A 57,671-nucleotide genomic window follows, 5' to 3' on the forward strand; every position below is an offset into this window, starting at 1 on the left:
GAACTAATATCAGTATTTCAAATCTATATTCTTTATATCAGTTATCAGCATATGACCTGGTGCATGGGTAATAGCTATTTTAGGCTTCACATTCATTACCACTGCTTGAGGAGTAACTCCACAGGCCCAAAACACAGGCACTTCACCATCTTTTATTGATACTGAGTCACCAAAGTCAGGTTTATTTATATCTTTTATCCCTATAATTAATGGGTCTCCTATATGAATTGGTGCTCCATGGACTTTAGGCATAGCTCCAGTGGCGAGAACCGATTTTATAATCTTATCGTAGGAAAGTGGTCTCATACTGACAACCATTTTCCCACTAAATACTCCTGCTGGTATACAATCTATGTTAGTAATATACATAGAAACATTAGCCCCCTCCTCTATATGTCTCATAGGAACCTGAGCTTCAAGGAGCTCTCCTTCAAAGGAAAAGCTGCAGCCAATTAAAAAGCTTACAAAATCCTGCCTCCATAGATGGCTAATATCTTCACACTCACAGGCTAAAACTCCATTTTCGTAAACTCTATACTTAGGAATATCCGTTGTGATGTCTATGTCTTCACCTAAATACTTTAACTTTCTATTTCCCACATCACTTACTTCAAGAATTGGACAAGATTTAGGATTTCTTTGAGCAAAGAGTAAGAAATCATAAGCTAATTCTCTAGGTAAAATCACTAAATTAGCTTGGGCATAGCCATCACACATTCCAGCAGTAGGATTTGTTATTTTTTTCTCTCTTATTAATCTTCTAACCTCTGAGGGTTTCATAGTTGAATAATTCATAACTTTCCCACCTCAAATTATATTTTGAAGCTTTTCATCTTCATATACATATTCCTCAGTTTTTTCGTAAAATCCTAGCTCCATTACTTTTTCGAACCAAGTAGCACAAGTCTTCTCCAAACTCATGGCAGAATCTATGGTTTCTCTCATCAGGCTAACTATAGATAAGTTCATCTCTAGCCCACAGCCATCAATGGCTGGAACTAAATCTCCATACATGTCTATCATCCCACTTCTAGAAGCAGTAATCATAGCTTCCTTTTGCATCTCTTTTGTATGCATTAAGCTCAAGTCCTTCTTCAAAAAAGCTAAGGCAGCCATAAGTCCATAGCATCCCCAGTCAGAAACCGTTGCAGTTATTATATTATCAGCTTTTGTATTAGCTAGTATTCCACCATTGCAGCCACAATTACAACTGCCTTTTGCAATATAAGGAACATATTTTTCTAAATGTTCCTTCAAGGTTCCCATACCTATTTCATTACCAAGATCCCCAATTGCTATATTTAAAACACCCTTTTTCTTTAACTTTTCAAATAATATATCCTGCTTTGCTTCTAAACTGGTTACGTCTAAACCCACAGCGTTATGGTACACCCCTTGAGCATTAGCTCCAGGACATTCTATACTTATAACTGCACTAGGAAGTCCCTTAGAAATTAGCTCCTCAGCTTGTAGCTCAGCCTCACTTTCCTTCTTTGCAAAGGAGATACCTGCTAGGGAAAGCGGGTATTCTCTTAGCTTTTCTATATTGTCATGAAAATGTAATCCAACCACATAGGCTAGATTTTCTACAGCCTTAATACTTTCCTCGGGGCACACTATAACAGGTTTTACATTAAAACCTTTTACCAAAGTTCTAGCTAGCAGCAGCGAGCTAACTATGCCATCCATTTCAGCCTTTTTGAAGGGTAACAAAACAAACCCTGTCATGATATAAACTAGCTCCCCTTCTTTTAGTGTACCTTCTAGTTTCTTTGCACTATTAATTGTTAGTGGATCTTTTGTGTATTTTCTTGATGCGCTATAAAGTATCCTACATACTCCATAGCCTCTTGGATCTAAATTCATTAAACTATCTAGATTCTCACCTACGTTTAATATGGTTAATTCTTTTTGATTCATACACCATACCTCTAACCTTATATTGTTTCTTCTAAAAATTCTTCAAGTAAAGCATTCTGCAATCTTTCAACTACTTCAGAAGCTTTTCCACCTACTGGCTTACCATCTATCTCGCAGGCACTCATGCAAAATTGACCAGAACTTGTAACTATTACTTCATCTGCTTCCATCAACTCTTTTAAGGTAAATGGGGTTTCATCTACAGGAATATTAAATTTCTTGCACATCTTAATTATATGAGCCCTTGCTATGCCTGGCAGAATCAAATTATCTGCCGGTGCAGTTTTAAAAACACCATTTTTAATTATAGATACATTACTGTGGGCACATTCTGTTACCCTATCACCTCTGTGGAAAATAGCTTCATCACATCCTGCTTCTTCAGTTTTTTGAGCTGCCATAACACTTGGTAATAAATTTAAAGTCTTAATATTGCAATGTAAGAATCTTGTATCTTCTATGGTTATTAGTTTTATCTTTTTCGACATATCTTTAATATTGCGTGGTGTAAGCACTATCCAGATATTAGCCTTTATATTCTCCTCAGGAAAAATATGATTACGCATTCCAGTTCCTCTTGTAACCTGCCAATATACAAACTGTTCTCCGCAGTCAACCTTTTTAACCATCTCTTGAAGCAAGCCCTTTAGTTCTTCTTTCGTATAAGGAATCTTAATTGAGAGTAATCCTGCGCTATTATAAAATCTATCTATATGCTCATCTAATGCAAATATTTTATGATTTCTACTATAAGTAGCATCATAAACTCCATCACCAAAATAGCATACACGATCATTCATAGGTATCTTCATGTTCTCGATTAAATCATACTCTCCGTTGTAAAACCCCAAATTTTCCATAAATATTCCCCCTTAAATTTTACTTATTTTTATTGTGTATCAATTTTTATGCCTATGTAATAATATTTCCATAGACTACGGATTAGTGTTTACTCTTTAGCTATTTTTCACATTTTATAGATATATAACTCTATAAAAATATAACTCATACTTATTAACACAGCGCCCTTGCTGTATAAATATGTATGAGTTTCAAATATTAATATAATACTATACTAGTTATAATTTTTTTTCAACATTTATTAATGGTTATAGAATATTTATTTTTATTATCAGTAAATTAATTTTTTCTATTTATCCTTTAATACGGAAAATCTTTTTACTGTACATTAATATTAACTTTATGTTGTTAAAAGTATTTGAGTCTCCATATTAATATTTTTCAGTATGTAGTTTGTCTTTGTCTTTGAAAGTTCCCATACTCACTTCTATTAAAGCCCTTGTATCGTTACCTAACTTACTTTCATCTAAAACTGTTATATAATTACTTATTATTAATCTTTCTATATTTTATTTATATCTTACAATCTACTATAGCAACAGTTAATGTATTCATAGTTAAATGTTTAGCTTTTACCCATCTGCCTTTTCTAAATATAAGTAAAGAAATTCTGTCATATGGCATATTTTTTAATCCTTACTACTACTTGGCCCATGATATCTTTCATATATTTTAGGATCTGCATATTTGCCATTAAATAGGATTGAAGAGCTTGAACAATTGTTATAACACCTCATGCATGCTGTGCAGGAGGGTAAAAATATAAACTTATTCTCCTTATATTCGATACTTTTTGTAGGGCACCTATTAACACATAGCATACATCTACTACAAGTAGCAATATCAATACTTAAGGCTTTGTAGTTGTTTTCTATTGCATCTTTTGATACTCTGCGAATAAAAATATTAGGAATTAAATAAAAGCCTACCCCATTTATATATTTTTTTCCTTCAAGCATCATGTCAATCATCTTTAATAATTGTCCTTTAGCTTTTTCTTTCCTCTTGTTCATCTTATCAGTGCTTAGTGCTTTTATTTTTAACTTAGGTGTAGATATATTGTTGCAAAGTTGTATGTTCACATAAGAAATAATTCTAAAATTAGTATTTATAAATAATTTTTTAGCGCAAAATGGTCCAAATCCATTTACATAGGCAATAGTATTGATAATATAAACAGGCCTTGAAATCTCTTTTTTATTTTCACAGACTTTAGTAAGTTTAATAATGAAATTCTTCATAATAGGTGGTAAATTGCCTCCATATATAGGATTTGCAAAACCTACAAAATCTGATCTATCAATTATATCTTCTAAAAAAGAAGTTTCCTTGTTCTTTATACTTTCTATGGAAATCGACTCGTACTCATGTCCTTTTTCTATAACTAATTGATTAAATTCTTTTACTGCCCATTCTGTATTGCCAGTCCCACTAAAATAGAAGGTTGAAAATTTCATTATAGCCCCCCTAATCATGGATAAAAACTTCAATAAAGAATACATTTTTTAGTGAACTTTTTATTATTAAATTTTGCTTTTAGCTTCCCACTCACTTTTACTTAATTTGTAATAATAGTATTCCTTATTATCAATATAAATATTTTTAACTAACCTAAATCCACATTTTTTTATTACCTTATTGGAGGGTATATTATAGGTTAATGCAGTGGCGTTCAGTACCTCAGTATTGGTTTTGTCAAACAGATACTTAATTAGACCTTGAGCCGCCTCAGTTACGTAGCCTTTGCATGTGAAGGCATTTGAAATACCATAACCTATCTCCCTGTTTGGCTTCGGCAACTCTTCTTTCACCCCAGAATTAATCCATCCAATAAGTTCATTTGTTTCCTTCAATATAATTCCTAATCGTAGTATTTGCTCCTCGATATTAGGTACAGCATCAAAAAACTCTCTATTCTCTTTTAGTTCATATTTAGTAAGCCACTCCCTCCGCTTCTCTTTTGTCGCTATCCAATCAGGTAGAAACTCCCTTATCTCAGGCTGCAAAGTAATATTGTATATCGCATCTAGATCCTCCACTTGATATTCTCTTAGTATTATATTCTTACATTCTATAGTAAATACTTTATTTGAATCTAACATTTTAACGGCTTTAGCGTTTGTAGTAACCATATTCATCATCCTCTCTTTAAATTACTGATATATACCAAGTATTATCCAATAAAACTAAGCTAATAGTTATATGAAATATATTTAAAGCTTAGTTACTTAGATTTAGTTTTAAATTATATATCTTGTAGGGGGATATTACTAAAACTTAAGTAATAACTGTTGTATAGTACTGACTTCTGGATGTTGCCTTGTATTATGACTTAATAGCTAAAGCTAATTCTTCCAAAATAAATCTACAAGCCACAATTTGTTATTTTTATAAGACAATACTCCTTATAATATTTCTAGTCTATAGACCAAGGAAATCTCTAATTTCAGAATATCATTCAGCTAATTCCTATAACAACCTCATATTTAATTCTTAAACAAAAAAGTACTAAAGTGAATTTCTTTATCAACTTTTTCCCTATCTAACTTTCCGAATATACTAATAAAAATCTGACAGACGACATATTTTTCTTTTTTATACTTTCTCATGAATTAATAGTCAGGAGAATAGCCAATACTTATAAACTTTATGTATATAATTTAAATCTCTATAGAATAAAAAATACTGAAATGAACTTCTCTATGGACTTTATTACTAACTTAAATTAATCATAAATTATCGGTAGATTGGAAATTGATACTAGATTCGTGTTATACTTATTTTGAAATTATAGTTTAAGATAGACCTAGCTTGTTTATAATAGGTAATGTAGTAAACATATACTAAAGATGTTTTATATATTCTAGGTTAATTGACCAAATGCTATTGAGGCAATTTATCAGCAATTATTAAGTATTTTTTCTCAATATATATGAAGAAATTGTTATGACTAAAAGACTAATTCTTTATATTAGAAATAAATATATAATATAATAGTTGAATTACATAATCTATGTTATAAACAAATTGATTTAACGTAAATCTAATTCCATAGCTAATTTACCTTTACTATTTAGTAAAACTACTAACCTACTTTATATTACAAATCTAGGATGTCTTTTAAGCTGAGTAGCTAAATACGCAAAACTCAAATTCTCAATTTATTTTTAAGCTTTCATAATATTATAGTGAGAGATTTTATAAATATAATTTGAGAATGAAGTGGCGCGTCTTTATAGGCTACTTTCATGTTCATTAAAATAATAATACCCTTAGTCTAAATCATAATATTAGTCTAAGCAGTGTGATAATAGGAGTTGATTATATTGGAACGTAAAATTAAAGTACATTTTATGGGTATATGCGGGAGTGGTGCTGCACCTATAGCAATTCTAGCAAAAAATTATGGTTTTGATGTATCCGGATGTGACCTTAACATATCAGGTTATTATAAAGATGCATTGGTAGAGAATAATATAGAGCTTATTAAAGGTCACGATGTAAGTCACATAGCAGATATAGATATATTAGCAATCTCCCCTGCTATCTTAGATATCTCCCCTGATCATCCAGAAATTGTAGAGGCAAAAAATAGAGGAATCCTTATGACTTGGCAGGAGTTTTCTGCAAAATATGTTCAGAAGGATAAGTTTGTTATTTCTGTGGCTGGTACTCATGGTAAGTCTACAACTACAGTTTTAATGGGGCTTGTCTTAGAAGATGGTGGTATTGACCCAAGCGTTGAAGCTGGAACTACCTTCAAAAATTGGGGAGGCGGATACAGGCTAGGAAAGTCAAATTACTTTGTATGTGAAGCTGATGAATTCAATAATAACTTCTTAAACTACAGTCCTTCAATAGCTGTAATAAATAACGTAGAAATGGATCATCCTGAGTTCTTCAAGGATGTTGATGATGTAAAGAATTCCTTTAAGAACTTTATAAAAAAACTTAAAGGACCAAAAACTTTAATTGTTAACGAAGACAGTTTAGCTATTAGAGAAATTCTATGCGAACTAAAAGATTGGCTTGAACAAGAAAAAGTAAGAGTGATTGGGTATTATATAGATAAGAAACTGGACTTCCCTTTTGCTATAGAATATAAGGCAGAATTAACTTCAAACACTCCTGAGTATTCATCCTTTAGACTAACCTATGGAGATAAAGAAGATAATTTTGAGCTTGGTCTTATTGGTAAACACAATGTTGAAAATTCTTTAGGTGTTCTAGCTACTGCCTTAGAATTAGGAGTTGACTTAACTTCCATCAAGAATTCCTTTAAAAGCTTTAAAGGAGTAGGTAGAAGATTAGAGTTAGTGGCTGATATTGAGGATATAAAGATCTATGATGATTTTGCTCACCACCCTACTGCTGTAGCAGCTACCTTAGATTCAATTAAGCTTAGCTTTCCAGGCAAAAAGGTTTTTGCTATTTTTGAACCTCATCAGCTTTCAAGAGCAAAGCTATTTTTCAACGAATTCGCTGATGCTCTAAGAAAGGCAGATAGAGTAATAATCACAAAACCATTCTTAGGTAGAGAGGCATATAAAAACATAGAGCCAGTTGACTTAAATAAAATGTGTAGTGTAATAAATGAAGATAAAGCAGACTACATAGAAAGCTCTGAAGAAATATGTAGTAAAATCCTTAGTGAAGCTAAAAATGGAGACATAATTATAGTTTTCGGAGCTGGTAACTCTTATAAGCTATCTAGACAAATTATTGATGTACTAAAGTAAAAAGTAGTTAAAAAAGTGTCGTAAAACTAAAGTTTTACGACACTTTTTAATATACTATAATCTTTTACAGATTTCTAACTGCTAATAATATGAAATTTAATATGAATAACACTGTGAATAAATAAATTACTGGATGAATTTTCTTTGTTTCCTTCTTGATAATTGCGATTATAACATAGCTTATAAATCCAAAAGAAATACCTGTTGTTATGCTATAAGCAAATGGCATAAGAGCAATTGTAAGGAATGCAACTGCTGCTACGCTGAAGTCTTTCCAGTCAATCTCACCAATAGAAGACATCATCAAGATACCTACAACTACAAGTGCTGGTGCTGTTGCAACTGTTGGGATAATTCCAATTACAGGAGCAAAAACAAGACATATAAGGAACATGATTGATGTTACAACTGATGTTAACCCTGTTCTACCACCAGCAGCAATACCAGCTGAGCTTTCAACATAAGTAGTAGTATTTGAAGTTCCGAAAAATGCTCCTACTATCGTTGCACTTAAATCTGCAAATAAAGCCTTATCCAGACGTGACTTAACACCCTTACCTTCAAGCATTAACTTTTCATCTTCTGCATCAAATATACCTGAACGACGACCTGTCCCAATAAATGTTCCAAGAGCATCAAATATATCTGTTAATATGAATGCAATCATTGCAGTTACTGCAAGTAAGAACTTGCTTCCATTAGCAAATAGTCCAGCAAAATCCATCTTAAAAGCAGTGTATTTAACTGCTGCTATAGAATTACCTATACCGCTTAGAGATATATTAGCTGAAGAGAAAAACTCATGAGCATTTTTAGCGTGGAAACCAAAAACACCAGGGTTAACGCCACAAGCAATTTCTATAAAACAAAGTGCAGTTACTGAAGTAATACCAATTAAAATTGCAGCCCTAACTTTTAAAACCATAAGAATAAGTATTAAAACAATTCCGAATAATGCTAACTGTACAGCTGGGTTAGAGAAGTTAACAATTGCTGGAACAGCAGATGAATTTGCAACTACTGTTGCATCTGCAGGAGTCTTTCCTAAGAAAAGATATGTTCCAGGGTCAGAAGTAAACTTTAAAAGGCCACTGTCTTTAATACCTATGTATGCTATAAAAAGACCAATACCTCCACCGATAGCCTTTTGTAAAACTGGGGGCAGAGCTCGTATTATTATCTTACGAAGTCCTGTAACTGTTATAATAATATTTACAACACCGCAGATAAATACCATTGCTAAAGCTTCTTGCCATCTGAATCCCATAGTACCACAAACGGTAAAAGTAAAGAATGCATTTAATCCCATACCAGGAGCTAATGCATATGGCACATTAGCAAATAGTCCCATAACAAGTGTACCAACCACTGCAGATATAATCGTTGCTACGAAAATAGCCTGTGGATTAAAAGGGTTGTCTGGAGTTCCTGCTAATTGTAAAATATTTGGATTAACAAAAATGATGTACGCCATTGTAAAAAAAGTAGTAAGACCAGCTATAATTTCAGTTCGTACGTTAGTACCGTACTTTTTCAAATTAAAAAATTTTTCCATCTCCATAACTCCTAAAATATTTTTATGATAAAATTTTATCACCAAAAACAAAATAGATTGAAACATCGTTCCAATCTACCGAAAAAACAAAATTACGAATAAAAAAATTCATATTTTATGCTAATTTCGATAGTCGGATAATTAACGGTCATCCGGTAGAAACTGCCAACCCATATATGTCGGCGATATATCGAATCTATTTAATTATTGATAAAGTTTTCCGAGTTAAATTATAGTGTAATTTGTCTAACTTTACAAGTAGTAATAATGCTTTTTTATACATTTATTTTAATAGAACCAGTAGCATTTCTATATAAATCTAATTAATCTATTTATTACTAAATAATTTTATTTTAGACTATGTTTAAGAATACTATTAAAACTAAAAAGATATATAAAGATAACACTATATTTTACTTAAGCTACCTCAACAGTGCCTCAGTTTACTAGTACTATGGTTAATTAATGCCATTGTAACTTCATCAATTAGAAAGACTTTTATAAGTTATGATTTATTTTTTCGGATTTTTGGCTATAAATATTCCACTGGATTTAGGTATATCTATGCTTCCATCTCTTAATATTATCTCTTCCAAATATGTATAAAAATCTTTTATTCTACTTTCGGTAAGTATTTCCTTAACATTTGTGTGTCCTTCTAATGACAGTACATAATCTACAAAAGGCTTTGCTTCTGTTATATGTAAGGAATCCTCACGTACTATTTTTTCTACAGAGTCGAAATACTTATATAATTGTTCTTCCCCATTTTCTAGTCCAAATTCACTGGTTACAGAAAGAGATTTAATATTTATCCTAGAATCAAATCCAACCACTAAATTCTTAAAACCTTTCATATTATTACTACCATTGGTAGTGGCATAAAAAGTACCTTCTGGTTTAAGTATGCGAGCTACCTCACTTATGGCTAAATCCCTATTCTGCGCATGATAAAGCATGTGGTTTGCAATAACGCAATCAAAAGAATTATCATCATATTCAATATTTTGTATGTCCATTACAGCATAGTCTATGCCTTCAATATCTGAGAGGCTATCCTTTGCAGACCTTAACATACCTTCTGAAAAATCTGTTAAAACTAATTTGATATCCTTTGGTAATCTATCTTTATTATTAGACCATATGCTTCCATTGCCACAGCCAAATTCTATGACTCTTTCGTTGGGCTTAATACTATATTGATCAAATACCCACTTTGCCCAACTATACTTATTGGTACTGTAGATAATATGAAATGCTTGTCTAGCATTTAAATTCTTGTCTGAATTATACTGATAATTAACTATCTCTCTATCGTTTGCCTTAGACATAATTCATCACTCCATTTTATACAAAAATAATTACCCAATTATAATAAATAACTAATATAAAAACTTCTGTATAGCCACATAATTTTAAGTAGAAATACTAAACTTGGATATATTCAAAGTCTATTACAACGTTGTATATATTGAAATATTTATCATAAAAGGAATAAACTTTATTATATAGCAAACTTATTTGGTTGTAAATCACATAAACCTTGAGACTCTAAATGAGCTCTACATTATTTTGATATTTTTGATCATATGCCTTTACAAGTATATATGAGTAAAATCTAGCAGATGATATAATTTCTAGAGAATAAAAAAACTAAGGCAACATTTCTATGTTTCCTCAGTTAATGTTAATCACAAGCTTTATTTTTTACGCAGATTATTTACAATATAAATTTCTCTATTCCAAGTGCTACTCCGTCATTTTGCACTGTATCCGTAGTCTTTTTAGCAAAGCCTTTAACATAATCACTAGCATTTCCCATCGCTATACCGCAGCCTACTGTGGACAGCATCTCTATATCATTCTTTCCATCACCAAAGGCATAGCTATTTTCTACTGGTATATCTAGATATTCTAATACACTTAATATTCCTGAAGCTTTTGAATTTGCTTTAGAATACAATTCAAAAGTCCCATCTTGTCCATTGTAAATATAATTAAAATTAGAGTCTCCCAAAGTCAAACAGTAATCAATCCCAACCTGGTCATTACATATCATCTCAATTTTATATACATCTACTTCATTATGATCGAAGTTCCCTTCTAAGTATTTTTTAGAAATATCATAGGTCTCATAAAAGGAATGTAACTTCTTATGATTATCTTTAATATAAGAATACTCTTCCCCCTGAAGTATATATTCAATGTTAAGCTCTTCAAATTTATCTACAAGCCCCTTTATTAAATCTTTCTTAATAGCTTCCTTATATATGCACTTATCAGCAACTTTTACATAGGCTCCATTAGTAAGTACAAAACCATCAAAACCGAAATCTAACAATACCTCATTTAAAAAGGCATAGGGTCTTCCAGTAGCAATAAAAACGTAATTACCTTTTGCCTGCAATTGGCGTATAGCTCTTTTTACTCTCGGAGTGATATCGGTTATTCCATTTAAATAATCAACCAAAGTTCCATCAATATCAAAAAACACAGCTTTTTTCATGTTGCAATCATATCCTCCTATAATTAAACATCCTCTTACTCATTCTTATTTATTGTCATTTTATATCGTTTGTTCTCATTTGTCAATTAATTATATTGCATAGTCATATTTTTATTGATAAAATAAAAGAAAATGAGAAACACTCGGAGGAAGTTATGTTTACCGAAGAAAGACATAAACACATAATAGATCTGTTAGAAAGAGACGGAAAAGTATTAGTAAAAGACTTAAGTACTTTGTTTGAAGTTAGTGAAAGTATGATTAGGAAAGACCTAAAGGTTTTGGAAAAAAGTAACTTATTACAACGCACTTATGGCGGTGCTATTAACTTGAAGCGTACCATAGTAAATGGCGAAAGTTTTTTTAAAAGAGTTGAAAAAGATATAGATATAAAAGAAGTTATAGCTAAGAAGGCATATGAAATAATAAGAGAGGATGATACTATCTTTTTAGATACTTCAAGCATCTCTTATTTTCTAGCAAAACTAATTACTGACAATAACATAAGACTCACGTTAATTACTAATATGGTTGAAATTTCATCAATGATTAGTTTAGAATCAAAAGTAAAGGTTATTTTTATAGGTGGAGATTACTATCCTCTTGTAGGCGGCAATATTGGTTCCCATGCAAATGAACAAATAAAACTTTACCGTTGTAATAAAGCTTTTGTCGGTTGCAGCGGAATAGACCTCAGAGATGGAAGTGTTAGTACTGGCGAATCTGAAGATTCAGGCACAAAAAAGACTATTATGAGTATATCTAAAGAGTTATTTCTAATAGCACCAAATGAAAGATTTAATTTAGATGGTGTCTACAACTTCTCAAACCTATCTGATTTTCATGGCATAATTACAGAAAATGAACCTAATGATACTTTACTGACACTAATAAAACAATATGATGTAAGATTAATTTAGTTATATATAATCTAAACCTTTTATACTGGAATTTAACTAAGTATTTGCCTTACCTAACTTATTGCCAAACTTTAAGGTTCAAGGTATTATTTATATATTAACAAAGATGTATGTAAGTTGCTTCAGGAGGCTTTAAATTGTCAAGATTAAATCCTATATTAAACAAAAAGATAACTGATTACTCAATGAAATCATTGTTACTTAAATTTATTCAAATAACATTGATTTTCTTGGTATCGAAATTAATTATTTTATTAACTATACATTTCTTTTCCATTGGACCATTCTCACTAATAACTGATCATAAGGATGCGCCCTACAATTTTATCACAAGTATAAAAAAGGCTTTAACTGGATGGGACTCTGGGTGGTATAAAAATATAGTTGAACACGGATATTCTTATACTGAAAATATAAAAGAGCAGCAAAATGTAGCCTTTTATTTTGGATATCCTATGACTTCAAAACTAGTTAGCCAATCCTTCAATATAAAAGCTGATTGGGCTCTTATACTAGTAAACAATGCATCTGTGTTCTTTGGACTTTTTTTCATGTATTATTTAGGTAGATTGTTGGGACTAAAGGATAATGTAAATTTTATAGGAATTACGCTATATTCCCTTAACCCATTTGCTATCTTTCTTACAGCGGGGTATTCAGAAGGTATGTATTTTCTAATATCTGCAATGGCACTAGTTTTATTAATAAAAAGAAAGTATCTGCCAGCTGCTATTGTAGGAGGACTATTAAGCGGAATAAGGTCAATAGGAATTTTTTATGCTCCTATTTTATTTATTCATTATTTTTTTATTGAAAAAAATAAGTTTAATAAGAAGAATATTTTTACATCCATAATACTACTAACTTTCAGTGTTTTGGGTAAAGCTGCCTTTATGCTATACAACCTTGTAAGCTTTGGAGATGCCTTTGCTTCTGAAAAAGTTCAGCAGTATTGGGGCAATATAGGCGGAGATATAACTTTAAGTCAAAGGTTTTCTAATCTATATGATTATATTTTAATCCCATTTAAAAACCACTTTGATCTATTAAATCCGTCTGTAGTTTCTATTTTGATGGTATACTTTTTATTAATTATCTCTATAATAGTCGTTATAAAAATTACACGGACCTATAGAACAGAAGGAAGCTTAAGCCTAATAAAATTCGAAAATGAATTTATATTTCTTACATGGTCAGTGGTACAAATAGTTCTTCCATTAATAATATTCGGAACTAGAAACAACAACCCTTTCTCAATGGGACGATATGTGCTGCCAATGTTCCCTATATATATATTATTAGGCAAATTAATAGAAAAGAAGACAACTTTATACGCTCTTCTTCTTGCCTTATTTACTTTTGAAATGATTATAATAACTGTCGGTTTTTCTTTTGGTCTACCAAAGGGCTTTTATGTTTTTTAATTATCAGGGTAATATTTCTAATTTAAAAATATACTTTAATAAAGTGGGAGGATTTATTTCTTCGCACTTTGTTTTTAATCCTTAAACTCATTTTATATATTTTTTTGTAGCTATGTCTTTCCAAACTTATATGATAAAAATCATGCAAACGAGCATGTTTGCTATTTTACTGTAAATTCTAAAAAGCTTTTCTAAGCCATTGAAATCACTATTTAAATCTATAAAAATCTTATAATTCTCTACGATAAAGAGAACCTTATACATTATACTTTGTGAAGGCTTTTCTCTCATGAGTTATTCCTTTACAGTAAAAAAGATCACTGAAGCTACCTTTTATTCAGTGATCTTTTTACTATTAATCTATTTTTAATATAAGCTCCAATATTCTTTGAGCACAAATTTCTAACTCTTCTCTAGAAATAAGCCCCAGCTCCTTAGCTTTAAGAAGACGCTTAGGATACCCACAGCCCATCTTCACATCATTACCCGCTTTGGTTTCCTTGTAATGTTCTCCGCAAGTCCACCAATCTGTTGCGACCATACCTTTCCATCCCCACTCACCTCTTAGTATATCTTCTAAGAGCTCTTTATTTTCTGATGCACGGTGTCCATTAATAATGTTATAAGAAGTCATTATGCTCCACGGATTCGCTTCTTTAACCACTATCTCAAAGCCTTTTAAGTAAATCTCTCTAGCTGCTCGTTCTGATACTCTGGAATCGCAGTTCTTTCTGTTAGTTTCTTTATTATTTAAGGCAAAGTGTTTCACAGTTGCTCCAATATTCTGAGATTGTATGCCTTTTACCATTGCTGCTGCTAGTTTACCTGTTAAGAAAGGATCTTCAGAATAGTATTCAAAATTACGTCCACACAATGGGCTTCTGTGGATATTAATTGCTGGAGTCAACCAAACAGAAATATTATTTTCCTTAACCTCTTTAGCACCTGCTTCTCCAACAGAATAAACTATATCTTTATCCCAGGTACAAGCTAGTAAGGTTGAACAAGGCCATGCAGTAGTAGTATTAACACCACATTGTGGAGCAATTCTAAGTCCAGCAGGTCCATCAGCAGTCATGACACTTGGAATGCCGTATTCAGGCATATTACCATATCCAAAGGTATTGGCAACTCCTGTATTAGGTTGGCCGCCTAATAAGTGACATACCTCTTCATCTGTCATTTGTGCTAAAAACTCCTCTACAGTAAGCTTTCCATCAGCCACTTCGTCAAAAATACGAACGCCCTTCTTAAAAGGCTCCTTCCATAATTGATAGCTCTCTCTTGCTCTTACTTCTGGAGAATACCCTTCCATCATTTCAGCTGATAATTTCTCAATATAGCAGGCATTTGGATCATTTGCTTCTTTTAGAGGAAGTTGTTCAAAGCTGCCATCAGATACCATTCTTTCCTTCAGAGAAGTAGGTGCTATCCTTTCATTAAGCTTTATAGTAACTCTACTTTGCTCTACAGTATAAACAAAACTTACCTTTTCTACCTGTCTTACTGAAGTACCAACATAAAATACGTAGTCCCCAGCCTCTAATACATAAGATGATTTCTGAACTTTACCTAGGTCGTCATAAGAAGCCATGTCTTCCACTGAAACTTCAAGCTTAAGTAATTGAGTTTCTCCTGGGTTTAACAAACGGGTCTTTTTAAAGGCTACTAGGCTTTTTGCTGGTTTACCTAGAAGTCCTTGTGGGGCACCTGCATAAATTTGAACAACTTCTTTACCTTCAATTTCTCCAGTATTAGTTACATTTACTAGAAATTCAATCATACCTTGTTGTTCCTTTACAGAAGCCACAGACCAATTAAAGCTTGTGTAAGATAACCCAAATCCAAAAGGATAATTCACCTTATCAGCAGCTCCAGGAATTGTCTCAAAATAGCGATATCCTACATAAATATCATCAGTGTAATCTACATAAGCTTCAGATTCATGAAAATTATAGGTAGATGGATAGTCTTCTAGTTTTTTTGCAAAACTATCTGCTAGCTTACCTGAAGGATTTCCAATACCGCATAATAACTCAGCTGCAGCTAAACCACCTTCCATACCACCTTGCCAAGCCATTAGTACAGATTGAATAGAAGCATCATCTACAAACCAACTAGTATCTACCATACCTCCAACATTCATGACAACGATTACCTTTTGAAAGTGCTTTTTCACAGCATTTACCATAGTTGCTTCTGCATGTGTCAGATAAAAATCACCATTTTCAAATAGCTCACCGGACTTTTTTGTCATAGCTTCTTCAGACTCCCAAAGGTTTTTATTTTCTGTGTCTACAACACTTTTCCTGTCCCAGCCTTCTCCTGAAAAACGACATATGGTTATAACTGCTGTATCAGTAAATACACAAGCTTTCTTTAACAAATCCTCAGGAACCTCAGGTTCTACTGTCATGCCTGGCACAGCGCCACAGTCATACTGATGCTTCACATTTTCCCTGTAGAAGTCTGATAACTCTTCAAAAACACTAACATGTCCATTTAATGTCTTCATGCCTTCATATAGATTGATAATATATTCAACGGTTACATCACCGCTACCTCCGCCGCCTTTTACATAATCAAAGCTGCCTTTTCCAAATAGAGCAACTTTAGAACCCTTACTAAGTGGAAGTACATTATGTTGATTTTTTAGTAAAACCATTCCCTCCTTAGCTGCATTCTTTGATAAATCTCTATGTGATCTACAAGCCGTAACCCTTTGTCCATTATTGCCCAATGGTAAACTTGGCTGAAAACGGGACCTTTGCCACTTATTCATGGTAATACCTCCTAATTTATACATTTGTGTATATTACACTTCTATCTTATTACTTGATAAAAGCTATAACAAGTATCCTTATGACTTTTCAGTAAGTCGATATTGACTTTTTTGTTATCCAATGATAATTATTTATATAAGATGCATTCCTTATATAAGCTTAATATGAAAGGTAAGTATAATATATGCCAAACCATGAAATAATAGCTCCGAAAACAGGACTTCCTGTTTATTTTGATATTCATAGAACCTACAATCAACTAGTTGCAAGCCACTGGCACAACCATCTTGAGGTTCTTTATGTTTTCCAAGGCACAATGCATATAGTTCGTAATGATGAAAAATATACTATTTCTAAGAATGATTTGTTTATAATAAATTCTGGAGATATACATCTCACTAGGAGTCCTGGCAATGTTGAAGTTCTCCTGCTACAAATACCTTACGAACTTCTTAACCAATCAATTCCAGATTACGAAGATATACGATTTAAAGAATATTATTCTCAAAATGAGCTTAATGAAGAACCAGCTTTTCAAAATATGATTTATCACTTACTTACTATGAGAAAACTTTATGAACAAAGCAAATCAGGTTATCAATTTCTATTTATTAGCAGCCTCAATCTATTTCTTCACAGTCTTTATACTAATTATATTGTAAATGAAAATATTAAAGAAAAAAACAAGTCTACTAAAAACCTTAATCGCTTAAAAGAAGTATTAGACTATGTGGAAAAGAACTATAGCGAGCCTATAAGTCTAAAATATGCAGCCTCTTTAGTTGCTTTAAATCCAGAATACTTCTGTAGATGCTTTAAAAAGTACACTGGATTCACCTTTATTGAATATGTTAACACGGTTCGTCTTACCCATATTCACAGCGACCTTCTTGATACAGATGATAGCATAACAATAATTCAAGAAAAACATGGTTTTACTAATTATAAGTTGTTTAACAGAATGTTTAAAGAAGCTTATGGCTGTACACCATCTAAGCTTAGATATAATAACCATATTTACAGGTAGGATTCTATAGATGTACCACTTCTTACTAAGGCTTATAATCTCAAATTGACGTGGTACATCTTTAATAACTATATATTCTAAAGTATATGTTCCAAAATAAATATCTTATAATAGAATATGTTTAATAATATTATTGAAATAAGGTACTGTTATCTTCTTAAAATTAGCCATAAATAATAGGATGTTAGACTATCCTTATTATACATGGCTTCTGTTGTATAAATATTTTTCTTAACTGAGCTTTACTAGCCATGCATATTGCAAGCCATTACTAAGTCGTTAGCAGCCTGCATTCCACTCTGAAGGGCTCCTTGCATCCATCTATGGATCGCAGAAATATGCTCACCAGCGAAAAATACCCTATTATTATATTCTGGTAGAATCATAGAATAGGAAAACAGCCGCTTCTGTTCTGGCTCAAAGAAGGCTAATGCTCCTCTAAAGCTTGGCTCCTTATCCCAGTTTACAGTCTTATGTGCCTCAATTATATTGTCAAGATAACCAGCTTGTAGACCATGAACCATTTCAATCTCTCTTTTCACTTCATTAAACATCTTCTCTTGCGGTAGATTGCCTAAACGGGTTGCATCTAGCCCAAAATTATAAGAACCAACAAATACACCTGGATAATTAAATGGAATAGTATTTATATTACTAGCTTCATTAATATATTTTCCATGGTCAGAGGGGTACCAAATAGAGGAAATAGGTAAGTCAGTATAGGAACCTCCTCCTATAATTCCTTGCCTCTCCCAAAACCTTTCCTTAGATAACATTAAGATCCTCTGAGCTTGAGTGTAATAAACTTCTCTTATAGCTCTCATTTTCATATTACTAAATAGTGGATTGATACTTACATTTCTCAAAGAAGAAAATGGAATGGCGCAAACCACATAGTCAAATTCTTCTCTTAGGTTTTCTTTAAGCTTTTTATCTTCATAATCTATAATTACCTTCTGCTTCTGGCTATCAAAGCCTATACCATTAATCCAACAGCCTGACCTATATTCTACTTTACCAAGGTTGTTCACCTCTATTCCTGGATAAAAATCCTCTGTATTAATATTAGTAAAGGAATCTATGAAAGCTCTTGGTAATCTTACTATTCCACCTGGGATTTCGTATAAATATGAGAGGTCTGCTGGATATACTTCTTCAATATAATCTATATAACTATTATACAAATTTCCATAAAGCAAAGGTGCGAAGTTGGAGATTAAAGATATAGCCTCTTGGCTCAATCCAGTTGCCTCCATAAGTTTCATGCTAGAGTTGTCACTCCATAGTATAGTTTCATTTTTATAGAAAGGTTTAACTTGTATAGTTTCAGCTCTGGCCTCAGGGGAAGCACAAAGCAAATGACTTTCCAATGCAATTTGAAATAATCTTTGCCAGTTTGTTTTCCGTTCATTTTCTGAAAGATTATACTTGGGGTAAATATTTTTCATGGTATCATAGCCGTTTCGATCGTTTCTAGATCTTGATTGTCTAAGGTAAATAAAAGCATTTTCACTGTATTGTATAAATGGCCTTGTTGGAAGCTTAAACAAATTTAAATAATGCCAGACGGTCTCATGAGTTACAGGAATTCTCATAGGTCCAAATTCATGATAAAGCTTCTTCTGTTCATCAAAATAGTATGTATAGACCCTTCCACCCACTCTATCTTCTAGTGCTTCATAAATTGTTATATCAAAACCTAGTTTTCTAAGTTCAAAGGCTGATGAAAGACCTGCCAGTCCCCCTCCTAATATTGCAATCTTTTTGCCTTTATACTGACCAGTTCTTCCATAGTTCCTTATATCTGGTGGAGGGGCTAAGAATCTCATACCTGTATAAAAATCTTCTAGTCGTCCTGCTAGGCCCATAGTATATTGAGCTAAAAAGTGTCTATCATTATCACTTGGGTTGTTTGGCTGTGGAGGATAAAATAAAGATTGGCTGTTTATATTCATTTCATTTCTTACTCCTATGATAATATATTTATAGACTGTATAAATATCTAGTTAGAAAAACACTGCTTAATTGCATAATATGTAACTCTACATTATATGCTACTAAGCAGTGTTATAGATGTGTTTTTTAATAACAACAGCCTAAACCACTACAACCAAAAGCAAGTTTCTTTTCTGTTGATACTTATATATATTCACATTTAAAGTTTGTGAACTGAGCATAACTTGCACATTTTTCTCCACAGGCATATAGACCTATTATAACTCCAGTAAAGCCACAGGCAACTTCAGTAGATAAATATCTAGTTTTCGCTGTGCCTAGAAGAATTTCCTTTTCTTCTGATTTAATATAAAAGCTGTAATAATTATTATTTGGACGAATAACAAGGGATGCACTATTATTTTGTATAGCTATTATATTTTCTATAGATTTAACATCACCTATGTTTAGTCTTTCAATAACTTCAAACCCATTATGTGCTTTACGTACAGCAAGATCATAATGATGATTTTCATCCATATATAATGTGATGCCTGCTTCCCCCTCGGTTACAGATACATCACAGGAAATTACCGCATTAAAATCCATTTGACGTATACCAATAAAGGTTGGCGAAGCTGGTTTGTCTAAAGTTACTTCAGTTCCTTTTAACTTTACACTATTCTTTTCCATAACATAATTATCACTATTAGGATGTCTTAAATAGCACCAATCTTTCTCCCATTCAGTATTCTCGAAAGTATAGCATTTCTTTTCCAGCTGGATTACTTCGTCACTTATACGATCAGTTTCAACAGAATTCAAGGTTGTACCATTATATCCAGCAGTAAACCAGCCGTCCTCATGAAAGGTTACCTCAGTAAGAAAAACTTCACGTCCTAGATGATGAAACATAGACCATTTGTCTATTTGACGGAAACCTAAGTGAAGCATCCACCAGTTTCCACTGTTATCCTCAATAAGATCTCCATGTCCTACTCCCTGTATTTCGTAACCGCCTAGATTCCGATTAGTTAGTACTGGATTACTTGGATAGGCTTCAAATGGTCCATAAGGAGAGTTACTACGTGCATAGGTTACCATATGACCGTATTCAGTTCCTCCTTCTGCTACCATAAGATAATAATTTCCATTTATCTTATACAAATGAGGACTTTCTAGATAACGACCTCCAGAACCCTGCCAGATTACTTTACTTTCTGTAAGTCTTCTGCCTGTCTCAATATCAATCTCGCATTGATATATGCCATTGACTCCTTTTACATCTCCTTCAGTACTCATAAAATAAGTTTTATTATCTTCAAAATATAGAGAAGGATCAATTCCTCCTTGATCTACAAATATAGGATCAGACCATTCACCATAAATATCATCTGTCCATACATAAAAGTTTTGATTTGTAGTATTGTTTGTGGTAGTCATGTAAAAGCGTCCATTATTATACCTAATGGTTGGCGCAAATACTCCTCCAGAACTATTTATATCTTCAAGCTGCACCTGACTTTTTCTTGTAAGACAGTGGCCTATCTGATTCCAGTTAATTAAATCCTTACTTTCGAAGAGAGGAACTCCTGGAAAGTACTGAAAGGAACTGCATACAAGGTAATAGGTATCATCCACCTTACAAACACTAGGATCTGGATAAAAGCCTTTTATGACTGGGTTATTATATTTCATCTTCATACCTCCAATTTTTCATAGCTGATATTTAATATGTCACACTATTTTCTTAAGCTTTATTAGTCTTTAAAATGTTCGTCCTGTAAGTTTCAATAACCACATTTAGCACTGAACTTGCAGATGTCTATATAATGCTAAAGTTATCACCTAATACGCTTAGCTATATAATTTTTCACCTTATACATACCTAGTATCTATGTAATAACTAAATCCATATAGTTTTGCAAAGGTTTTAATGATATTATATTAATATATTAAATTATATAATACCTTGATTATTAAGACTAATAATAGCATTATATAGACATTTATATATTATTAATTGATAAGTAATCATAATTTAGAGGGTGATGAATTGCAATATATGAATCTTAGTACTTTCACTAAAGATAGTGATTTTCCTTTCTTCATACAATTAGGTAAACATGACGACAATATGCCAGTACATTATCACGAGGATTTTTCCGAATTGGTTATTGTGTTAAAAGGAACTGCTGACCATATTGTTAACTCAGAAAAATACTTTATAAAAAAAGGAGATGTTTTCATAATTAATAAAAATACCTTTCATGGTTATGAGAATACTTCTAACTTTAGAATCTGTAATATAATGTACAAGCCTAAACATTTATATCAAGTAGGTAATGACTTAGAAAAGTCCCCAGGCTATCAAGCACTTTTTGTTGTCGAACCTTCCTTAGCTAAGGATTCAAATTTTAGAAGCAAGCTTCAACTAACTTTATCTGACTATGAAAAAGCTAAAGAAATAATCTTAGATATGGTAAATGAATATGAAAATAAAAGTCAAGGCTATCAAACAATGGTATACTCTCACTTTATGGAACTTGTTGTTTTTTTATCACGATTGTATGATTTGAGTGGTTCTGGTCTAAGTTCTAATCTAATAAATATAGTAAAGGCTGCATCCTATATGGAAAACAACTTTCAAAACCCTATTAATCTGCAAGACTTAGCAGATGAAGCAGGAATCTCAGTGAGACATCTAAATAGAATCTTCAAAGAGCATTACAAGACAACACCTATAAATTATTTACTTAGACTTCGCATTCAATATGCATGTTTGCTACTTAAAAAAAATGATTATTCAATCTCTGATGTTGCATATGAAAGTGGTTTTGGAGACAGTAATTACTTTGCTAGACAATTTAAAAAAATTATGGGATTTTCACCGAAGGATTATCGTTCAAATATAAAGGAATTACATATATAACTCTATGCTTTATAGAATCTTTAGAAAAAACATGTAGTTGTACCAATCTATATTCAATTCTAACCTTAGAAGCCAGAATAACTTTAAAAATAGTTTGGGATCAAAGCAGTGCATCTTCTCGTATAACTAATTATATAGTAAAATCATGCTTAAACCACAGTAACCCACAAATGCAAAACTAATACATAATTATTCTCAATCAGAAACGACTATGTAAAAAGAGCTATAAATATATCATAGCTCTTTCTTTAAGTTTCTTTGTCTTTCAAATTCTGTTATCACTCTTTCATTAAAGCTATCCAAATCTACATCTACATCTAAATCTAAAGTCCCTAGTTCTTCAAATCCATCCTGCAGTTGTCCATCGAAAGAGTATAACTTTTTTAATAGTGTCCATAGCATTTCTATTTCTCTTGAAGAAAAGTCCTTAAATAGGTCTGCCAAAAAATAAACACCTAGTTCAGAGCATTTTATTATTGCTTTGCCACCTTCTTCAGTTACCTTAACATTAACTGCTCTTTTATCCTTAGTACTTGGTACAGTTTCTATATAACCTTTTTTCTCCATTATATCTAGAAGCTGTTTTGCACTCTGCTTTGTAGTACCTAGCTTTCTGGCAATGTTGTTTATAGTTCTCTCATCTTCTTGTAGATGAGCAAGTGCAACCATAGCCATGTACTGTCTCGAGGTTAATCCTTCAAGTCTTTTGTCACCTACTATTTGTATCTTGTTTGTAAGAGAAAATAGTGTTGCATAGGCTTGTTGCATTAAAAACATCTCTTTATTAATATCCAATAGAACCACCACTCTTACTTCTAAATTAATTTTTACCATAATGATATCAGAACTTCTGTAATTAATCAATATACTGTCTAAGTCTATGGCCTTTAATTGCAACATTACTTCATTACAAGGTACAAATTTAGATTGTTTAGATATCATTAAATAAAACTAATAAATATAAGTCTGAATTATAGGGCTTTATTGTTTTTTACCTCTTCAATCATCCAAACATATTGTAGATCACCAAGTCCATACTGAGGAAAAAGTGTCATTAACTCTTTTACAAGATCTTCTTTATCTATGTTATTTCTGATATATCTTGAGATTTCACTACTTTCTGTTCTGTAAGAAAGATATAGATTAATTGCCTGATATGTTACTGGAAGCACCTTGGAATCAGGCTTTTTTCTATCGCATAGAACTGTTTTATAAATATTATTATACCCACTTATATCAATTTCCACAGCATCTGATAGCATCTCATCTTTTTGTTCTAATGCCATGCAAAAAAGTACATCTCCTTCATAATTAATTTGCTCCAGATAAGCAAGAATTGTAATAAAATTAATCTGACAGAACATATCATCACCAAACCATAATACAATTATATCGAAGCTCTCATCAAATAGTGGCTTCATATTATCTATAACAATGTTTTTATATTTCTCAGGTGTAGAGTTTAGACAAGTAGCTCTCTTTTCGATAAATTCAGGTGAAAAAATCTCTTTATCAGCTTCCCCCCAGCACATTGCCTCATTAAAAGCAATATATACTGCATTTTCATTCATAAGCTTACTTTCTTTAAAAGAGTAAAGCATACTCATGCCATTTAAAATATGCAGGGTTCTTGATGGATAATTTCTTTCTATTTGACTTTGTACATGTTTTATAGTTTCATTTTTCATAAATAAACTCTCCTTATTTTTTAATGAAGGCTCGCTATTTTTTTGATAAACTGCAAGTGGCAATGGATTTTCACGAAACTTTTTCGGTGTAATTCCTAACATAGTGGAAAACGCCCTTGAAAATGCTTCTTGCGATGAATAACCATATTCTATAGCAATATCAATAATTCTTTTTTCTGTACTTTTAAGTTTTTCTGCAGCAGAAATTATGCGGCGTTTTTGAATATAACTTTTCATGGTTTCACCGAAATACTTGTGAAATATAACTGAACAATAATAAGGTGAATAATTTGAGTACTTTGCCAATTGATTTAAGGAAAAATCTTCTGTCAAATTTCTCTCTACATAATCCAATATCTTCTTCATACTTGCATCTATCATAAAAAATTTCTCCTTCTGTATAAATAATACGATGTTTCTAAAATATTATTTTGATATTAATTGTGGTATATCTTTAAATACGAGGAAACTTGATAAGCCTAACATCGGAGAGTTTAAAATATAAAATCTATTACAAAGTTTTGTATAGTATTACTATCCCTGTTGCTACTTTACGCCCATTTATCAATATATAAATTATTAGTAATACCTTTATATTTACTAAAATAATTAGTATTATCCTTAACAAAAATAAAACCTATGCTCTAATATTAGCATAGGCTTATAAATTTACTTAGCTATTTTAAATTTTTCATCAAATTTCTTAACTCTTATATAAAAAATGAAATAAAACAAAGCAATTAATAATGCTAAAAATGCAAGTGCAATTCCAACTCCAGCATATAAATAATCCACTACTGCACCTATTACAAAGAACAATGCCCATAGCAGAATTGTTTTTCCAACATAATTGCAAATCGCTACCTCATCATAGCTTCTTCGTTCTTCTGAAGCTTTCATATTATATCCTGATATAAAGTTGCAGCCTTTACCTTTGGAGTTTATAAATAACATTCCCAAAACTATATAGATTACTACCATTAGCAGGTCAATTGACATGCAAATCAACCTTGTGCTCATATCCTTTCCATCCCCTTATAATTTTATTTACCACACTATTGATGGCTTTCCAAACTCTGTAATAATATAAATTATACAAACAGTTATCTAGTTTATCACATGATGAAAATCAATAAAAGATCGAGCTATAAGGAGAAAATCAACGGATATTGGATATAATCAGTTTATTATCCAAAATAAATATATGTATTCTTAATATATTCAACCATAATAACAAATCTTGTATTAAGCAAAAAATATATTTTTATCTAATGCTGAATTAATTAATTTTCTTATAGTGTAGGTATAATTGATATTTCTCATTATTCAATTTTATTAACAGTCCCCTGCTTTGTTCATACATCTAATAACTTTGATTGAGAAGATAAAATAATGCATAAGATAGACATACCACTTCCTACTAAAATTTATATTTTCAAATTCTCCTTTTTGGAACAAGAGTTAATATGAAAATACATTTAGTATAGAAGTGGCACACCTTTAAACTTCCTCTTAAGTTTGAAAACTATATTTTCAATTTGTTGGAATCTTTACTTATACCCTAATTAATTTTATTGCTGTTTCTTTACTGGTATCTGTATTTCACTCAAATAATCTTCTGTATTAGCTTCATTCCATGGGCCTTTTATCGCAACCTGACGTGGATTTCCGCACATAGCAAATCCATTTTCTTCGATCCAATTTGCTAGAAAATTATAGGCGCCTGTCAAATTAGAATACTCTCCAGGAACTAATATACTAGCAGCCTGATTAACAGCCTCCGTCTCCTTGAAAACAAACCCGCTATCGTCCTTCATTAAACTATAAACCCCCATTACTACCTCTACATCAACTTGTCCTTCTTTATATCCTTCATCGTGATAAGTCGCATAGGCAAAATCACTACAAGGAATATTTTTCAACATTAAGTATTCACTTAATCTTGCCCAAAGCATCCCTTCTGCTGTATAAGCTGGTATGGTATCTCTTAAAGAGATAACCTTCTGTGTTGGTATAGACTTTAGGGTAACATTATATTTCATATTAACTCTCTCCTTTTTCATATCCCTTATAGTGGAGTTAATTTTTTCAAGTTTTATCTGCTCTGCTTTTATATTATTTTCAATTTCTTCACTTTTCACCTTTAGAATTTCATCTAGCTTTTCTTTAGACTTTTCCTTTATAAAAAGAGCTATGTCCGCTACATTAAATCCCATATCTCTCAAGGCTACTATTAAGTTAAGCTCTAAAATTTGTTTTGCTGAATAGTATCTGTATCCAGTAAAATCATCGATTTCTGCAGGCTTAAAAAGTCCAACTTCATCATAATATCTAAGCATACGTATAGAAACTTTAGTAAGCTTTGAAAAGTCTCCTATCTTGAACATAAAATCAACTCCTATATATTAATGCCATTCGAATGACATATTTAGAATAATACCTACCACTATGTGAGAGTCAATATGTATTTATAATATAAATTTCTATATTAATTTTCTTTTCTATTAGTTAGAATGTCTCCCTTACTTAGCTGAACAGCTTCAATATCAGATAGAAGAATACCTACATTTCTTCCAACTGGTGCTACATTCATCTTACCAAACCTTGGATTTTCCATCCCCATAACCTTTGATTTCAATCTGTTTCCATTAGAGTCTATAATATATACCTCATCGCCTAGATGTATATCCGCGCCTTTTACCACACCTACTACTATGCAGCCTAATTTTGTAATTGTGAATATGTCTTCTATAGTAAATGTATAAATACCAGATGTCTCTTGAACCTGTCTCAGTTCCTTTTTTCCAAATAAATTGCTTAAGAATCCCATTTTTATTTTCTCCTTATATATCAGTAAATGCGTATACTTAGCATCTCAATTTTATTTTTTCATTTTTGCTACAAATAGTAGCTTCAGCTTCATTGGAAATCTTATTTTTAACCTGTTAATAAAACCTGGAATAATAATTTCTTTGCCTTTCATAATACTTCTATAAGTGTAATCTGCGACCTTTTCAGCCTCCATGGCACCTTTAGGTAAAGTAGTACCTTCTCGTTGAAAGAAATGTGTTTTTGTGGCACCAGGACACAAAGTAGAAACTTGTACTCCTTTACCTCTTGCTTCGTAGCCTATTGCTCTACTGTAGCTTAGTACAAAAGCTTTACTAGCAAAATACGTACTGGTATAAGGTCCAGGCTGAAAAGCACCAATGGAAGCAACATTTAATATCTTTCCATTTTTATTGACATACATATCCTTAATATATAATTTGCATAGTTCAGCAAGATTCACTACATTCAATAGCATTAAATCTTCATCACTACTTAAATCAATTGTCTCAGTAGCTCCAACTAATCCTATACCTGCATTATTTATGAGTATATCAATAGATATGTTGTCTTTCTTGGTTAAGTTATATAGCTCTATAGCTGCTCCTTGCTTTGACAAATCTTTTTCATAGGTCCATACCTTTATATTAAAGTCATTTTCTAGACTTTGCTTTGCAGCTTGAAGATTTTTACTACTGGAAGAAACTATAACTATTCCGTAGCCATCCTTAGCAAATCTTTTGGCTAGTTCAAAGCCTATTCCAGTGGTCCCTCCAGTTATTAATACATTCTTCATATACAACAACTCCTCTCTTCATTAATTATAGAAGAGATGAGGATTAACGTAATTCACCTAGGTTAATTGAAATATTACTTTTTCATTCCTTTTCTTATTCTGCTTAAGGAAGCCGCTCTAATACCTATGAAGGATGCAATGTATTTTAATTCAACTCTATCCTTAAGCTTAGGGTATTGAATGCAAAAATCAACATATCTCTCCTTTGCATTCATAAGTGACGAGTTTTTTACTCTTTTTTCTAGCTTATCAACTTCTTGCAGATAGTACTTTATAAATATATTATTTAGAGTTTCATCTTCTTTTATAAGCTCATTTACTAGATTATAAGAAAGCTGAATACATTGGCATTCTTCCAAGCATTCAATTGTAAAAGAGGAAATTTGTCCATTTCTTAACCCTTCAGAAGAAAAAAATTCATTTTCAGAACTGAAGCATTTCGTTATGTCCTCTCCATTATCATCAATATAGTACCCCCTAACTGAGCCTCTTATTATAAAATAAAGACTATTGGACTTTGTACCTTCCATCAGCGCAATATGTTTAGCTGGAAAGTTTATAATATAAGTTTCAGTATTCAACCTATGGGCTACTTTTGCATTAACTGTTATTCCAAGTCCTGTTTCTAAGTATTCACTTTTCTTCATCACTTCTACCATGCTTTCATTATCTATATGTGTGCAGCTTTATGGAAAGGCTTAGTTTCTTTGATTAATATAATTGCAGCCTAACTTATCCAAATATCATTTAGTAAAATATATAGTCTTTTATTATGATATCTTTGAGAATATTATCAAAGATGCATAAACTAACTATTAAACTTTTCTGCTACAAATAAAAGGTGGTTACTTGCTCCAAAGAATTCTGGCTTTTCGCAGCAGTAGAAATGATACTTAAGCCATGCTTCATAACTTTCTTCATCCATGCTATTAATTTTATCTGCTAACAATTCACTTAATCCATCTGCAGCAACTTCGCCCATGATTTTCAAATCAGCAGTGTTGATCAGATTTCTACAAGCAGCTACTGTATGAAAGACGAAAGGTTCATCTACTACTTTAAAGGTTTCATGATTGTAGTTCTTACTCTTAAAATAGTTAGAATTATAGCACATAGCCTCAGTTGTAATAACCATATCATTTGAGATAAAAGCCAAAAATATCTTTCCATTATCCTTACAAACTCGCTTCACTTCCTTTAAATGAGTAAGCTTGTCTTCGTTTTTTAAGAAATGATATAGTGGACCAAAGCTTAAAACAACATCATAGGCCTTATCTTCTATCATTGATAAATTAACTGCATTACCTTGAAATACCTCAAGAGAAATATCTTCAGTGATCTTCTCTTTTATTTGCTTCACATGTTTCTCTACTATCTCAACAGCGGTTACTTCAAAACCTTTTTTAGCAAAATAAAAGCTGTATTCACCTGTTCCAGGACCTAAATCCAATATTCTCATCCCAGGTTTAAGGTACTTCTCAATTTGTCTTACAGTGGTTAAAAATTCAACCCTTCCTGCTTTTGACTTCAATCTTAGTGATTCGTCAAAAATATCATATATAGCTGAAACCTTGCTTTTTTGAATCTCTGTACTGGAAATATCTTCAATACTCATAATCTCTCAACACCTCTTTCCTCAATATATTAGAGACAATTATATCATACAAGTAATATTTTTCAACTAATTGATTTATATTGCATATAAGTATAAACCTACATAATTAATTGCAATTGCTTATGAACTTAGTACTATTTCGCTCTTCAAACTGTTATTCCCAATGCATATAGATTATTTATTTGGTCTAAAAGACACATGTTTTAATATTGTTATTGCTGCTAAAAGAACTAGTAAAAATAAACAACTGAAACAAATTATCAATTAATACTGGATTTATTATACTAGGTTTATGTATAATAGAATATATTAGTTAATCTACTATAATAAACATGTTATGGATTAACCCATATTTTATAGATTGTTTGTTAATGAGAAAAGGAGAATATTTATGATTGAATTTAAATTTGATACTCAGTTATTAATAGCAGGACAGAATCTTTCAGAGGACGATATTAATGACTATATCACTGAAAACTTTGAAGGTGATTCTTTGCTTGCCGTTGGAGATGATGAGCTTATTAAGATACACTTTCATACAAATAAACCATGGGAAATTCTTGAGTACTGTGCTTCATTAGGAGAAATTCACGATGTTGTGGTAGAAAATATGGAAAGACAGGCTAACGGTCTTAAAGGCTAGGCTATAACCATAAACTATAAACATAAAATATTTGTATATAAAAATCACTAAAGCTAAATTCTTTAGTGATTTTTTTGCTTATGAACCTTCTCAGGTCTATATTCACTATTTTATTAGTTAAGACATCAAACCTCATACCTCTGTATGCTTTCTAATATTAATTTATTTCTTTGAAGTCTTCTTTATCATATCCCATATAATAAATAGTATAATTATTAATTGATATATAATCCAAGTAGCAGTATACCTATTAAAGTTTTTTACAAAATCCGGATTAATTATTGGAGTTATATTATATAAGGTATGAAGAAGAATAGTCATTAATACACTTCCATGAGTTCTGTTATATATCCATGTAAAAACTATTGATAAACACATTACTGATATCATAAACAAACTAAACGGAATTCCATATTGTGGTGTGCCATGAATAAAAAAAAGTGGCAAATGCCAACATGCCCAAATTACTCCCAAAATAACACTTGAATAAATCGGATTTAGTTTATTCTGAAGTTTTGTTAAAACAAAGCCTCTCCAGCCAAACTCTTCTCCCAGTGGCCCCCCTAAAAATAAAACTACAAAGAAATTAATCAGTACACTATTAAAATTTATTGATACATCAAAATTATACGAACTCCCTGTAATATTACAAAACCAAAGAGGTATAAAAAATGATGACACTACATAAAACAAAATAAATACATAATATAAAGGATTAATTCTCCAAATAATCCCCTTTTTCAGTAAGTTCCTTACTCCATCACTTCCATAAAAAAATCCAGTAAAGCTTATAGCCATAATGGTTGGCATAAGCGCACCTATTGCAAAGAAAAGTTCAGAATAATTCTTGTAAATGTTATAAGAAATTATATTTCTATAGGATACATATATAATCCCCCAAATAATCCAAGAAAATAAATACGTTGCAGCTACATACACCGCAACTTGTAATGTATTTGAAGATTTTATTTTTCTAACAATCATATAATACTCCTCTCAATAAAGATATTTGCTTATAGTAAATTTATATATTGGACTAAACAAATATCTGTTCTATGACTGTCAGTGCAAAGGATTGTTGCATCCACACCACCTCTATAAAGCTTTTCTAACTAATTGCGTGAAATTCTCTCTTTGCACAATAACTCCATAATTTAATAACCTAAAATCATACATTTTCTTAAAACATAGCTTACTTAATATGATCATTAACAATTAATCACTTTAACTGAAAAAATATTTTCAGCCCTTACTAAAATATATATTAAATATTTCTTTTAATCAGGCCATTCTGAGAAAAGGCACCATCTAACTCCAAACTTATCTGTAAAGTCTACCATGCATGGACTAAAAGAAGATGATCCAATAGGAACGTTAGTCTTACTTTCTTCTCTTAAAACTTCGTAGGCTTTTTCTACATCTCCTGCTGTATGCATCCTTACATCTATCTGAAAAACTGTACCGGTTACTAGATCCTCTTCATAATCACTAATAGCTAACTTTTGGCCATGAGCAATAATCTCTGAATGAAGTACTGCGCTTTCTTGAGTATACTCAATATACACTAATTTTGCATCAAAGGCTTTTTTATAAAGCTCAATAGCTTCCTTCGCATTTTTCACATACAACTGTATCATAAATTCCATTTTATTACTTCCTCTCATCTTAATTCATACTATTTTTCTATATTTAATCATTAAACAATAAACTTTATGATTATATAATAATTTAATTATACATAAAATGGATATTGTTTTATATATTAAAATATATATTTTCATAATATTCTTTTAATTTTATATGCTTTTCTTTAGTTATTGCCTTCAACATATAAAGTTAGATACAATATAATGTATGAGGATGTACACCTTCCATAAAAGAAGTATTTGAAAGACTTCTTTTGTTCCCATATAAGTTTTCTACATAAATTCAATTTTGAAGCTACATCCCTAAATATCGTAAGGAGTTGTATTACTATGATAGATTTACATATGCACACTACTACCTCTGATGGTTCTGACGAACCTAAGGATCTACTCATAAAAGCTCAAAATTTAGGTTTAAAATATATATCTATTACAGATCACGATTCAATCGGGGCTTACATGAAACTTAAGGACATAAATATCCATCAGTACTATGAAGGTAAGCTTATTCCAGGCTGTGAATTTTCTGCTGTACATAATGGGAAACCAATTGAAATATTAGGATATGGTATAGATCTAGAGGTAATAAGCTCAAGCGGAATAGTTTCTGATGAGAAATTTTACGAAAGGGAAAATACTTATCTAAAAAAAATGATGGAGGTATGCAGGAATCTTAATATTAAGTATAGTGATAACTTATCAATTAAAGGAAAATACTTTGCAACACAGATCTTGCATGCAGATATAAGAAAATATCCTGAAAACGAAAGACTTTTAGGCAAAAATATTTGGGAAAGCCTTAATGCTTTTTATAGAACCTGTGTAAACAACCCAGAAAGTCCATTCTTTCTAAATCAAATGAAGGATTACCTCACAGTGCCAGAAGCTGCTGCCCTAATCAAAAAGGCTGGTGGTAAATCTTTTCTTGCCCACCTTTATGGATACTTTGTAGAAGACCATGATGCTTTTCTTGGCTCAATAGTGTCATTAAATGCTCTTGACGGTATAGAATGTTATCATTCTCTTCACTCCATTGAAAGAACAAAACACCTACTTGATTACTGTAAGGAACATAATCTAAATTCCTCAGGCGGCAGTGATTACCACGGTGCATTAAAACCTAATGTTAATATGGGAGAATGTTTACCCAATGTAAAAATTCCTTATACCATACTAGAACCTTGGCTTCCAAGTAATTTATTATAAATTGTTTTTACTTTTCACCTTAAATAGCTGTTATAAACTCTTAAAGTTACTAGGTTTAGCTTGTAAAAAACTTCATACTGGTCTAGACAGTAAAACGGGCACTCTCATGAGAGTGCCTTTAACTATATACTTTTCTATTATCTAGTAACTAAAGGCTTTAGTCATTCACCTCACATTAGTAGTGCTATCTAAATTACTATCCTTTGAAACCTTGATAATTTTAAATATAATAATTGTAATTCATAAGCTACTTCTTCGAAATTATATCAAGGGAATCCTTAAAGCGTTTTGTGTTAATATTAGATAATAATTTATTCATATGCACCAGTGCATATTCAAGTTTCATTTCATCATTTGCCAAATCAATTTTACCTTGCCACATACGCTCATGGAACTCTTTAAAATCTACTTTTATGTTATCAAACTTGATAGATATAGTCTTAGAAGCATACATAACAAAAATACATAAGTATTGTATGTGAAGTAACTGTTGCATAAGAAAAAATTGTGACCGTTTATATTTGTCAGGGTCTTCTCCAAAATAATCCTTAAGATAATTAATCTCTTCAGTTTCATTATTCACAACAAAATTTGCTACTACAGCTAAATCTAAATATCGGTCATTTAAGAAAGCGGCTTCCCAATCCACTAGCCATGCCTGCTCTCCATCAAATATATAATTCTCAGGCTTCAGGTCATTGTGGCATGATACAAATTCCTCTGGATTGCTTGGATATACACTTTTTATGAGATTATAAGTTTTTAATATATCATCATTTAAGCTGTCGGGAAGTAATTTTGAGGTAAGAACCCTTTTCACAATTCCGTCCATAGCATCAAAAGGCAATTTATGAAAAGGTGGAAGCTTATGAAGCTTACTTATTAATTTAGGCATTATTTCTCTAGCTTTATCCATTGGAAATGGCTTCTTCTGTATAAAATCTGTTATTGAAATCTTATCTTCACTACTTATATACCAAACACGTGGAGCTACCCCTATTTCTGCACCAGCTTTCATATAAGAATAATTTAAAGTATCACTTATTGTATCTGTCCGCGCAATTTTCATCAAGTAGCACTTGCTTTTAATAACAATACGAAATGTAAGTGCGTTTGATAGACCTATGGTTATTGGATTGATTTCATCATAAGTATCTACTCCGAAAGTTGTCTGTAGAGCTTTTTTTACTGCGGCTTTCTTATTATCTGGAATCATGATGGCCTCCTATATATTTTATTGTTATAACACTTTAATTAATAAATTTTATCCTTTGCCAATATAAACTTAGATACCTTGTTACTAAATCTATTGACATAAAATTAGTAACAAGGTATAATATAGTTAGATATTTATATATAAACTATCGATAAATATAGTATCTAATTAACATTACCATTTTTATTATACTCAGTCAACCAAAACTAGCTAAAAGATCTTCTTTTCTAGTTTTTTTATTTTTACCTTTTTTTCTTATGTTAACGCAAGTTATCAATTCTTGATCCAAATAATAATTAAAGCAGTACATTAGGCTATTTACTTATCAACCTTACATACTGCCTTTATACATATTTTCTCTACACTATAAGCTCTAAAAGCTCTATATTATCTTCCACCTTTAAAACATGTATCTCCATTCCATTTTTCACCTTAGAATTCATTGAATTTTTGTCATCATTAATAAAAATCAAACCTTTTTCATGCATGCTTTTAATCTTGCTTCTTGAAACTCCCAGCTTTTCACTTAAAAGCTTATCCACTCTAATTTCTACTGGATATTTACAGTAAAGCTCAATAACAAGCTCATTTTCTCTAATATAATAAGCATTTAGTTCCTTTTTAACTAAAGTGTAGCTTATATCTTCAAGGGCAATTTCTGCTTTGTTTTTATTATGAATATTCAAATCAAAGGCATACTTTGTGGCTAACTCTTTATCATTTGAAAGGAATTTTTCATACTCTTCCTTACTAATATCATAAGGTTTAATTCTCTCGTATATGGTCATATTATAAGTGGATTTGCACTTTTCACATTGATAAATCAACCAAATATCAAGATTATTTTTATTTGCATTTACTCTAAATTTCTCAGTATTTATATAACTCGTTTTTTCATTACATTTGGGACAATTCCTTTTTACTACTGGTAGTTTTTCAGGAACCAGCTCCCACTGATATTTTTTTAAATAGCTCATTTTGCTCCTCCTAGTTTTAATTTTGTAGGAACAGCAAAGGCTATATCATTAAACTTTATTTAATTAATGCAATAGCCTCTGCTACGCACTAAAGATATCTAACATCATAAAAATTCCTCCAATCCTTTATCTAAGGAGATGTTATAACTCCTGGTTGAAGCTAAGTAGCTAGTGATTTATGATTTCTAAAAATTCTACTATGCTTACCTAATTTCAATAATATTTTTAACTAAATATATTTTATCAGTTTCAAGTAATAGACAAAACCTCATACTTATTTGAGAAATAAAAATGAGGCGATAGTTGACCACCATAAATCGCCTCATTTTTTAAAGACAAAAAATCAAATTATTAAAATATATACTTATTTTAATGTGACTTTAACCCTCTGAAATACTTAATATTTACCAATGTTCCTCCAACAAGGAGTACTCCAAGTATAACGTAAAACCAACTTTTTGACTTTACAAATATTATAAGGGTTGAAACTGCTACAAATATAAGCAGAATCCATAACAATAAGATAATTACACTGACTATCTTATCATTTAAATTCCCTTTTTTTAAATTACCGGTCACAACAATACCTCCTTTAACATATCTTCTAACAATATCTATTTTAATTTACACTTTAGTTTTAAATCATACGTATAAGAAACTATATTTTTAGATTCACCATTTAGAAGCTAACGGATTTTTACTATAGATTTTATATAGAGCAGTATATCTTAACCATATTATACCACCCAATTAGAAAAATAAATTAATTATTGTAAAAAAATAACTGAGGTCACCGTCAGTTATTATTTTTTTTCGAATTTAACTTTTTAAACATAAGTGAAGAAATTCTTAAAGACGATATAATTTTTTGCTATTTACTCTACATAGCTGTTGTAAATTCTTCATATTACTAGGTTTAGCTGATAAAAAGTTTTATACTTTTATGTAAAGAAAAAAAGATAAGATATTTATTATAAAATACCTTACCCTTATATAATTAGAAGAAATCCTGCTTACCTATCTTTGATTTAATATGCAGTTATTAATAAATATGAATCCTTGCTTTATATTTCTATGACTCAAAGCTTTCACATCAAACTTAAGTAATTTATATACTATTTGTACACAATAACCTATTCCAAATGCCGTTATAAAAGTTCCAACTCCAACAAAGCCACCTAATATCCAACCAATTATTAAAGCTCCCATTTCTATGCCAAATCTTATAAGGCTTATAGGTTTGCTGGTAAGTTTGACCAGTGCTATCATGAGACCATCTCTAGGACCACATCCCATCTCACAACCAATATAGAAGTAACTTCCTATTGCACTTACGAACAAACTTCCTATCATCATTAACATACCAGTACCTATACTATTGCAAACAGGAATAAGCTTTGTGTATATTATCAAGTCTATAAAGCAACCAATTACTATCATATTAGCTATCGTACCAATTCCTACTTTTAGTCCTAATACACTTGTTATTATAACAATAACTATCCCAACTATAATGCTAGCTTGACCAAGAGTTATACCCGTTACCTTCGTTAATCCTTGATGGAATACATCCCATGGGCTTAACCCCAATCTAGAGTTAAGGGCCATTACCGTTCCACAGGCACATAATAAAAAGCCTAAGAGCATTCTTATAACAATTCCTAATATTTTCTTCATATTACCTCTTCTATGGCTATTCTATTCAAGCCAATATTCTTCTATATTTTCACTCATTCTTTTTGCTAGCTCAGTTGCCAATTGCTTTTCTTCTTTAGATTTTTTGTATCTGTCTTCCTAATATATTAGAAGGTTTCATTTATCCTTTAAGGAACAAGCAACTTTTTATTTATTAAAATAAAGAATTTAATTGATACCGCAATTAGTATATTTAATAGAGCAATTATAAATAAAAATATAATTCCAAAAGTATCTACGCTATCCTGAAGGTACATACCTCTTCCTATAAGAGCCGCTAGCACTAAAAATATTAAGAAGTATATAGAGAATACTACTATAGTAAAATAATTACTCTTTACTCTATTAGCTTTAAATTGCTTGAAGTCTAAAGGTTCTTTGCTATATCTACTTCTTTTTTCTACATGTAATTGGTACTTTTTATTTAATTTATCTAAATACTTCTGTTCGCGAGCTTCCTTGGCTTCTTCTAAATCACCTTGCTCTAGTACCTTCATTAGAAAGAATATCACAAAGTTTATCAATCCAAGATAAATAAGAACTAAACATACTCTTGAGAATGATATAACTATAAGACTACTTGTATCATTACCTTTTATAAAAGAATAGATCATAATTGTAAAAAGCCATATTCCACCGTATGTATACCTCTTTATACTTCTACACCTTTTAGGATTTTCAAATTGTGATTTTGTTATAAAAGAAATAATCTTAGGTATACATATATATCCTAGCATAAGTATAATATCAGCTATTCCAAAATTAATAGAACTAAAAATAACCTTTATATCCTTTAACTTTATGGCATCAAAAATCCTTGGAAACACTTGCATATAAGAAATATAAAACAAAGTTCCTAGCAAAGCAAAAAATATCCTAGAGGATTTATAAATATATATTCTTTCACCATAAATCATATCATCACAGTACCTCTTTAAATCTGGACCAGTAACTTGTATTACTGATTTTTCTTGCTCTTGAGCAGATAGAAATGTATCTAAAACTTGCAACAGGCAGTTGTTTTTTTCAGAAGTATTAAGTTTAGATGAGCTAGTAATATACATCTCTATCTTATCGAAGCTTCTTCTATATTCATCTTTTAAAGAGTCAATATAGTTTTTATAACCATCATATTTCTCAACCTTATCTTTACCACTATTCATAATATCCCCCTAGTAACTTTACAAACTATCTGCATCTATAATTTCATTTACCTTTGATGTAATTTCCATAAATACTTTTTTAAATTCCTCATAGTATGTTTCACCAGACTTTGTAATAGTATAATATTTACGTTTAGGCCCTAACGGTGACTTTTCTATGCGGCAACTTATAATATTCTTTTTCTCCATTCTAGTCAATATTGGGTAAAGGGTACCTTCGTAGATATCCTTAAATCCATATTTGTTCAGTACAAGTAGTATTTCATAACCATAAGTTTCCCCTCTAGATATAATGCTTAATACTGTACCTTCTAGAATTCCTTTAAGCAATTGTGCTTCATCCATAATAATTCCTCCCTACTATGCTTTGTATAGTAGTAGCTTAATACCAATATATAGCATCTACTTTGTAATGTCAAGTAGCTTCATATTAAACTTTTAAAGTACTTAGTTAAAATTAAGTTGACTAAACTTTTATGCTATGATAAATTAATTCTAGTAAGTTTCAACTTATAATTTTATATATATTTTAGTCTTCTAGGGTTCCGCAGATTATGCTGGCTGGTCCAAGAGAAGACGCACAGTTAACTGTGTACACGGAAGGATAAAAGCCTGGGAGATATTTTTAGAATATTTCCTTAGGCTTTTTTTATTATTTAAAAATGTAATCCAATCATACAAGGAGGAGCAATAATGAAAGATTTTATAATAGAAGAGGATTTTTGGAGCCTATTCCCTAATGCCATGATAGGAGTTATTATATGCCATGATATAGACAATGCCATAAAGGATGAAGAGAAATATAAGGAATCTATCTATAATGCAGAAAAGGAAGCTTTAAAATATTTGCAGAATGAAGATTTTAGCAGCAACCACGTTATAAAAGTATGGAGAACTGCTTTTCAAAAGTTTAAAACAAAAAAAGGGGCGAGATCCTCTATCGAAGCATTATTAAAAAGAGTTAATAATGGCAATCATTTAGGTACTATTAATCCATTGGTAGATATTTATAATTGTATTTCTCTAAAATATGCCTTACCTTGCGGTGGCGAAGATATTGATAAATTTTCTGGCAACATTAGGTTGACCAAGGCTGCTGGAAACGAAGATTTTATTACTCTAGGAACAGACAAAAGTGAGCCTCCATACGAAGGCGAAATAGTATATAAGGATAACGAAGGTGCAATTTGCAGATGCTTTAATTGGCGTGAATCTGTAAGGACCATGCTAACTGAAGATACAAAAAATGCTTTTTTATGTATTGAGTTAGTTGATGAAACAAGAACGGAAGACTTTAAAACCGCCTTAAAGGAGTTGTCAGAAACAGTACAAGTCAACTTAGGTGGAAGCTGTAAGCTTTCTATTCTTGATATTAACAATAAACAAGTAACAATACAATAATACAAGGAGGTCATAACAATGGGGGTTTTCAGCTACAAAGAGCTTTATATTGAAGATGGAAAAAAAGTATTGGAAGTTAACATACTTCCTAAAAAGCATTGTAATTTTGATTGTATATTTTGTCCTATTGGAAGATCGGAAAACAAGGTAGATACACAAATATCATTTGATGAAATGGATGATTCATTAAAAGAACTAGAAACCATGCTAGAAAGTACTAAAGCAGAATTAATCTTTATTAACTCAAAAGGTGAGGCACTAGTCAACGACAAAATTTCTTATATAATTGATGTAATCAAGGATAAAGACTTACCTGTAAGGCTACTTTCTAATGGGTATTTGCTGGGTAAAGCTGAATATAGAGAAATTGCTAATAAGTGTGATGAAGTTATTGGCGAGATAAAAACAATAACAGAAGAAGCTTTCCAAAAGGTTCAAAGACCAATTGACGGTTATACAATAGAAGAATACATTTCAAGCATGGTTTCTTTTAATAAACAATACAAAGGAAAATTTATATTTGAAATCACTATCATTAAGGGCTATAACGACGATGAAGAATCAATTGAAAAACTAAAGAATATTATTAAAGAAATAGCTCCAGACAAAGTACTTATTGCAAGGATAGATGATGAAAGATTTAAGAAAAAGCTTTGGATAAACGATGAAAGATTTGAAGAAATTTTAAAGCTCCTCTGACTTCTTAGAGGCGAATCTGAAAATATAAATTTTATTATAATGAGCCAAATACATATAATAAATTTAATGATTATACTAGTTGGAGGAATGATCTTTATGGATAACTTTTTAGTTAGAGAATGTGGTTTAGAGGATATAGAAAAACTAAAATATGTAGGAGAAAAAACCTTTTATGAAACATTTTCTGATGAGAATACAAAAGAAGATATGGAAAATTACTTAAAAGAAAACTTTTCTTATGAACAAATAGGAAATGAACTTAAAAATAGCGGTTCGAAATTTTATATAGTTGAAAATAATGAAGCCGTAGCTGCTTATATGAAGGTTAATTTTGATAAAGCTCAAACAGAGCCTGGTCACGAAAACACCTTAGAAGTGCAAAGAATTTACGTATTAAAAGATTATAAAGGCAAGCAAGTGGGTAAGAGTTTAATACTCAAGGCTATTGAGCTTGGAAAAAGCAATGATTTAGATTATATTTGGCTAGGTGTGTGGGAACACAATATAAATGCAATAAAATTTTATGAAAAGCTAGGCTTTAAAAAATTTGACACCCATATCTTTAGATTGGGTGATGATGAGCAGACAGATAATTTGATGAAGCTAGTATTATAGAACTTCTCCTATAAGATTAGGCTTAGTTAAAGTACCGTGTTGAACATATCCTAATATTAAATTAACTTATGGAAAAGCTCCCCAAAGATTCAGAAAAACTAATTAGGAGCTTTCCATAAGCTTTAAATCTGGTGCTCTTAAAGCATCTAATTATAACTTATTTTTTTCTGAGTAGAACTTGAAGGCTTCTCCAATAAACTTTGAAGCACCCTCTCCATATTTCTTATCAGTTGCTTTTATCCTAATATCATTAGATAAATAGGATTCTGCCATATAGCCCATATAATTATCTCCCTGATCCAAATTATAGATTTCATTAGTTTTTTCATGTAGTTCTTCTATTTCTTTAACAATTTGCTGTATTTCTTCTGAGGCTGGATCTTTACTTAAGTCCGTTAAAAGCTCTTCATATAATGCCACTGCTCTAGGTTTCTTATTATCTAGATTCTTTTTTAAAGCCTCTCCAACGAACTTACAGGTTCCTTCCCCATACTTGTCATCAAAGGCTTTTATCCAATCACGAAAAACTAAATACATTTGGACATGACTATACCAAAACTCCTCCCCAATATCCTCTACTTGAAATACATCATAATCTTTTTTAGCTGTAGCTGATATTTCTTCAGCAACTTCTTGTATTTCCTTAGAAGTAGGATCCTTGCTTGTATCCTCTATTAATTTTCTATATAACTCCTTTAATCTTGGATGTTTTCCTTCTAATAAATCCTTTTTAAATTTATCTATTTTCTCTGATAAGTTTTCTAGTTTTTCACTATTTAAGTTATTTTTAATGGCCTTAGCATATCTTTCAATACTTCCATATTGCCTAATAGCAGACTTAGCAATTTCAACCTCTTTAGATTTAATTTTTTCAATACTCTCATTGTATTTTTCTATACTTCCATAAGCTTTAATTATTTTATCTTCATGCTCTAATTTATATTCCTCCAAAACCTTGTAATATTCACTCATATCAAATTCTTCAAAGTTCATATTTCCTTCTCCTTTCAAGGTCTTATTTATAAGATCTATCAACCCATTAAGTCTTTTTCTTTTTAATAAAAGTAGCTTCTTTTGTTCCTCTAAAGCTTTCATCTTATCAAAATATGGGCTAGTCATTATTTCTTTAACTTCCTTTAGAGGTATATCTAGCTCTTTAAAAAACAGAACTTGCTGCAAGGTTTTGAGAGCCTCATCATCATAAAGTCTATAACCTGCTTCTGTAATATTGCTTGGTTTTAACAATCCTATTTGATCGTAATAATGTAGTGCACGCACACTTATTCCTGTTAGATCTGAAACTTGTTTTATCGTTCTCATTGATACACCTCTAAACTGAATTTTATTGTCTATAAACATTGATTAATTTATCTTGGCCAATTTTTATATTACACTATGACGTTATGTTAGGGTCAATAAGTAATTGTTAAAGTATATATTTTACCACATATCTATCCAACCCACCTTCTCAAAAACTTACTGTCTAATAATCTAAAACACTATAACAGCCTTTTGAAGACAAATAAAAATCACACATTTCGCTATTAATTGTGTGATTTTAAACTGGATTATGTATTAAAATTAAACACTTTCCACTTTTACTTAGATTAACAAACATAATAGTCCTACCAAGTCACTCATGCAGTGGGCTGACCAAGAAAATAATATATTTGACCTTGAAAAAATCAAACCATAAAGAAGGCTGTCCACAAATATACCTAATAAATCAAAAAACACTATACTAAATTGGCCTGAAGAGTAATGCATTAACGTAAAAGCAATAGATACTACTATTATGGCAAAAGGAACTGATGTAAACTTTGTGATAACTGTCTGAATCAACTGTCTATATATCAACTCTTCTAAAAAAGTTCCTACTATAATGTTTAACAAAACTATTTTTTTGTTATTAATATCAAATGGTAGCCTTTTTAATATATGCTCAGCTACTTCAGGGAACATTGTTTTTTCAATAAAGGCTAAAGCAATTGGAATAACTATAGCTACTAGCAGCATTAACATTAAAGTTTTTTTCATTAATTCAAACACCTCAATTACAGAACTCTAAAATAGAGTTAAACTTCATTAATTATATTACTTATATTAAAATATATGTATATACAGTTATATGATATCCTTCCAATTATTGGGCGTCAATAAATTAATATTAGTGTTCATTTATGAGACTACCATTTAATGCACTCTTTCTATACTCCGAAGGTGAAAAATTTCTATATTTTTTAAATACCTTTGCAAAATAACTTATCCCGTTAAACCCTACTTCTAATGCAATATTGGTAACAGGTTCTTCAGTTTTTAGTAGAAGCTCTGCAGCCTTTGAAACCCTATATTCCATTAAATATTCAAAGGGCGTAAGTTTTAATATTCTCTTAAAACTACGGCAGCACTCACTCTTGCTTATATTGGCTGCCATTGCTATATCTTCTAAAAGAATATTGCTTGTATAGTTTTTATGGATATACTCCATAGCCAACTTCACTCTATCATCATCCTTTGAAATTATTTGCTCCGATATCAGGCTATCAGCTTTAATTTCTCTGATCAAATTAAGCCAAACCATACCTAAATTATTCCTCATTTCAAGCTCATAACCATAAGGCTTTTCATGAGAAAGTGTAAACACTGCTTTTATCAAGGTCAAAATTCTCTTCTGCCACGGTTCTTCCGGCTTTAGACTTATATATTTTAATTTACTATTTTCAATGATCGGAGTTAAATACTTCTTCTCTATTATTGATTGCTCAGCACCACTAAGAAAAACTGGGTCAAAGTCAATTGAAAACATCATACAATCGCTATTGTTATAGGGTTTAATCTGATGAAGCACATTGGAATTAATCATAATTCCTTCACCTGGAGCCAACACTATCTCCTCATCCTCAATAAACACTACCACCTTATCATAAATAGCATAGGAAAATTGTAATTCCTTATGCCAATGCCATCTAATATAACCTTCCTTAAACAAACTGAATCTATCTGTATACACTGCTATTGGGAAATCATAAGAGCCATGCTTTACTGTTTCCTGCAAATTATGATTCACCTCTATTTTCGTTGCTTGCATTTTATCATCTCGCTAATATAGTTTTTATTTTAGGCAATATATTAATTGTTAAAGCTCAAAAATAATAATAAAATTATTACAGATTTATTTATACAAAGCAATATATTTGTATTGTATTATTTAGGTCTGTTAAAGTACTGTGCTTAAATTAAACATAGGCTATTATTTTAATAATGATAAAGTTGTACACCTCTATCAAAGAATTATATTTTACCGCAAATACATAAGTTTTATTTAATTTACTTTATTAATTATCTGATTAGAAGATTCTTACTTCAATACTTCTAAGAATAAGACTTGTTGGAACTTAAATAATTAAAAATCTTCATAAAGAAAGTAGGAAGAACTTCAATGAAATCTAAAATAGAAATAAAAGGGCTTTTTCTTGTCATTATAGCTTCTATGCTTTGGGGAGTATCTGGAACTGTAGCGCAATATTTGTTTCAACAAAGAGAATTTACCCCAGAGTGGTTAGTCGTAATACGTTTATTAGCTTCAGGTGTCATCTTATTAATATATTCTTTTTCCAAAGATAAAAAGAGTACCCTAGAAATATGGAAATCTAAAACTGATAGCCTTAGACTTGTATTGTTTAGTGTCATAGGTATGGTGGGCGTTCAATATACTTATTTTGCAGCTATAAAATACGGAAATGCGGCAACCGCAACCATACTTCAGTATTTATCACCAGTTATAATAACCTGCTATTTAGCTGTCAGAAATAAAAAAACTCCATCTTTAAAAGAAATTCTAGCTATAAGCTTAGCAATATTAGGTACCTTCTTTATTATCACAAATGGTAATGTTCATAGCTTATCTATTTCTAAGCTAGCTTTATTTTGGGGCTTAGGTTCTGCCTTTGCGGCAGCCTTTTATACTTTGCAGCCTCAAAAGCTCCTAAAAAAATACGGTTCCATACTTATCGTAGGTTGGGGTATGCTAATAGGAGGACTTACTTTCAGCTTTATCCATCAGCCATGGGATTGCAACGGTCAATGGGATGTTAATTCTATACTAGCCATCATCTTTGTAGTTTTATTTGGAACCTTAATTGCTTTTACCCTTTACCTAGAAAGCCTAAAGCACTTAACCCCAACCGAAGCAAGTATTTTATCCTCAGCTGAACCTTTGTCAGCAGCTTTATTATCTATAGTTTGGCTGCACCAAAATCTTGGGTTACTGCAATGGTTAGGAACCTTGTGCATCATAGCTACAATTATCCTATTGTCTTATGTAAAGAACTTAAAAATTTCTAAGACAAACTTAAATAAAGCCTCTATATAGAAAAGCACACTGAAGTTAGCCTCTTCAGTGTGCTTTTTGCTTTAGTGAACTCCAGCTTTAATCTTATTTTTATTTACAGCACTTCCTAATAAATAAGCACCAGCAATCCACACAAAGAGATATACAAGTTGACTGCTAAATTCGTATATGCCCTTTCCATTTTCTACTCCTTGGACCATGGTCATATATGCTTTTTGTGGCAGTATATTCAACAACATATCTAAAACTCCATTTTTCCCTGCTAAGGAAATATAGCATCCTGAAAGTAGACTGGTTAATACATATATTCCTGTAGAAGCTAAAGAGTAATCTGTTCCCAGCACTGAAGCTAATAGAAGTGCCAGTGAGGTTGATAAAGCTGAAATAATTGCAACTAATACAAACAATATTCCATAGCTAAAATTAATATCCACTCTAAATACAAGCTTTGTAATTACTAAGGTTACATAAGAAGGTATTAATATGGATAAAAACGTAAATAATCCTTGAGTGAAAAGATATACTCTCTCATCGGCTGGTGACATCAGTATTCTTCTTAAGGTCTTCTTATCCCTATCTTCAGTATATAAGGTTATAAGCGCTACTCCCTGCATTAATAAAATCATCAATATATATCCTAAAATATTAGTTCCTGTGCCTTTTCTTGAAGCATCGTAATCACTATTACCTGGTATCTTACCTGTTTTAAAAAATATTTCTATTAATTCCTTATCCTTATTACTTTTTAGTGTAGTTACATTATAATTATCTCCTGATTTTTCTACTATAGCATTATATTTTCCCATGAGCAGAGATGAAAAAGCTGGCCTTTCTTTTAGAATTTCAATATCTACCTTAGAGTTGCTAGGTATACTTGGAGAGCTCTCACCTACATAAGCAATGTTACCTTTAAGTTCTGTCCTCTCCGAAAAAAACACTGCCACACCTGTCATAAGAGGTATCATAATAAAGGCCATAATTATAGTAGATTTCTGTGATAAGGTTCTATACAGGTTATTTTTAAAGATATTTAATATATTCATTATACGTATTCCTCCGGTTCAAAAGTTATATGACACACAATAATGCAGGCTATAGAAAAGATTAGAATTACACAAAGGGTAGGTATAAAAATACTAAAGTCATTATCATATATAATTTTAAATGCACATTCTGTAACCCACCTTATAGGTGATATAACTGATATTTTAGCAATTGTTTTTCCAAGGCCTTCTACTGGAAAAAAGCTGCCTCCTAAAAGTATAAATATTAGTATTGGAATCTGCATGATAGAGTTGGCAAGTTGCTCATTTTTAAAGATGCTACAAAACATTGTACCAAGGCAGCAACCAAAAAAAGAAAGAGCATTTATTAACAACATAATATAGAAAATATTTTTTCCACCAAAATTAATGTGCATAAGGTACTGACCTAAAATCATAATAATACTAGGACAAATTGTACCTAAAATATAAGTGGCAAGCAGTTTAGAAAAATAGATTTTTGTTTTTGACACTGGTGCATAGATAATTCGTGTGTTACCTCTCTTAACCTTCTCTTCCATAAAGGTATTTGTTGCTGTCATTGCAAGCATTATTGCTGTAAAGATCATCATAGTAACTCCATAATAATCATAAGAACCAACCCTTGCCCCATTATAACTGCTCTTAGTAACAAAGCCCATGACACCTATTATTATTATAGGAACTATGGTATTTGCAATTAATAAAGTTGGATTTTTAACTATATTAATAAAATCAAATTTTACTATTTTTATAAAATTCATAATCAATCTTTCCTTTCATTAATCTCTAAGGTTTCTTCCAGTAAGCTCTAGAAAAACTGTTTCTAAAGACGCTTCCTTACTTTGCATACTTTCAACCTTACACTGTTTATCTAAGAAAATACCTATTATTTCATTGAGATTATTATTTGATTTTAGTGTAGTTACCCTTACTTCATCTTCAAGTATATTAACCTTCTTTACTCCTTGAATAGAATAAAGCTCTTTATCCATTATCTTTTCTGTATTGTTAATCTTAAAGGTATAAGTAATTTCATCATTAACCTTCTCCTTAAGCTCTTCTTTAGTACCCTCAGCTATGATTTTACCTTCGTTTATAATAATAATCCTATCTGCTATTGCCTCTACTTCTTCCATATAGTGTGTGGAGTATATCACTGCTGAACCTCTAGCTTTTAGTATCTTAATGGACTCCAGAATATGGTTTCTTGATTGTGGATCTATTCCTACGGTAGGTTCATCCATTATTATAACTTTAGGTCTATGAGCAATGGCGCAAGCTATATTTAGTCTTCTTTTCATTCCACCAGAAAAAGTCTTAGGCTTATCTCCCCTCTTATCATAAAGACCTACCAACTCTAAAGCTTCCTTAACTTGGTTTTTAAGTTCATTTCCTTTAAGTCCATATAGGCTTGCAAAAAAACTTATATTCTTCTCAGCACTTATTTCCTCATATATTGCTAGGTCTTGAGGTACTACACCTATGATTTGTTTTATTGCTTTGGCATTATTCTTAAGCTTGTGCCCTAAGACATCTATATCTCCCTTATCTGCTTTCAATATGGTAGATAAAATATTAAGAGTTGTGCTTTTGCCAGCACCATTAGGTCCTAGAAGGCCCAAAACTTCACCATCTTTTACTGAAAAACTTATGTCATCCACTGCCCTCTTAGCTCCATAATTCTTTTCAAGATTTTTTACTGTAATAACATTATTCATAATTACCTTCCTTTCTAGACATTATACTGTCTATATACTTAATAATATAATCGTAGACTTCATATTTATCTAATCAGCTACGACTTAAGATTTTTAAATTATTTAATTGTATCCTCACCATATTTAACTTTTTTTGACATTATATTGTCTAAAGTAAATATACTCCTAAATGTTCAATAAGTCAATATACTGTCTAAATACTTTTTAGAAATATTTTATCTATCTTTCTCAATGTAAGTTAAGCCAACCTCTCCTTAAGAATATCTTTTTAGAATGCTGTCTTTAATCAAGCCTTAAAGATCCTTAGAAGATAGTAGATTTTGATAATTATATATTTGATCAACCTTTTATTTAATCACAAAGTAAAACCACCATAAGATTCCTTTTGAATAATACGGTGGTTAAAGTCTTTATTTACTTCTAAAACTATTATATCTATAGGTATCCAAATTCAACTATTAATTTATGCATGATTAATACTCTCCAGAAGCCGGGATCATCTAATCCTCAGAAGACAGTATCATCAAATATGTATAAATTAACCTTTCATAAATGATACCTGTATAGCTATACTATTCATAATGAAATCTATCACAATAAAATGTGGTAACTTCAGGAAAAGTTATATTTTGAAGATTACTCAACAAATTCCTTAAAGTTTTCAGCATACTTTGTTGGTTGGAACTCTACTATGTCATAATTAGCAATGCTATTTATCTTAAAAGGGTCCTCACTAATAATTTTCTCTACTTCTTCAATATTCTTTGCATTACATAAGATTACTCCACCAGTTCTAGGATTTTTTCTTCCTGAACAGATAATGTTATTGCTAGCATAATATTTATCTAAAAATTTAATATGCTCCACCAAGTGTTTCTCAACCTCTTCCATAGGTTTCACATAAGTTAAATTTACTATAAACATTTCTCTTCCTCCATGTCTAAGTTACAATTTCGCCATTAATAAAGTATAAAATAATTATACTACTTCTTAATAAAATTTGGCTATGTTAAAGTACTGTGCTGAAACAGCCTAATATCTATATTCTCAAAGCTATTCTCAGAAGGCAGAACAGCCACAAAAATAGGTCTCTGATTGAAGTTGTACATTCTTAAATATAGCATCATTATTTTGAAGAAGACTATACAGCTTATTATGAATTACTTTCTAAGCTTCAAATCCAGTACGATCCTCTTCAGTAATTTCTCTAATTACCCTACATGGCACACCTGCTGCAATTACATTTGCAGGAATATCTTTTGTAATAACACTACCTGATCCTATAATTGAATTATCTCCTATATTAACACCTTGATTTATATGAACTCCTGCTCCCACCCAAACATTATTGCCTATCCTTACAGGTTTTGCATAGCAACCTCCAGCTACTCTTTCTTTTGCATAGGCTGCATGATTAGATGTATAAATCCCAACTCTAGGCCCAAATAAAACATTATCACCTATAATTATTCCTCCACCATCTAACATTACACAATCAAAATTAGCATAAAAATTGTTTCCTATTGTGATATTGAAACCAAACTCACATCTAAAGGTTGGTTCGAAGTGAACTCCACTTCCAATATTCTTAAGTAATCCCTTTAATATTTCTTCTCTTTCCTTCTGAGGTTTACCAAAACTATTATTATACTCATTTGTAAGAAATACAGTTTTTTCTCTTGCTTGAATTAATTCTTTAGTCAAATCATTATACATTTTACCAGATAAAATCAAATTTCTTTGCTCTTCTAAAGTCATAAAACAACCTCCAACCCTACCCTAGTCTTATTCAAAATCACTAAAAAAATAATAAACACTGATCTAAATTCACTTTCTAATCTTCAACATCTAATTATACACTCTTATTTTTAATCACTTTCCTCTCAATACCCAAATTATACCACTAAATACAATTATACTCTACTATACTTTTTTAATCATTGGTTCATTACTTTTCACAGCAATTTTAAATTTTTATTTAAAATCATCTTATATCTATTTCATTATTCTCCAAATAATATAATGCAGCTAAAGTCAGCCATTAATACTATTAACTTGTTTAGAAGAGTATTACATAAAAGTCTCAGAAACCATTTATATGCTCTATATACAATAATATGAAAATAATATAAAATAAAATCTGCACTTAGCTGTTAAAATTTTAAATTATTCTATAATCATGGAATTTTTAGGGGGATTATTTATGGCAAACAAAAGTATTCACGCTACCAACAAAAACTATTGGGACAACACCGCAGATGAATGGTTTGGGGTTACTGCACTTCCTACATACGGGGTTCAATTTATAACAGAAGATGACTTAAACTTATTTGGTGATGTTTCTGGAAAGAAGCTCTTAGATATAGGCTGTGGAAGTGGTCACTCCTTAAAATACCAGGGTGATCATAATGCTGCTGAGCTTTGGGGACTAGATATGTCTACAAAACAAATTGAAAATGCTGAAAAATACTTAAAAGAATGTGGATATTCTGCAAAACTAATAAATGCACCTATGGAAGCTGAATCTGGCATCCCATTAGATTATTTTGATTATGTATATTCCATATATGCAGTAGGTTGGGCTACAGATTTACAAGGTACCTTTGATAGAATAGCATCTTATTTAAAAAAGGATGGTATATTTATATTTAGTTGGAAGCATCCATTACATCATTGCGTAGTTGTAGAGGATGATAAGTTAATATTTGATAAAAGCTACTTCGATGAAAGTTGGTTTACCTACCTAAATGATGGTTTTGACATCACATTATGTAATAGAAAGATTTCCACCTATATAAATGCATTAGCAAAAGCAGGTTTTGCTGTGGAATATATGGCTGAAGAGACAAACAAAGAAACCATGATGTCCAATTCTAATCTTAGCGAAAGATCAAAGAAAGCAAAAATGTTACCTCTTTCCTTTGTTATTAAAGCTAGAAAGCTCTAATTACTAAAACTATTAGCTATTCATATTAGTTTTTAGTTTTCTGATATATAGACGTTGAAGTTTCTTTTCAGCTTTAATATTATTAGACACAATTAAATTGCCAAAAAGAATTCATTCATGTTTCATTATGGTATAATTAAGATAATAATACTATATATGGAGGTGAGTTATGGAATTCTTTGCTACAAAGTTAAGTAATGTTATTGCATTTATATTAGTGCTTTTGGCTGTAATAAGTTATTTTTTGGGATTTAAAGAAGCAATTATAGTACCGATAGTGTATTTACTTTTTGTAGGTTACATATACTTGAGAAAGACTAAGAACTAAATTATTAAGACATCTGTATTATCATAGCTATATCAATTCTGTTATTTAAAACTAAGTAGGCAATTAAATTATTTATGAAACTTTAATTGCCTACTTAGTTTTTTACTATGTATTCAACATAATTTAGTTTATATAATAAGATTCATATATTTTACATATTAATGATAAATAATTTATTTAAGATTGAGGTTACGTTATGGATGAAATTAAAACAATATTTTTTGATATGGGTAATACTTTACTACACTTTCATTATGGACAATCTGATTATGAAAAAGATATACACGGCTTAATACATTTAACTAGGTATCTAAACAAATTTAACTCAAATATTGAGTTTGACCAAGTAAAGCAAGGTTTCTATGAAATTTGGATAGAAGGAATAAAAGAAAGGAAAACAACCTTTGTAGAATATCCAATAGAGAATTTTCTAAATAACTTCCTTCAAGAGTATGAAGTAGTTTTAACCTTGGATCAGTGCATAGAAGCTATCAACTTATTCTACACAGAATATATAAATCAATTGTATTTTGAACAATCAATATGCGACACTTTAAAATCCTTAAAAGACAAAGGTTACAAGATAGGAATTATATCTAATACTTGTTATTACGATGAGGTAATGAAAGAATGTTTTAAGAAAGCAAATATTTATGATTTAATTGATAGCTTCACCTTTAGCTATTCATTAAGAATTGGTAAACCTAAGGCTCAAATTTTTAGAGTTGCTTTAAACAATATGAAAATTAGCCCTAAAGAAGCTGTAATGGTAGGTGATAGTTTAGAAAAAGACATCAAACCAGCATCAGATCTTGGTATGAAAACTATATGGCTAAATAACAAAATTAACACTATAGAAAGCCTTATTAAGCCAAACATTCAAGTCTCATGTCTAGCAGAGTTGACTAAATATTTATAGATTATAATGAAATACAATTTTTACAATTGAAAATGAAAGATGTCATTATAGAATATCTTTCATTTTCATATGACTAGATGTTCTAATATACTATTTTAAGCTTAAGTATAAAGGATATATCTAACTTTTATGTTTATTTTAAACAATTATTCTTATGCCGCCTCTGTTTACTTTTCTTTTACAGGCAGAAGTAAATCTAATTGGATAGAGCTATCTTCAGGAGAAAGCATGTATTTGTTTATATAGTTGAGATGCTCCTCCATACATTCACTATTCCTATCTTCACTACTTAAATCTAAATCATATTTATCATTATTTTCAGCCCAATTGTACAGTTTAGCCCATTCATCAAAGGCTCCCATAGGAATCATATGAGCACAGTATAGACCACCAGCTAAGTGTTTTTTTGTAAATGGGGGCCTGACCTCAAAATTTTCTGGTATAGTAATCCATCTCTCATAACCATGATCACTGCCATCACTCATGTTCCCATTAGGATTATTAAAACCAAAATGTCTAAAATCCGGTTTTTTATCATAAAGTTTTGTTTCCTTTATAAACTCATGAAGTAAGTTTCCTGTTTCCATTTCTGGAAATCCTCCACTACAGTGAATACTTGCAACTGCTGCTGGTGGAATATAAATAATCCTTACCTCTCTGTCTTGTAGCTTGTTCAAGTTTTCATTTGCCCTATTTAATTGTTCCATTGACCTCTCTCCTTTAATATTAATTGTAGAAAGGCATAAAGGCTCCACAATTTTTAAGACATCTTCATTCTCCAGCAATTCAAAGTTTATACCCACTTTAACACTGTGTTTTAACCGCTGAATTAATAATTCGAGGATCTCCTTTATTGTGGTAAGTGAAGTTATTTCATGATTAAGCCCCAAGAGGTTTTCTGTAAATATATCAACAGTACTAGATTTACTATTATCTTCAAATATAGCTTTTATCTGTTTCAAAGAAATTCTTAATTTTCTTAGCACTACTATCTGTTTCATTCTTTTAATAGCAGCTTCATCATATACTCTATAGGCATAATCCTCTTTCTTTTTACTCTCAATAAGACCTATTTGCTCATAGTAACGAAGAGTTCTAGTTGATATATTAAAACTTCTTGATACCTCACTTATTGTCATTAACTCCATTCCTTCATCTCCTTTCTGTCTTAAGCATAAAGTACGACACGACGTCAAAGTCAATGGTTTTTACTAAACCATGTCACTTTATGGCAATTCTATAAATTTTCCTTGAAAATATCTGCGTTCAACTTATCATAGTTCTTGCAAACCCTAGTTATCACATCTCTAACTTCCATCAAAGCAAAACCTAAAAGATTTGTTCCTCTCCATAAAGCCGGATTTTCTATATTACTTTCATCAGCGGCCATTCCAATTCCCCAAATCTTATCATAAGGACTCGCCTCTACTAGCACCATATTCCTTGTTCCCAGTAGAAAATTTTTTAAATCATCATTTTGCATAAACTTAGCATAATTTCCATTAAGGATTATCGATTCCCTACATTGACTCCATATTGTATCATCAAAATTCTGAACTTGCCTTCCAAATTCTTTTATCTGTTTTGGACTTTTGCTTTTCATTATCATGTCAAGAGTTTTATAATCTTCAAAAAGCCTTGCTTTCTCAGCCATCATATACTGCTCCATACAGAAATACTTATCTGTATCTATGGAGAAGTCAGACTGCCACCACTGACTTAAGCAAGTTTTTGTTATACTACCATTTTTAGAAGGTTGATGCCCCCAAAAGAATAGATACTTTACTTCTTTTCCACCTTCAAAATCTGCTTCTATTTTTGAAACATTATACTTTATCTTCCCATCTTTATTCCAGAATAATATATTTCCATGATAAAAATCCTCATCTATACTTTCTTCATACCAACCTTCCCATCCCTTAGGCTCTGGAAACATTTTTTGATATTTTGTTTTATCAACATTATTCAAACTCTCATACCACGATATAAATTTATACGCATAATCTTCACCATATCCCATTCTCCACCCTATGCTATATCTACTAATATTAGGATACATAATCCACAGTGGAGCCATAGGATTGTCTATATTATAATTTTCCATTACATCTGTCACTCCTCTTCAATGTTTATTCATATAAACATTTTACCACCTAACTATACAAACATTTTATATTTATCTATAAAAAAACTAGATGAATATAGAATTCATCTAGTCGCTAAAAATCCTTCGTCCTACTTCAGCTATGATATTAAACCTATATAGGTTAATGTTTCAAACTGATATGTGATTAAAAAGATTTTTTAATTCATGGCTTGCATATTAGATATTTATAGGCAAACCATTTTCTTAATGTTACTTAAGTATTACTTTTCAAATTATTAACTTATTAGTTAATCCATGAAAGGTCCAGGTTCTCCACCCATAGGTGCAATAGTACCTGTATGAACTGAAACACTGTTATTTACAACTGGAACTAAAAACATACCAATAAATAAAATACCTACTACACCCTTTAATAATTTCTTTCTCATACCCTTACCTCTTCTTCAAAATAGACTTGTTGTAAAAGTGTTATCAACCATTCTACTTAATTGTTACTTATTAACTACTAATTTATTTTTGCACTAATCAACAGGTCCTGGTTCCAATCCCATAGGTGCAAGAGTGCCTACATGAACTGAAACACTATTACTTACAACTGGAACTAAAAACATACCAATAAATAAGATACCTACTATACCTTTTAAAAATCTTTTTCTCAATATACTCACCTCTTATTCTGCATGAAATCATCACTAAAATGTTATTAAACAACTTTGTTTGATTATTATTTTATAAAATGCTATATCTTAATCCATAGATGTTCCAGGATCCATCCCCGTAGGAGAAATTGTACCTCCTTGAACTAAGACACTATTACTTATAACTGGAACTAAGAACATACCTACAAACAAAATACTCACTAAACCTTTTAACAATCTTTTTCTCATTCTACATGCCTCCTTAACTTTATAAAATAATCATAGTATATTATACACATTTTCCCATAATATATGAAATATGTTAACAAAAAAAATTACTCCAATAATTTTTCTAGCTTTCCAAGCAAATTTACAGTTTCATTTTTTTTATCTAAATGTACCGATGCTTTAGCCAACTTTAACATTGCATATGACCTTCCATTATTAGCCTCATAATTATCAAGAGTCTCTAATAGTCTGTTCATTAAGCTTACAATACTTTCGTACTCTTTCCTATCCTCATGTGCTTCCACCAAGTCCTTGTAATTTTCTAATAAAGCATCAAAATTCTTATATTCTTCAGCTAAGTCTATAGCTAAATTAAAAATCAATAAACTCTCTGAGTAAAGACCTCTTTTTAATAATACTTTAGCTTTTATATTGAGAGTGCGTGCTAAAGACTCTTTGCTTACACGCATTTTAATCTGCTGCGCCTTTTCTATATATTCTAAACTCTTGTCATACTCTTCCAAATCATAGTAGCATTCTGCCATATTATTATATATCATGCTTAACTTTACATCATCTCTGTCTCTGACAATATGAACTAAATTCTCAAATACTTCAAGTGAATTTTTAGTTCCTCTTCTCCAATAGTATAAAGCAATACCTTTTGTAATATTAGCTCGAACTAATAAATCAAAACTAATATCGTCGCTGTTAACAAGTATAGTATTTTCAAGTATACCCAAACACTTTTCGTATTCCTTCAAATACATATAAACTAAAGCTAAGTTATGATTGGCTTTATAATAGTTATCCATGTCAGTTTCATCTAATGCATATGACATAGAGTCTTCATAATAATTTATAGCATCCCCATAATCTCCTATACTATTTTTGCAGTTACCCATTAAAAGATATATCCTAATCTGAGCTTTATTATCTCTAAGCTCCTTATACTTTCCAAGAGCCTTTCTTAAATATAAAAAACCATCTTTATAGTTTTTTTCATTATAGTATAATTCACCTTCCAGTTTATACATTTGGGCCAATAACTGATCTAATTCAAAATCCGTTGCTATCTTAATTAACTCTTTCAACTTATCATGATTAACTTCACTCTTTAGTTGCTCTTCGCAATAGTAGGTTGCATCTTCTTTAGGTGTTCTTGAAAAATACTCTTCGTCCAAATTTAGATCTAAGGATATTCTCTTAGCAATGTCATTAAACTTTTCTGCTAATGCCTTAGAGCTTGTCCTACTAACATTTCTTTTTCCGCTTTCCATCATGCTGATGAAGGCTCTCGTCATATTTGCACCTTCTAGTTCGGCTTGATTTACTCTAAACTTTTTCCTCATAAGTTTTATTTTCTCACTTGGATTATAAAATTCCAAACTTCTCACCCCTAATTCTTTAGCTTATCGCCTTTTAAATAATGCATTTGTTAACTATTATATTCCATTATATAGGAATTATCATCTTTTTTGCAATATTTTTTGTTTATTTTTTCAAGATAATTACATGATTGTTTATACTATTTGTATCTTTATATAAATTCATAAGTTATGTTGATAGAATTATTTTGCAATATGACAAGCTGTTGTCGCATTCAGTATTGTATGCTTTATTTATAGATTTGATTGGAGGAAGAAAACTTATGAAATTTGAATGGAAAAAGCAGGAGAAGGATCTTTACTTACCAAAGGATAAGCCAACCTTAGTAATTGTACCTGAGCAAAAGTTCTTTATAATAAGTGGTAGAGGAAACCCTAACGATGAGGAGTTTTCTGAAAAAATAGGCATATTATATTCCTTATCTTACGCTGTGAGAATGATGCCTAAAAAAGGTTACACGCCAGAGGGTTATTTTGAATATACAGTGTATCCTCTTGAAGGATTATGGGATCTAACAGAAAAAGGTAGAAATTCTGATGCCTTAGATAAAGATGAATTAGTGTATAAAATAATGATTAGACAACCTGATTTTGTAACTCAAGAAGTAGCCGATAAAGCCTTTGAAATTGTAAAAAATAAAAAGGATAATCCTTTGTTAGATAGTGTAACCTTTGAAACTCTGGAAGATGGCTTAGCTGTTCAAATGATGCATACAGGCTCATATGATGATGAACCAGAAAGTTTTGGGCAAATGAAGCAGTTTATAAAAGAAAATGACCTAGAGATAAAAACTTTGGTACATAGAGAAATATATATTTCAGATGCCAGAAAAACTGAGCCTTCTAAGTTAAAAACAATTTTGAGATATATGGTTTTATAAATTCAAAACTACTTATGGTTATCCGTTCCATTTATTGCATGATAAACCTAATTAATTCATATAGAACCTATTTTTATCTACTGATATAGCACTTAATAGTAAACTATATATTGTAAATCCTCTTCTTATAATATTGCCTTCCAAAGACAGTGTTTCTAGAGGTTTCTTATAACTTATAATTACCGGTTTTCTAAAGTGTTACTAAAAAAAATGAATTTTTATTAAAAAAATCTTTTAAAAATCTATTGACGTTTAAAAAAATTCGATATAAAATGAAATAAATTCAAAGTTAAATTTCAACAATCTATTATAAAAGCATTGATGGGAAGAGTAGTTATTATGATGTAGTT

Annotated in this window: 56 protein-coding genes, 2 riboswitches and 1 other annotated feature (1 of these 59 running past the window's edge); of the genes, 15 read left to right on the top strand and 41 right to left on the bottom strand. The window is 30.9% G+C overall.

Translation table 11 applies throughout. The annotated features are described in order from the left end of the window. Positions 1-9: 9 nt before the first annotated feature. From GXK57_RS04865 to GXK57_RS04885, 5 genes are all read right to left on the bottom strand, one after another. Positions 10-795, bottom strand: a complete 786-nt coding sequence (locus GXK57_RS04865; protein WP_160672279.1) for a putative hydro-lyase — start codon at positions 793-795, stop codon at positions 10-12. A 12-nt stretch (positions 796-807) separates the two neighbouring features. Beyond that, entirely contained in the window at positions 808-1,920 is a 1,113-nt protein-coding gene (locus tag GXK57_RS04870) for a DUF4392 domain-containing protein (protein WP_160672282.1), read from the bottom strand. A gap of 17 nt (positions 1,921-1,937) precedes the next feature. Continuing rightward, a complete protein-coding gene (locus tag GXK57_RS04875) occupies positions 1,938-2,780 on the bottom strand; it encodes a D-amino acid aminotransferase (protein WP_160672285.1) in 843 nt (280 codons plus the stop codon). A gap of 630 nt (positions 2,781-3,410) precedes the next feature. Beyond that, positions 3,411-4,238: an EFR1 family ferrodoxin gene (locus tag GXK57_RS04880; RefSeq protein ID WP_160672288.1), complete on the bottom strand. Its 828-nt coding sequence runs from the start codon at positions 4,236-4,238 to the stop codon at positions 3,411-3,413. Positions 4,239-4,304: 66 nt separating this feature from the next. Then, positions 4,305-4,913: a GNAT family N-acetyltransferase gene (locus tag GXK57_RS04885; RefSeq protein ID WP_243156370.1), complete on the bottom strand. Its 609-nt coding sequence runs from the start codon at positions 4,911-4,913 to the stop codon at positions 4,305-4,307. Positions 4,914-6,107: 1,194 nt separating this feature from the next. Between GXK57_RS04885 and murC the strand changes: the two genes are divergently transcribed. Beyond that, on the top strand, positions 6,108-7,520 hold the full coding sequence (murC, locus tag GXK57_RS04890) for a UDP-N-acetylmuramate--L-alanine ligase (RefSeq protein ID WP_160672294.1): 1,413 nt from the start codon (positions 6,108-6,110) through the stop codon (positions 7,518-7,520). Between the two features lie 64 nt (positions 7,521-7,584). On the opposite strand, the gene GXK57_RS04895 is transcribed toward murC, so the two are convergent. The 3 genes from GXK57_RS04895 to GXK57_RS04905 all read right to left on the bottom strand — a co-directional run bounded on the left by GXK57_RS04895 (position 7,585) and on the right by GXK57_RS04905 (position 11,581). Then, entirely contained in the window at positions 7,585-9,075 is a 1,491-nt protein-coding gene (locus GXK57_RS04895; protein ID WP_160672297.1) for an NCS2 family permease, read from the bottom strand. Between the two features lie 110 nt (positions 9,076-9,185). Then, positions 9,186-9,288: riboswitch (purine riboswitch) on the bottom strand. A gap of 299 nt (positions 9,289-9,587) precedes the next feature. Next, entirely contained in the window at positions 9,588-10,406 is an 819-nt protein-coding gene (locus GXK57_RS04900; RefSeq protein ID WP_160672300.1) for a class I SAM-dependent methyltransferase, read from the bottom strand. 389 nt (positions 10,407-10,795) lie between these two features. After that, positions 10,796-11,581: an HAD family hydrolase gene (locus GXK57_RS04905; protein ID WP_160672303.1), complete on the bottom strand. Its 786-nt coding sequence runs from the start codon at positions 11,579-11,581 to the stop codon at positions 10,796-10,798. A 155-nt stretch (positions 11,582-11,736) separates the two neighbouring features. On the opposite strand from GXK57_RS04905, the gene GXK57_RS04910 reads away from it, so the two are divergent. Continuing rightward, positions 11,737-12,501, top strand: a complete 765-nt coding sequence (locus GXK57_RS04910) for a DeoR/GlpR family DNA-binding transcription regulator (protein ID WP_160672305.1) — start codon at positions 11,737-11,739, stop codon at positions 12,499-12,501. Positions 12,502-12,638: 137 nt separating this feature from the next. Further along, the gene (locus GXK57_RS04915) at positions 12,639-13,925 is read left to right on the top strand and encodes a mannosyltransferase family protein (protein WP_160672308.1); all 1,287 of its coding nucleotides are present in this window, start codon (positions 12,639-12,641) and stop codon (positions 13,923-13,925) included. 355 nt (positions 13,926-14,280) lie between these two features. On the opposite strand, the gene GXK57_RS04920 is transcribed toward GXK57_RS04915, so the two are convergent. Next, the gene (locus GXK57_RS04920) at positions 14,281-16,707 is read right to left on the bottom strand and encodes a glycoside hydrolase family 3 protein (RefSeq protein ID WP_160672311.1); all 2,427 of its coding nucleotides are present in this window, start codon (positions 16,705-16,707) and stop codon (positions 14,281-14,283) included. 185 nt (positions 16,708-16,892) lie between these two features. On the opposite strand from GXK57_RS04920, the gene GXK57_RS04925 reads away from it, so the two are divergent. Next, positions 16,893-17,735 (top strand): AraC family transcriptional regulator, encoded by an 843-nt coding sequence (locus tag GXK57_RS04925; RefSeq protein WP_160672314.1) that lies wholly within the window; start codon positions 16,893-16,895, stop codon positions 17,733-17,735. A gap of 245 nt (positions 17,736-17,980) precedes the next feature. On the opposite strand, the gene GXK57_RS04930 is transcribed toward GXK57_RS04925, so the two are convergent. Continuing rightward, positions 17,981-19,690: an FAD-dependent oxidoreductase gene (locus GXK57_RS04930; protein ID WP_160672317.1), complete on the bottom strand. Its 1,710-nt coding sequence runs from the start codon at positions 19,688-19,690 to the stop codon at positions 17,981-17,983. Positions 19,691-19,874: 184 nt separating this feature from the next. Next, a complete protein-coding gene (locus GXK57_RS04935; protein WP_160672320.1) occupies positions 19,875-21,368 on the bottom strand; it encodes a glycoside hydrolase family 43 protein in 1,494 nt (497 codons plus the stop codon). A 367-nt stretch (positions 21,369-21,735) separates the two neighbouring features. Here GXK57_RS04935 and GXK57_RS04940 point away from each other — a divergent pair, with 367 nt between their 5' ends. Continuing rightward, positions 21,736-22,602, top strand: coding sequence for a helix-turn-helix domain-containing protein (locus tag GXK57_RS04940; RefSeq protein ID WP_243156371.1), 867 nt, complete (start codon positions 21,736-21,738; stop codon positions 22,600-22,602). A gap of 234 nt (positions 22,603-22,836) precedes the next feature. Here the strand turns inward: GXK57_RS04940 and GXK57_RS04945 are convergent, their stop codons facing one another. The 8 genes from GXK57_RS04945 to GXK57_RS04980 all read right to left on the bottom strand — a co-directional run bounded on the left by GXK57_RS04945 (position 22,837) and on the right by GXK57_RS04980 (position 29,530). Then, complete coding sequence (locus GXK57_RS04945; RefSeq protein WP_160672713.1) at positions 22,837-23,397, bottom strand: MarR family transcriptional regulator; 561 nt, start codon at positions 23,395-23,397, stop codon at positions 22,837-22,839. Between the two features lie 176 nt (positions 23,398-23,573). After that, positions 23,574-24,671 (bottom strand): AraC family transcriptional regulator, encoded by a 1,098-nt coding sequence (locus GXK57_RS04950; protein ID WP_160672326.1) that lies wholly within the window; start codon positions 24,669-24,671, stop codon positions 23,574-23,576. 288 nt (positions 24,672-24,959) lie between these two features. Beyond that, entirely contained in the window at positions 24,960-25,310 is a 351-nt protein-coding gene (locus GXK57_RS04955) for a DUF3784 domain-containing protein (RefSeq protein WP_160672329.1), read from the bottom strand. A 551-nt stretch (positions 25,311-25,861) separates the two neighbouring features. Next, positions 25,862-26,677, bottom strand: a complete 816-nt coding sequence (locus tag GXK57_RS04960; RefSeq protein WP_160672332.1) for a MerR family transcriptional regulator — start codon at positions 26,675-26,677, stop codon at positions 25,862-25,864. 101 nt (positions 26,678-26,778) lie between these two features. Further along, entirely contained in the window at positions 26,779-27,120 is a 342-nt protein-coding gene (locus tag GXK57_RS04965) for a hypothetical protein (protein ID WP_160672335.1), read from the bottom strand. A 51-nt stretch (positions 27,121-27,171) separates the two neighbouring features. After that, a complete protein-coding gene (locus tag GXK57_RS04970) occupies positions 27,172-27,915 on the bottom strand; it encodes an SDR family oxidoreductase (RefSeq protein ID WP_160672338.1) in 744 nt (247 codons plus the stop codon). Between the two features lie 74 nt (positions 27,916-27,989). Next, the gene (locus GXK57_RS04975; protein ID WP_160672341.1) at positions 27,990-28,562 is read right to left on the bottom strand and encodes a Crp/Fnr family transcriptional regulator; all 573 of its coding nucleotides are present in this window, start codon (positions 28,560-28,562) and stop codon (positions 27,990-27,992) included. A 161-nt stretch (positions 28,563-28,723) separates the two neighbouring features. After that, the gene (locus GXK57_RS04980; RefSeq protein WP_160672344.1) at positions 28,724-29,530 is read right to left on the bottom strand and encodes a class I SAM-dependent methyltransferase; all 807 of its coding nucleotides are present in this window, start codon (positions 29,528-29,530) and stop codon (positions 28,724-28,726) included. 391 nt (positions 29,531-29,921) lie between these two features. Between GXK57_RS04980 and GXK57_RS04985 the strand changes: the two genes are divergently transcribed. Further along, positions 29,922-30,173, top strand: coding sequence for a kinase to dihydroxyacetone kinase (locus tag GXK57_RS04985; protein ID WP_128213189.1), 252 nt, complete (start codon positions 29,922-29,924; stop codon positions 30,171-30,173). Positions 30,174-30,335: 162 nt separating this feature from the next. On the opposite strand, the gene GXK57_RS04990 is transcribed toward GXK57_RS04985, so the two are convergent. Together GXK57_RS04990 and GXK57_RS04995 are read right to left on the bottom strand one after the other, a co-directional pair. Next, positions 30,336-31,157: a CPBP family intramembrane glutamic endopeptidase gene (locus GXK57_RS04990; RefSeq protein ID WP_160672347.1), complete on the bottom strand. Its 822-nt coding sequence runs from the start codon at positions 31,155-31,157 to the stop codon at positions 30,336-30,338. A 293-nt stretch (positions 31,158-31,450) separates the two neighbouring features. Continuing rightward, positions 31,451-31,819, bottom strand: a complete 369-nt coding sequence (locus tag GXK57_RS04995; RefSeq protein ID WP_160672350.1) for a VOC family protein — start codon at positions 31,817-31,819, stop codon at positions 31,451-31,453. 330 nt (positions 31,820-32,149) lie between these two features. Between GXK57_RS04995 and GXK57_RS05000 the strand changes: the two genes are divergently transcribed. Next, on the top strand, positions 32,150-33,025 hold the full coding sequence (locus tag GXK57_RS05000; protein ID WP_160672353.1) for a PHP domain-containing protein: 876 nt from the start codon (positions 32,150-32,152) through the stop codon (positions 33,023-33,025). Between the two features lie 247 nt (positions 33,026-33,272). Here GXK57_RS05000 and GXK57_RS05005 read toward each other — a convergent pair whose 3' ends face one another. From GXK57_RS05005 to GXK57_RS05030, 6 genes are all read right to left on the bottom strand, one after another. Then, entirely contained in the window at positions 33,273-34,241 is a 969-nt protein-coding gene (locus GXK57_RS05005; protein WP_160672356.1) for a phosphotransferase, read from the bottom strand. Between the two features lie 359 nt (positions 34,242-34,600). After that, positions 34,601-35,218 carry a DUF1062 domain-containing protein gene (locus tag GXK57_RS05010; RefSeq protein WP_160672359.1) on the bottom strand — a complete coding sequence of 206 codons (618 nt, stop codon included), beginning with the start codon at positions 35,216-35,218 and terminating at the stop codon, positions 34,601-34,603. 369 nt (positions 35,219-35,587) lie between these two features. Further along, positions 35,588-35,797, bottom strand: a complete 210-nt coding sequence (locus tag GXK57_RS05015) for a hypothetical protein (RefSeq protein ID WP_160672362.1) — start codon at positions 35,795-35,797, stop codon at positions 35,588-35,590. Positions 35,798-36,235: 438 nt separating this feature from the next. After that, complete coding sequence (locus GXK57_RS05020) at positions 36,236-36,895, bottom strand: hypothetical protein (RefSeq protein WP_160672365.1); 660 nt, start codon at positions 36,893-36,895, stop codon at positions 36,236-36,238. A 146-nt stretch (positions 36,896-37,041) separates the two neighbouring features. Continuing rightward, positions 37,042-38,076, bottom strand: a complete 1,035-nt coding sequence (locus GXK57_RS05025) for a DUF1048 domain-containing protein (protein WP_160672368.1) — start codon at positions 38,074-38,076, stop codon at positions 37,042-37,044. 18 nt (positions 38,077-38,094) lie between these two features. Further along, a complete protein-coding gene (locus GXK57_RS05030) occupies positions 38,095-38,421 on the bottom strand; it encodes a PadR family transcriptional regulator (protein WP_160672371.1) in 327 nt (108 codons plus the stop codon). A gap of 181 nt (positions 38,422-38,602) precedes the next feature. Then, positions 38,603-38,697, top strand: a riboswitch (guanidine-I (ykkC/yxkD leader). Positions 38,698-38,769: 72 nt separating this feature from the next. Between GXK57_RS05030 and GXK57_RS05035 the strand changes: the two genes are divergently transcribed. The 3 genes from GXK57_RS05035 to GXK57_RS05045 all read left to right on the top strand — a co-directional run bounded on the left by GXK57_RS05035 (position 38,770) and on the right by GXK57_RS05045 (position 40,791). Beyond that, a complete protein-coding gene (locus GXK57_RS05035; protein WP_160672374.1) occupies positions 38,770-39,477 on the top strand; it encodes a B3/4 domain-containing protein in 708 nt (235 codons plus the stop codon). 18 nt (positions 39,478-39,495) lie between these two features. Beyond that, positions 39,496-40,176 carry a radical SAM protein gene (locus tag GXK57_RS05040; RefSeq protein ID WP_160672377.1) on the top strand — a complete coding sequence of 227 codons (681 nt, stop codon included), beginning with the start codon at positions 39,496-39,498 and terminating at the stop codon, positions 40,174-40,176. 96 nt (positions 40,177-40,272) lie between these two features. Continuing rightward, positions 40,273-40,791 (top strand): GNAT family N-acetyltransferase, encoded by a 519-nt coding sequence (locus GXK57_RS05045; RefSeq protein WP_160672380.1) that lies wholly within the window; start codon positions 40,273-40,275, stop codon positions 40,789-40,791. A 150-nt stretch (positions 40,792-40,941) separates the two neighbouring features. On the opposite strand, the gene GXK57_RS05050 is transcribed toward GXK57_RS05045, so the two are convergent. The 3 genes from GXK57_RS05050 to GXK57_RS05060 all read right to left on the bottom strand — a co-directional run bounded on the left by GXK57_RS05050 (position 40,942) and on the right by GXK57_RS05060 (position 43,846). Then, positions 40,942-42,111, bottom strand: coding sequence for a MerR family transcriptional regulator (locus tag GXK57_RS05050; protein WP_160672383.1), 1,170 nt, complete (start codon positions 42,109-42,111; stop codon positions 40,942-40,944). A gap of 282 nt (positions 42,112-42,393) precedes the next feature. Further along, positions 42,394-42,828 carry a CPBP family intramembrane glutamic endopeptidase gene (locus GXK57_RS05055; RefSeq protein ID WP_160672386.1) on the bottom strand — a complete coding sequence of 145 codons (435 nt, stop codon included), beginning with the start codon at positions 42,826-42,828 and terminating at the stop codon, positions 42,394-42,396. A 130-nt stretch (positions 42,829-42,958) separates the two neighbouring features. After that, positions 42,959-43,846 carry a helix-turn-helix domain-containing protein gene (locus GXK57_RS05060; protein ID WP_243156372.1) on the bottom strand — a complete coding sequence of 296 codons (888 nt, stop codon included), beginning with the start codon at positions 43,844-43,846 and terminating at the stop codon, positions 42,959-42,961. 384 nt (positions 43,847-44,230) lie between these two features. On the opposite strand from GXK57_RS05060, the gene GXK57_RS05065 reads away from it, so the two are divergent. After that, entirely contained in the window at positions 44,231-45,163 is a 933-nt protein-coding gene (locus GXK57_RS05065) for an EamA family transporter (RefSeq protein ID WP_160672392.1), read from the top strand. A 41-nt stretch (positions 45,164-45,204) separates the two neighbouring features. On the opposite strand, the gene GXK57_RS05070 is transcribed toward GXK57_RS05065, so the two are convergent. The 5 genes from GXK57_RS05070 to GXK57_RS05090 form a co-directional block, all read right to left on the bottom strand. Beyond that, positions 45,205-46,185, bottom strand: a complete 981-nt coding sequence (locus tag GXK57_RS05070) for an ABC transporter permease (RefSeq protein WP_160672395.1) — start codon at positions 46,183-46,185, stop codon at positions 45,205-45,207. After that, entirely contained in the window at positions 46,185-46,928 is a 744-nt protein-coding gene (locus tag GXK57_RS05075; protein WP_160672398.1) for an ABC transporter permease, read from the bottom strand. Before GXK57_RS05075 ends, GXK57_RS05070 begins: the two co-directional genes overlap by 1 nt. 18 nt (positions 46,929-46,946) lie before the next feature. Next, positions 46,947-47,885, bottom strand: coding sequence for an ABC transporter ATP-binding protein (locus tag GXK57_RS05080; protein ID WP_160672401.1), 939 nt, complete (start codon positions 47,883-47,885; stop codon positions 46,947-46,949). Positions 47,886-48,521: 636 nt separating this feature from the next. Further along, the gene (locus GXK57_RS05085; protein WP_160672404.1) at positions 48,522-48,809 is read right to left on the bottom strand and encodes a YciI family protein; all 288 of its coding nucleotides are present in this window, start codon (positions 48,807-48,809) and stop codon (positions 48,522-48,524) included. 243 nt (positions 48,810-49,052) lie between these two features. Next, positions 49,053-49,643 (bottom strand): sugar O-acetyltransferase, encoded by a 591-nt coding sequence (locus tag GXK57_RS05090; protein ID WP_160672407.1) that lies wholly within the window; start codon positions 49,641-49,643, stop codon positions 49,053-49,055. Positions 49,644-50,088: 445 nt separating this feature from the next. On the opposite strand from GXK57_RS05090, the gene GXK57_RS05095 reads away from it, so the two are divergent. The 3 genes from GXK57_RS05095 to GXK57_RS05105 all read left to right on the top strand — a co-directional run bounded on the left by GXK57_RS05095 (position 50,089) and on the right by GXK57_RS05105 (position 52,079). Further along, positions 50,089-50,832, top strand: a complete 744-nt coding sequence (locus GXK57_RS05095; RefSeq protein WP_160672410.1) for a class I SAM-dependent methyltransferase — start codon at positions 50,089-50,091, stop codon at positions 50,830-50,832. Between the two features lie 169 nt (positions 50,833-51,001). Continuing rightward, entirely contained in the window at positions 51,002-51,160 is a 159-nt protein-coding gene (locus tag GXK57_RS05100) for a hypothetical protein (protein ID WP_160672413.1), read from the top strand. A gap of 196 nt (positions 51,161-51,356) precedes the next feature. After that, complete coding sequence (locus tag GXK57_RS05105; protein ID WP_160672416.1) at positions 51,357-52,079, top strand: HAD family hydrolase; 723 nt, start codon at positions 51,357-51,359, stop codon at positions 52,077-52,079. Positions 52,080-52,246: 167 nt separating this feature from the next. Here GXK57_RS05105 and GXK57_RS05110 read toward each other — a convergent pair whose 3' ends face one another. The 6 genes from GXK57_RS05110 to GXK57_RS05135 all read right to left on the bottom strand — a co-directional run bounded on the left by GXK57_RS05110 (position 52,247) and on the right by GXK57_RS05135 (position 56,440). Further along, positions 52,247-53,227, bottom strand: coding sequence for a MerR family transcriptional regulator (locus tag GXK57_RS05110; protein WP_160672419.1), 981 nt, complete (start codon positions 53,225-53,227; stop codon positions 52,247-52,249). 89 nt (positions 53,228-53,316) lie between these two features. Further along, positions 53,317-54,183, bottom strand: coding sequence for an NADAR family protein (locus GXK57_RS05115; RefSeq protein ID WP_160672422.1), 867 nt, complete (start codon positions 54,181-54,183; stop codon positions 53,317-53,319). Positions 54,184-54,473: 290 nt separating this feature from the next. Continuing rightward, on the bottom strand, positions 54,474-54,614 hold the full coding sequence (locus GXK57_RS05120) for a hypothetical protein (RefSeq protein WP_160672425.1): 141 nt from the start codon (positions 54,612-54,614) through the stop codon (positions 54,474-54,476). 93 nt (positions 54,615-54,707) lie between these two features. After that, on the bottom strand, positions 54,708-54,845 hold the full coding sequence (locus GXK57_RS05125) for a hypothetical protein (protein ID WP_160672428.1): 138 nt from the start codon (positions 54,843-54,845) through the stop codon (positions 54,708-54,710). Positions 54,846-54,932: 87 nt separating this feature from the next. Further along, complete coding sequence (locus GXK57_RS05130) at positions 54,933-55,073, bottom strand: hypothetical protein (RefSeq protein WP_160672431.1); 141 nt, start codon at positions 55,071-55,073, stop codon at positions 54,933-54,935. Positions 55,074-55,159: 86 nt separating this feature from the next. Then, positions 55,160-56,440, bottom strand: coding sequence for a helix-turn-helix transcriptional regulator (locus tag GXK57_RS05135; protein WP_160672434.1), 1,281 nt, complete (start codon positions 56,438-56,440; stop codon positions 55,160-55,162). 263 nt (positions 56,441-56,703) lie between these two features. Between GXK57_RS05135 and GXK57_RS05140 the strand changes: the two genes are divergently transcribed. Further along, on the top strand, positions 56,704-57,321 hold the full coding sequence (locus tag GXK57_RS05140; protein WP_160672437.1) for a GyrI-like domain-containing protein: 618 nt from the start codon (positions 56,704-56,706) through the stop codon (positions 57,319-57,321). 309 nt (positions 57,322-57,630) lie between these two features. Then, positions 57,631-57,671 (top strand) — a binding site (T-box leader) (it continues 226 nt past the right edge of the window).

Origin of the sequence: Clostridium sp. C8-1-8 (genome assembly GCF_009928445.1) — a bacterium.
GTDB lineage: Bacteria > Bacillota > Clostridia > Clostridiales > Clostridiaceae > Clostridium_AR.

What these genes read in the sequence shown, in the direction of transcription:
- GXK57_RS05050 (WP_160672383.1), bottom strand. Translation starts at nt 42,111, where the DNA reads ATGAGAACGATAAAACAAGTTTCAGATCTAACAGGAATAAGTGTGCGT.
- GXK57_RS05025 (WP_160672368.1), bottom strand. Translation starts at nt 38,076, where the DNA reads ATGAATAGTGGTAAAGATAAGGTTGAGAAATATGATGGTTATAAAAAC.
- GXK57_RS04910 (WP_160672305.1), top strand. Translation starts at nt 11,737, where the DNA reads ATGTTTACCGAAGAAAGACATAAACACATAATAGATCTGTTAGAAAGA.
- GXK57_RS04870 (WP_160672282.1), bottom strand. Translation starts at nt 1,920, where the DNA reads ATGAATCAAAAAGAATTAACCATATTAAACGTAGGTGAGAATCTAGAT.
- GXK57_RS05005 (WP_160672356.1), bottom strand. Translation starts at nt 34,241, where the DNA reads ATGATTCCAGATAATAAGAAAGCCGCAGTAAAAAAAGCTCTACAGACA.
- GXK57_RS04975 (WP_160672341.1), bottom strand. Translation starts at nt 28,562, where the DNA reads ATGAAGAAAAGTGAATACTTAGAAACAGGACTTGGAATAACAGTTAAT.
- GXK57_RS04885 (WP_243156370.1), bottom strand. Translation starts at nt 4,913, where the DNA reads ATGGTTACTACAAACGCTAAAGCCGTTAAAATGTTAGATTCAAATAAA.
- GXK57_RS05080 (WP_160672401.1), bottom strand. Translation starts at nt 47,885, where the DNA reads ATGAATAATGTTATTACAGTAAAAAATCTTGAAAAGAATTATGGAGCT.
- GXK57_RS04970 (WP_160672338.1), bottom strand. Translation starts at nt 27,915, where the DNA reads ATGAAGAATGTATTAATAACTGGAGGGACCACTGGAATAGGCTTTGAA.
- GXK57_RS04960 (WP_160672332.1), bottom strand. Translation starts at nt 26,677, where the DNA reads ATGTTCAAGATAGGAGACTTTTCAAAGCTTACTAAAGTTTCTATACGT.
- GXK57_RS05040 (WP_160672377.1), top strand. Translation starts at nt 39,496, where the DNA reads ATGGGGGTTTTCAGCTACAAAGAGCTTTATATTGAAGATGGAAAAAAA.
- GXK57_RS04900 (WP_160672300.1), bottom strand. Translation starts at nt 10,406, where the DNA reads ATGTCTAAGGCAAACGATAGAGAGATAGTTAATTATCAGTATAATTCA.
- GXK57_RS05130 (WP_160672431.1), bottom strand. Translation starts at nt 55,073, where the DNA reads ATGAGAAAAAGATTGTTAAAAGGTTTAGTGAGTATTTTGTTTGTAGGT.
- GXK57_RS04895 (WP_160672297.1), bottom strand. Translation starts at nt 9,075, where the DNA reads ATGGAAAAATTTTTTAATTTGAAAAAGTACGGTACTAACGTACGAACT.
- GXK57_RS05075 (WP_160672398.1), bottom strand. Translation starts at nt 46,928, where the DNA reads ATGAATTTTATAAAAATAGTAAAATTTGATTTTATTAATATAGTTAAA.
- GXK57_RS04965 (WP_160672335.1), bottom strand. Translation starts at nt 27,120, where the DNA reads ATGGGATTCTTAAGCAATTTATTTGGAAAAAAGGAACTGAGACAGGTT.
- GXK57_RS05055 (WP_160672386.1), bottom strand. Translation starts at nt 42,828, where the DNA reads ATGAAAAAAACTTTAATGTTAATGCTGCTAGTAGCTATAGTTATTCCA.
- GXK57_RS04880 (WP_160672288.1), bottom strand. Translation starts at nt 4,238, where the DNA reads ATGAAATTTTCAACCTTCTATTTTAGTGGGACTGGCAATACAGAATGG.
- GXK57_RS04950 (WP_160672326.1), bottom strand. Translation starts at nt 24,671, where the DNA reads ATGATAGATGCAAGTATGAAGAAGATATTGGATTATGTAGAGAGAAAT.
- GXK57_RS04865 (WP_160672279.1), bottom strand. Translation starts at nt 795, where the DNA reads ATGAATTATTCAACTATGAAACCCTCAGAGGTTAGAAGATTAATAAGA.
- GXK57_RS04935 (WP_160672320.1), bottom strand. Translation starts at nt 21,368, where the DNA reads ATGAAATATAATAACCCAGTCATAAAAGGCTTTTATCCAGATCCTAGT.
- GXK57_RS05000 (WP_160672353.1), top strand. Translation starts at nt 32,150, where the DNA reads ATGATAGATTTACATATGCACACTACTACCTCTGATGGTTCTGACGAA.
- GXK57_RS05115 (WP_160672422.1), bottom strand. Translation starts at nt 54,183, where the DNA reads ATGGAAAATTATAATATAGACAATCCTATGGCTCCACTGTGGATTATG.
- GXK57_RS05120 (WP_160672425.1), bottom strand. Translation starts at nt 54,614, where the DNA reads ATGAGAAAGAAATTATTAAAGGGTGTAGTAGGTATTTTATTTATTGGT.
- GXK57_RS05020 (WP_160672365.1), bottom strand. Translation starts at nt 36,895, where the DNA reads ATGAAGAAAATATTAGGAATTGTTATAAGAATGCTCTTAGGCTTTTTA.
- GXK57_RS05085 (WP_160672404.1), bottom strand. Translation starts at nt 48,809, where the DNA reads ATGTTTATAGTAAATTTAACTTATGTGAAACCTATGGAAGAGGTTGAG.
- GXK57_RS05095 (WP_160672410.1), top strand. Translation starts at nt 50,089, where the DNA reads ATGGCAAACAAAAGTATTCACGCTACCAACAAAAACTATTGGGACAAC.
- GXK57_RS05100 (WP_160672413.1), top strand. Translation starts at nt 51,002, where the DNA reads ATGGAATTCTTTGCTACAAAGTTAAGTAATGTTATTGCATTTATATTA.
- GXK57_RS04920 (WP_160672311.1), bottom strand. Translation starts at nt 16,707, where the DNA reads ATGAATAAGTGGCAAAGGTCCCGTTTTCAGCCAAGTTTACCATTGGGC.
- GXK57_RS05030 (WP_160672371.1), bottom strand. Translation starts at nt 38,421, where the DNA reads ATGGATGAAGCACAATTGCTTAAAGGAATTCTAGAAGGTACAGTATTA.
- GXK57_RS04925 (WP_160672314.1), top strand. Translation starts at nt 16,893, where the DNA reads ATGCCAAACCATGAAATAATAGCTCCGAAAACAGGACTTCCTGTTTAT.
- GXK57_RS04930 (WP_160672317.1), bottom strand. Translation starts at nt 19,690, where the DNA reads ATGAATATAAACAGCCAATCTTTATTTTATCCTCCACAGCCAAACAAC.
- GXK57_RS05105 (WP_160672416.1), top strand. Translation starts at nt 51,357, where the DNA reads ATGGATGAAATTAAAACAATATTTTTTGATATGGGTAATACTTTACTA.
- GXK57_RS04905 (WP_160672303.1), bottom strand. Translation starts at nt 11,581, where the DNA reads ATGAAAAAAGCTGTGTTTTTTGATATTGATGGAACTTTGGTTGATTAT.
- GXK57_RS05035 (WP_160672374.1), top strand. Translation starts at nt 38,770, where the DNA reads ATGAAAGATTTTATAATAGAAGAGGATTTTTGGAGCCTATTCCCTAAT.
- GXK57_RS04985 (WP_128213189.1), top strand. Translation starts at nt 29,922, where the DNA reads ATGATTGAATTTAAATTTGATACTCAGTTATTAATAGCAGGACAGAAT.
- GXK57_RS05110 (WP_160672419.1), bottom strand. Translation starts at nt 53,227, where the DNA reads ATGGAGTTAATGACAATAAGTGAGGTATCAAGAAGTTTTAATATATCA.
- GXK57_RS05065 (WP_160672392.1), top strand. Translation starts at nt 44,231, where the DNA reads ATGAAATCTAAAATAGAAATAAAAGGGCTTTTTCTTGTCATTATAGCT.
- GXK57_RS04940 (WP_243156371.1), top strand. Translation starts at nt 21,736, where the DNA reads ATGAATCTTAGTACTTTCACTAAAGATAGTGATTTTCCTTTCTTCATA.
- GXK57_RS05140 (WP_160672437.1), top strand. Translation starts at nt 56,704, where the DNA reads ATGAAATTTGAATGGAAAAAGCAGGAGAAGGATCTTTACTTACCAAAG.
- GXK57_RS04990 (WP_160672347.1), bottom strand. Translation starts at nt 31,157, where the DNA reads ATGATTGTTAGAAAAATAAAATCTTCAAATACATTACAAGTTGCGGTG.
- GXK57_RS05090 (WP_160672407.1), bottom strand. Translation starts at nt 49,643, where the DNA reads ATGACTTTAGAAGAGCAAAGAAATTTGATTTTATCTGGTAAAATGTAT.
- GXK57_RS05045 (WP_160672380.1), top strand. Translation starts at nt 40,273, where the DNA reads ATGGATAACTTTTTAGTTAGAGAATGTGGTTTAGAGGATATAGAAAAA.
- GXK57_RS05010 (WP_160672359.1), bottom strand. Translation starts at nt 35,218, where the DNA reads ATGAGCTATTTAAAAAAATATCAGTGGGAGCTGGTTCCTGAAAAACTA.
- GXK57_RS05070 (WP_160672395.1), bottom strand. Translation starts at nt 46,185, where the DNA reads ATGAATATATTAAATATCTTTAAAAATAACCTGTATAGAACCTTATCA.
- GXK57_RS04875 (WP_160672285.1), bottom strand. Translation starts at nt 2,780, where the DNA reads ATGGAAAATTTGGGGTTTTACAACGGAGAGTATGATTTAATCGAGAAC.
- GXK57_RS04995 (WP_160672350.1), bottom strand. Translation starts at nt 31,819, where the DNA reads ATGGAATTTATGATACAGTTGTATGTGAAAAATGCGAAGGAAGCTATT.
- GXK57_RS04955 (WP_160672329.1), bottom strand. Translation starts at nt 25,310, where the DNA reads ATGAGCACAAGGTTGATTTGCATGTCAATTGACCTGCTAATGGTAGTA.
- GXK57_RS04980 (WP_160672344.1), bottom strand. Translation starts at nt 29,530, where the DNA reads ATGAGTATTGAAGATATTTCCAGTACAGAGATTCAAAAAAGCAAGGTT.